General features: G+C 60.0%; 50 protein-coding genes and 1 tRNA gene (2 of these 51 only partly in view). 35 read left to right on the plus strand and 16 right to left on the minus strand.

The features are described from left to right. The 7 genes from E7002_RS06565 to E7002_RS06595 all read left to right on the plus strand — a co-directional run. Window positions 1-177, plus strand: the 3' end of a protein-coding gene (locus tag E7002_RS06565) for a basic amino acid/polyamine antiporter (protein ID WP_303728060.1). The gene continues 1,314 nt to the left of window position 1, outside the view; the window shows 177 of its 1,491 coding nt (coding positions 1,315-1,491); its start codon lies beyond the left edge, outside the window; its stop codon occupies window positions 175-177. 103 nt (window positions 178-280) lie between these two features. Further along, window positions 281-1,066, plus strand: coding sequence for a dimethylarginine dimethylaminohydrolase family protein (locus E7002_RS06570; protein WP_303728061.1), 786 nt, complete (start codon window positions 281-283; stop codon window positions 1,064-1,066). 265 nt (window positions 1,067-1,331) lie between these two features. Further along, window positions 1,332-1,913: a phosphodiesterase gene (gene yfcE, locus E7002_RS06575; RefSeq protein ID WP_303728062.1), complete on the plus strand. Its 582-nt coding sequence runs from the start codon at window positions 1,332-1,334 to the stop codon at window positions 1,911-1,913. Between the two features lie 174 nt (window positions 1,914-2,087). Further along, a tRNA-Met gene (locus E7002_RS06580) sits at window positions 2,088-2,164 on the plus strand. A 421-nt stretch (window positions 2,165-2,585) separates the two neighbouring features. Beyond that, window positions 2,586-3,149, plus strand: coding sequence for a hypothetical protein (locus E7002_RS06585; protein ID WP_303728063.1), 564 nt, complete (start codon window positions 2,586-2,588; stop codon window positions 3,147-3,149). Window positions 3,150-3,156: 7 nt separating this feature from the next. Then, the gene (locus E7002_RS06590) at window positions 3,157-5,307 is read left to right on the plus strand and encodes an NHLP family bacteriocin export ABC transporter peptidase/permease/ATPase subunit (RefSeq protein ID WP_303728064.1); all 2,151 of its coding nucleotides are present in this window, start codon (window positions 3,157-3,159) and stop codon (window positions 5,305-5,307) included. Between the two features lie 15 nt (window positions 5,308-5,322). Further along, window positions 5,323-7,509, plus strand: a complete 2,187-nt coding sequence (locus E7002_RS06595) for an ATP-binding cassette domain-containing protein (RefSeq protein WP_303728065.1) — start codon at window positions 5,323-5,325, stop codon at window positions 7,507-7,509. 154 nt (window positions 7,510-7,663) lie between these two features. Here the strand turns inward: E7002_RS06595 and E7002_RS06600 are convergent, their stop codons facing one another. Beyond that, the gene (locus E7002_RS06600; RefSeq protein ID WP_303728066.1) at window positions 7,664-8,230 is read right to left on the minus strand and encodes a GrpB family protein; all 567 of its coding nucleotides are present in this window, start codon (window positions 8,228-8,230) and stop codon (window positions 7,664-7,666) included. 73 nt (window positions 8,231-8,303) lie between these two features. Here E7002_RS06600 and E7002_RS06605 point away from each other — a divergent pair, with 73 nt between their 5' ends. Then, window positions 8,304-8,501, plus strand: coding sequence for a hypothetical protein (locus E7002_RS06605; RefSeq protein WP_303728067.1), 198 nt, complete (start codon window positions 8,304-8,306; stop codon window positions 8,499-8,501). A gap of 16 nt (window positions 8,502-8,517) precedes the next feature. Here E7002_RS06605 and E7002_RS06610 read toward each other — a convergent pair whose 3' ends face one another. Then, window positions 8,518-10,737, minus strand: a complete 2,220-nt coding sequence (locus E7002_RS06610; RefSeq protein WP_303728069.1) for an isopeptide-forming domain-containing fimbrial protein — start codon at window positions 10,735-10,737, stop codon at window positions 8,518-8,520. 568 nt (window positions 10,738-11,305) lie between these two features. On the opposite strand from E7002_RS06610, the gene E7002_RS06615 reads away from it, so the two are divergent. From E7002_RS06615 to E7002_RS06630, 4 genes are read left to right on the plus strand one after another with little or no spacing between them, the layout of a single operon-like run. After that, window positions 11,306-12,076: a hypothetical protein gene (locus tag E7002_RS06615; protein ID WP_303728070.1), complete on the plus strand. Its 771-nt coding sequence runs from the start codon at window positions 11,306-11,308 to the stop codon at window positions 12,074-12,076. Between the two features lie 5 nt (window positions 12,077-12,081). Beyond that, on the plus strand, window positions 12,082-12,546 hold the full coding sequence (locus E7002_RS06620; protein WP_303728072.1) for a hypothetical protein: 465 nt from the start codon (window positions 12,082-12,084) through the stop codon (window positions 12,544-12,546). A 4-nt stretch (window positions 12,547-12,550) separates the two neighbouring features. Further along, window positions 12,551-12,997 carry a hypothetical protein gene (locus tag E7002_RS06625; protein WP_303728073.1) on the plus strand — a complete coding sequence of 149 codons (447 nt, stop codon included), beginning with the start codon at window positions 12,551-12,553 and terminating at the stop codon, window positions 12,995-12,997. A gap of 18 nt (window positions 12,998-13,015) precedes the next feature. Continuing rightward, window positions 13,016-13,648 (plus strand): hypothetical protein, encoded by a 633-nt coding sequence (locus E7002_RS06630; RefSeq protein WP_303728074.1) that lies wholly within the window; start codon window positions 13,016-13,018, stop codon window positions 13,646-13,648. A gap of 162 nt (window positions 13,649-13,810) precedes the next feature. Here E7002_RS06630 and E7002_RS06635 read toward each other — a convergent pair whose 3' ends face one another. Further along, window positions 13,811-14,932 carry an aldo/keto reductase gene (locus tag E7002_RS06635; protein ID WP_303728075.1) on the minus strand — a complete coding sequence of 374 codons (1,122 nt, stop codon included), beginning with the start codon at window positions 14,930-14,932 and terminating at the stop codon, window positions 13,811-13,813. Window positions 14,933-15,146: 214 nt separating this feature from the next. On the opposite strand from E7002_RS06635, the gene E7002_RS06640 reads away from it, so the two are divergent. From E7002_RS06640 to E7002_RS06665, 6 genes are all read left to right on the plus strand, one after another. Then, on the plus strand, window positions 15,147-15,776 hold the full coding sequence (locus E7002_RS06640; RefSeq protein ID WP_303728076.1) for an NUDIX hydrolase: 630 nt from the start codon (window positions 15,147-15,149) through the stop codon (window positions 15,774-15,776). After that, window positions 15,773-16,552 (plus strand): sugar phosphate nucleotidyltransferase, encoded by a 780-nt coding sequence (locus tag E7002_RS06645; protein WP_303728077.1) that lies wholly within the window; start codon window positions 15,773-15,775, stop codon window positions 16,550-16,552. The genes E7002_RS06640 and E7002_RS06645 overlap by 4 nt, the downstream gene beginning before the upstream one ends. Window positions 16,553-16,555: 3 nt before the next feature. Then, window positions 16,556-17,635 carry a hypothetical protein gene (locus tag E7002_RS06650; RefSeq protein WP_303728078.1) on the plus strand — a complete coding sequence of 360 codons (1,080 nt, stop codon included), beginning with the start codon at window positions 16,556-16,558 and terminating at the stop codon, window positions 17,633-17,635. A 1-nt stretch (window position 17,636) separates the two neighbouring features. Then, window positions 17,637-19,289 carry a thiamine pyrophosphate-binding protein gene (locus tag E7002_RS06655; RefSeq protein ID WP_303728079.1) on the plus strand — a complete coding sequence of 551 codons (1,653 nt, stop codon included), beginning with the start codon at window positions 17,637-17,639 and terminating at the stop codon, window positions 19,287-19,289. Between the two features lie 100 nt (window positions 19,290-19,389). Further along, window positions 19,390-20,493 (plus strand): radical SAM protein, encoded by a 1,104-nt coding sequence (locus E7002_RS06660; RefSeq protein WP_303728080.1) that lies wholly within the window; start codon window positions 19,390-19,392, stop codon window positions 20,491-20,493. A gap of 3 nt (window positions 20,494-20,496) precedes the next feature. Next, window positions 20,497-21,438 carry an AEC family transporter gene (locus E7002_RS06665; protein WP_303728081.1) on the plus strand — a complete coding sequence of 314 codons (942 nt, stop codon included), beginning with the start codon at window positions 20,497-20,499 and terminating at the stop codon, window positions 21,436-21,438. A gap of 19 nt (window positions 21,439-21,457) precedes the next feature. Here E7002_RS06665 and E7002_RS06670 read toward each other — a convergent pair whose 3' ends face one another. Further along, a complete protein-coding gene (locus tag E7002_RS06670; RefSeq protein ID WP_303728082.1) occupies window positions 21,458-22,093 on the minus strand; it encodes an HAD family phosphatase in 636 nt (211 codons plus the stop codon). Window positions 22,094-22,727: 634 nt separating this feature from the next. Between E7002_RS06670 and E7002_RS06675 the strand changes: the two genes are divergently transcribed. From E7002_RS06675 to E7002_RS06690, 4 genes are all read left to right on the plus strand, one after another. Continuing rightward, window positions 22,728-23,357 carry a haloacid dehalogenase-like hydrolase gene (locus E7002_RS06675; protein WP_303728084.1) on the plus strand — a complete coding sequence of 210 codons (630 nt, stop codon included), beginning with the start codon at window positions 22,728-22,730 and terminating at the stop codon, window positions 23,355-23,357. Between the two features lie 9 nt (window positions 23,358-23,366). After that, the gene (locus E7002_RS06680; protein WP_303728085.1) at window positions 23,367-24,962 is read left to right on the plus strand and encodes an FGGY-family carbohydrate kinase; all 1,596 of its coding nucleotides are present in this window, start codon (window positions 23,367-23,369) and stop codon (window positions 24,960-24,962) included. A gap of 153 nt (window positions 24,963-25,115) precedes the next feature. After that, the gene (locus E7002_RS06685; RefSeq protein WP_303728086.1) at window positions 25,116-25,415 is read left to right on the plus strand and encodes an STAS domain-containing protein; all 300 of its coding nucleotides are present in this window, start codon (window positions 25,116-25,118) and stop codon (window positions 25,413-25,415) included. A 30-nt stretch (window positions 25,416-25,445) separates the two neighbouring features. After that, entirely contained in the window at window positions 25,446-25,859 is a 414-nt protein-coding gene (locus E7002_RS06690; RefSeq protein ID WP_303728087.1) for an ATP-binding protein, read from the plus strand. Window positions 25,860-26,202: 343 nt separating this feature from the next. Here the strand turns inward: E7002_RS06690 and E7002_RS06695 are convergent, their stop codons facing one another. Further along, window positions 26,203-27,108, minus strand: coding sequence for a LysR family transcriptional regulator (locus E7002_RS06695; RefSeq protein WP_303728088.1), 906 nt, complete (start codon window positions 27,106-27,108; stop codon window positions 26,203-26,205). 214 nt (window positions 27,109-27,322) lie between these two features. Between E7002_RS06695 and E7002_RS06700 the strand changes: the two genes are divergently transcribed. Both E7002_RS06700 and E7002_RS06705 read left to right on the plus strand, forming a co-directional pair. Then, entirely contained in the window at window positions 27,323-29,071 is a 1,749-nt protein-coding gene (locus E7002_RS06700; protein WP_303728089.1) for an FAD-dependent oxidoreductase, read from the plus strand. A 237-nt stretch (window positions 29,072-29,308) separates the two neighbouring features. Next, a complete protein-coding gene (locus E7002_RS06705; protein ID WP_303728091.1) occupies window positions 29,309-30,133 on the plus strand; it encodes a transposase in 825 nt (274 codons plus the stop codon). A 157-nt stretch (window positions 30,134-30,290) separates the two neighbouring features. On the opposite strand, the gene E7002_RS06710 is transcribed toward E7002_RS06705, so the two are convergent. Further along, complete coding sequence (locus E7002_RS06710; protein WP_303728093.1) at window positions 30,291-31,820, minus strand: helix-turn-helix transcriptional regulator; 1,530 nt, start codon at window positions 31,818-31,820, stop codon at window positions 30,291-30,293. A 192-nt stretch (window positions 31,821-32,012) separates the two neighbouring features. Between E7002_RS06710 and E7002_RS06715 the strand changes: the two genes are divergently transcribed. From E7002_RS06715 to E7002_RS06740, 6 genes are all read left to right on the plus strand, one after another. Then, window positions 32,013-34,406 carry a DMSO/selenate family reductase complex A subunit gene (locus E7002_RS06715; RefSeq protein ID WP_303728094.1) on the plus strand — a complete coding sequence of 798 codons (2,394 nt, stop codon included), beginning with the start codon at window positions 32,013-32,015 and terminating at the stop codon, window positions 34,404-34,406. A gap of 10 nt (window positions 34,407-34,416) precedes the next feature. Beyond that, window positions 34,417-35,037, plus strand: a complete 621-nt coding sequence (locus tag E7002_RS06720; protein ID WP_066664566.1) for a DMSO/selenate family reductase complex B subunit — start codon at window positions 34,417-34,419, stop codon at window positions 35,035-35,037. Window position 35,038: 1 nt separating this feature from the next. Further along, window positions 35,039-35,902 (plus strand): DmsC/YnfH family molybdoenzyme membrane anchor subunit, encoded by an 864-nt coding sequence (locus E7002_RS06725; RefSeq protein ID WP_303728095.1) that lies wholly within the window; start codon window positions 35,039-35,041, stop codon window positions 35,900-35,902. A gap of 107 nt (window positions 35,903-36,009) precedes the next feature. Next, complete coding sequence (dmsD, locus tag E7002_RS06730; RefSeq protein ID WP_303728096.1) at window positions 36,010-36,675, plus strand: Tat proofreading chaperone DmsD; 666 nt, start codon at window positions 36,010-36,012, stop codon at window positions 36,673-36,675. Between the two features lie 62 nt (window positions 36,676-36,737). Beyond that, complete coding sequence (locus E7002_RS06735; RefSeq protein WP_303728097.1) at window positions 36,738-37,589, plus strand: DmsC/YnfH family molybdoenzyme membrane anchor subunit; 852 nt, start codon at window positions 36,738-36,740, stop codon at window positions 37,587-37,589. Between the two features lie 285 nt (window positions 37,590-37,874). After that, window positions 37,875-38,525 (plus strand): M15 family metallopeptidase, encoded by a 651-nt coding sequence (locus E7002_RS06740; protein WP_303728098.1) that lies wholly within the window; start codon window positions 37,875-37,877, stop codon window positions 38,523-38,525. A 256-nt stretch (window positions 38,526-38,781) separates the two neighbouring features. Here E7002_RS06740 and E7002_RS06745 read toward each other — a convergent pair whose 3' ends face one another. The 9 genes from E7002_RS06745 to E7002_RS06785 all read right to left on the minus strand — a co-directional run bounded on the left by E7002_RS06745 (window position 38,782) and on the right by E7002_RS06785 (window position 49,845). After that, entirely contained in the window at window positions 38,782-39,735 is a 954-nt protein-coding gene (locus E7002_RS06745; RefSeq protein WP_303728099.1) for a 4Fe-4S binding protein, read from the minus strand. A 5-nt stretch (window positions 39,736-39,740) separates the two neighbouring features. Then, window positions 39,741-40,391, minus strand: a complete 651-nt coding sequence (locus E7002_RS06750) for a 4Fe-4S binding protein (protein WP_303728100.1) — start codon at window positions 40,389-40,391, stop codon at window positions 39,741-39,743. Further along, window positions 40,381-41,163, minus strand: coding sequence for a molecular chaperone (locus tag E7002_RS06755; protein ID WP_303728101.1), 783 nt, complete (start codon window positions 41,161-41,163; stop codon window positions 40,381-40,383). The genes E7002_RS06750 and E7002_RS06755 overlap by 11 nt, the downstream gene beginning before the upstream one ends. A 56-nt stretch (window positions 41,164-41,219) precedes the next feature. Next, window positions 41,220-42,038 (minus strand): DmsC/YnfH family molybdoenzyme membrane anchor subunit, encoded by an 819-nt coding sequence (locus tag E7002_RS06760; protein ID WP_303728102.1) that lies wholly within the window; start codon window positions 42,036-42,038, stop codon window positions 41,220-41,222. Continuing rightward, complete coding sequence (locus E7002_RS06765; RefSeq protein WP_303728103.1) at window positions 42,039-42,623, minus strand: 4Fe-4S dicluster domain-containing protein; 585 nt, start codon at window positions 42,621-42,623, stop codon at window positions 42,039-42,041. Beyond that, window positions 42,623-45,547: a molybdopterin-dependent oxidoreductase gene (locus E7002_RS06770; protein WP_066664545.1), complete on the minus strand. Its 2,925-nt coding sequence runs from the start codon at window positions 45,545-45,547 to the stop codon at window positions 42,623-42,625. Before E7002_RS06770 ends, E7002_RS06765 begins: the two co-directional genes overlap by 1 nt. A gap of 61 nt (window positions 45,548-45,608) precedes the next feature. After that, complete coding sequence (locus tag E7002_RS06775; RefSeq protein ID WP_303728104.1) at window positions 45,609-46,274, minus strand: hypothetical protein; 666 nt, start codon at window positions 46,272-46,274, stop codon at window positions 45,609-45,611. 185 nt (window positions 46,275-46,459) lie between these two features. Continuing rightward, the gene (locus E7002_RS06780; RefSeq protein ID WP_303728105.1) at window positions 46,460-48,025 is read right to left on the minus strand and encodes a helix-turn-helix transcriptional regulator; all 1,566 of its coding nucleotides are present in this window, start codon (window positions 48,023-48,025) and stop codon (window positions 46,460-46,462) included. 167 nt (window positions 48,026-48,192) lie between these two features. Then, window positions 48,193-49,845, minus strand: a complete 1,653-nt coding sequence (locus E7002_RS06785; protein WP_303728106.1) for an FAD-dependent oxidoreductase — start codon at window positions 49,843-49,845, stop codon at window positions 48,193-48,195. Between the two features lie 180 nt (window positions 49,846-50,025). Between E7002_RS06785 and E7002_RS06790 the strand changes: the two genes are divergently transcribed. Beyond that, window positions 50,026-51,483 (plus strand): helix-turn-helix transcriptional regulator, encoded by a 1,458-nt coding sequence (locus E7002_RS06790; protein ID WP_303728107.1) that lies wholly within the window; start codon window positions 50,026-50,028, stop codon window positions 51,481-51,483. Between the two features lie 243 nt (window positions 51,484-51,726). Here E7002_RS06790 and E7002_RS06795 read toward each other — a convergent pair whose 3' ends face one another. After that, window positions 51,727-53,388, minus strand: coding sequence for an FAD-binding protein (locus tag E7002_RS06795; RefSeq protein WP_303728108.1), 1,662 nt, complete (start codon window positions 53,386-53,388; stop codon window positions 51,727-51,729). Window positions 53,389-53,699: 311 nt separating this feature from the next. Between E7002_RS06795 and E7002_RS06800 the strand changes: the two genes are divergently transcribed. From E7002_RS06800 to E7002_RS06815, 4 genes are all read left to right on the plus strand, one after another. Beyond that, window positions 53,700-55,139: a helix-turn-helix transcriptional regulator gene (locus E7002_RS06800; protein WP_303728109.1), complete on the plus strand. Its 1,440-nt coding sequence runs from the start codon at window positions 53,700-53,702 to the stop codon at window positions 55,137-55,139. Window positions 55,140-55,394: 255 nt separating this feature from the next. Next, window positions 55,395-55,583 carry a DUF4177 domain-containing protein gene (locus E7002_RS06805; RefSeq protein ID WP_066664527.1) on the plus strand — a complete coding sequence of 63 codons (189 nt, stop codon included), beginning with the start codon at window positions 55,395-55,397 and terminating at the stop codon, window positions 55,581-55,583. After that, window positions 55,584-56,018: a helix-turn-helix domain-containing protein gene (locus E7002_RS06810; RefSeq protein WP_303728110.1), complete on the plus strand. Its 435-nt coding sequence runs from the start codon at window positions 55,584-55,586 to the stop codon at window positions 56,016-56,018. 187 nt (window positions 56,019-56,205) lie between these two features. Further along, a protein-coding gene (locus tag E7002_RS06815; RefSeq protein WP_303728111.1) for a Fic family protein crosses the window boundary here: on the plus strand, window positions 56,206-57,069 show its 5' portion. The gene runs 192 nt beyond the window's last position; 864 of the gene's 1,056 nt are visible here — the first part of the coding sequence; it begins with the start codon at window positions 56,206-56,208; its stop codon lies beyond the right edge, outside the window.

A 57,069-nucleotide genomic window follows, 5' to 3' on the forward strand; every position in this document is an offset into this window, starting at 1 on the left:
GGCCTTACCATCATGAGCTTCCTGTTTGCCCCCGGCATCGTGGTCTACGTTCTGTCGAAGAAGAGCCGCGGCGATGGCTATCTGCGTGGCACTGCCGACAAGATCGCCGTGGCCGTCATTCTGGTTGCCCTGGTCGTGAGCATCTACTTCCTGCTTACCGGCCAGATCGTCTGGTAGTTCATACCAAGTGGCTGGGTACCGAGGGAGGGCCCAGCCACTTCGTTTCGGTCGGCTTGGAGCCGACGAATTCTCATATCCGTGTTAGTGAAAGGAATTGGATATGGCATTCTCTAACATCATCGTGCGCCGTCCGTGCCCTGCCGTCTGCGATGGCATCACGAGTGCTCCCGAGCTGGGCAAGCCCGACTACGAGAACGCGCTGCGCCAGCATGACGCATACATTCAGGCGCTGGTGAGCCTGGGTCTGGAAGTTGACGTTCTTCCCGACGCCCCCGAATTCCCCGATAGCTGCTTCGTGGAAGACACCGCCGTGCTCACGCGCGAGTGCGCCATTATCGACAACCCTGGCGCCGGCACGCGTAATGCGGAAGCTGAGCTCATGGAGCCCATCATTCGCCGTTACTATCCCGAAGACCGCATCGAGCACATTGTTGCCCCCGGCACGCTGGAAGGCGGCGACGTCATGATGGTGGGCGACCACTTCTATGTGGGTCGTTCCGCGCGCACCAACGAAGAGGGCATCCGCCAGTTCATCGCCATTCTGGAAAAGTACGGCCTGTCCGGCAGCGAAGTGCCGCTGGAGGAAGTGCTGCACCTGAAGACGGGCGTGAACTACCTGGAAGACAACAACATGCTGGTGAGCGGCGAGTTCATCGACAAGCCTGAGTTTGCCAAGTACAACAAGATCGTTGTTCCCGAAGAAGAGGCCTATGGCGCCAACTGCATCTGGATCAACGGCACGGTCATCGTTCCCGAGGGCTACCCCACGGTGCTCAAGGCCGTTCAGGACCTGGGCTACGAGACCATCGTGGTCGACACGAGCGAGTTCCGCAAGATCGACGGCGGCCTGAGCTGCCTGAGCCTGCGCTTCACCGCTCTGAAGTAATTGCTGCGGGCATGCCCGCAAACCAAAGCCAAACTCGGACGGCCTGTGGGAAAACCCGCAGGCCGTTGGCGTATGTTGGGTGGGTTCGTTCTTATGCGTGCGAGAGCTCGACGGGTCATTGCGGTTGGGTAATGCGAGGCGCGCTTGCTTGGATGCATTTCGCTTGTTGTGGCATTCGCCGATGGGCCGCATGGCGTATGGGTAAACTGCGCGGGCGCGCAGCTGCGATTGCGGTATGCTCGAGCGAACGAGGGAAAGGAAGAACATGAAGCTGCTGATTGCTTCCGATATTCATGGTTCGGCAACGTGGTGCCGCAGGTTAATGGATGCTGTTTCCCGTGAAACACCCGACCGCATTGTGCTGCTGGGCGATGTTCTCTATCACGGCCCGCGCAACGATCTGCCCGAAGGGTATGCTCCCAAGGAAGTTGCTGCCATGTTGAATGAGGTGGCGGAATCCATCGTGGCTGTTCGGGGCAATTGCGATGCGGAAGTGGACCAGATGGTACTCGACTTTCCCTGCATGGCTGACTACGCTACCCTGGTCGACGGTGATGCCACGCTGTTCTGCACGCATGGTCATGTGTGGTCGCCCGAGCGCATGCCATTGCTTCCCAGTGGTGCGGCGTTTCTTTCGGGGCATACGCACGTGAAGGTGAACGAGGATGTGCGCATGCGCGTGAATGATGGCGTGCTGGTGCCCGCGCGTGGGGAAGGCGTTGGCGTGGCGGGAGACGACGTGCGTACCATTCGACTGGTCAACCCTGGTAGCGTGAGCATTCCGAAGGACGGAAGTCACAGTTTTGCGTTGTATGAAAACGGAGAATTCGAACTGGTGCAGTGGTAGGCAGGTGAACGGCCGTTGCGGTGTCGGGGCCTTTCGCGGGCTTGTTCGCCGCGTCGTCTGCTGTCGATGAGTGCTTCCGTTGAAGGTGTGCTTTGTGTGTGCGGCCGAATTATCGTTGCATTGTCTCTATGTTCGGCGTATTCTAATCGAGCTGCTTCAAGCAGCGTCAGACATTGCGGGGTGGAGCAGTCTGGTAGCTCGCCGGGCTCATAACCCGGAGGTCGTTGGTTCAAATCCAGCCCCCGCGACCAAAATTATAAGGCGCCTTCGGGCGCCTTTTTCATTCTCCGCGGGGGCTGCCCTTGCGGGCCGTTCCTGGGGTTCCCGCAGGCGGGAACCCATTCTCGCTAAAGACGAGCCACAGGCTCGTCTTTCGGGCGCTCGAATCCCTGCGACCAACATTGACGCAGGTCGGCTCACTAATTGAACGAGCTGGCCTGTTTTCGTATGCCCCTTCGAGCCTTCTGCCGTGACTTTGGGAATGTTCCGTGATGTGCCTAACCGTTCCGCGCGTCGCCGATGGCCGGTTCCGCTTCAGGGCGTTGGCGCCTCAGGGGTCCGTGCAAGGCCCTATAGGTGAGTCTATAATGAAGCCAGCGCGTTTCGGTATTCCGTTGCGCCAGTCAAACTAAGCGTCAAACTCTGATGACTGCCACGGGAAGGAAGCGGACGATGGGTCGCAAAGCGAATGCCACGGAAACCCCCGAGCACTCGGCAGCTAGCCGGATAACGAGCACCGATGAGCTTGACCGTTACATAAAGGTGGCAAACCCAAGCGCGTGGGTCACGGTCTTCGCGATGCTCCTTCTGGTTGGCGCCATCGCCGTGTGGGCGATCTTCGCCGTGGTTCCCGTCACCGTGAACACGACGGGTATCGTATTGCAGGACCCGGATGCAGGCGAATCGGTCGTCGTGTGCTGGGTCGACAAGCAGGCAGCCGATCGGATCGGTGATTTCGGCGTGAAGGCGAGCATCGACGGCGCCGAAGCGAAAGATGCGCGCATGAACGAGGCCCCCATGTCGGCCTCCGAGGTGATTAAGTTTCTGGGGAACGACTTCTATGCGGAGTCAATTGATCTCGCGGACTGGAACTACCCCGTCGTCATAGAGCCCGACGGCGATGTGGGGGGCTCGGATTTTGCTATAACCACCGCGCTGGGGTCGGCGCGCCTCGTGCCGGTAAGTCTTGTTGTGGCAGAAAAGAATCCCGTAAGCATAGTTACGGGAAGGGGCTAGGAAGCGCATGCTGCAAAAAAGCGCGCGCAACGTCCCTGTCGTCATGCAGATGGAGGCCGCCGAAAGCGGCGCTGCCTGCCTGGCGATGATCCTTGCCCATTACGGTCGCTGGGTTAACCTCGAAGAAGCGCGCATGAAATGCGGCGTGAGCCGCGACGGATCGAGGGCCGACAAGATCCTCGCAGCCGCACGCTCGTATGGCATGCAGGCGACATCGCGCGATTGCCCTGCCGCGGAAATCAGGGAGTCGGGGGCATTTCCGTGCATCGTGTCGTGGAACGCGAATCACTACGTGGTTCTGCGCGGGTTCGCGGGAAGCAGCGCGTTGCTGAACGACCCCGCGCGCGGTTCCGTGAAGACGAGCGCGAGCGAATTCGAGCGCTCGTATGGCGGAGTGGCGCTGGAGCTCGCCCCGACGGAGGCCTTCGAACAGGGAGGGAAGCCGCCCTCGACCGTCGAGTTCGCGCGTAAGCGGTTGCGCGGCATGGGGAAGTCCATAGCGTTTGTCGCCCTCGCCATGTTCGTCATTTCCCTTGCTGCCCTCATGGCCGCTACCGCGTCTACGGCGTTTATGGACTACGTGCTCACAGGCGAGGCTCCTCAGTGGCTTGGACCCATTATGGTGCTCCTCGCCCTGCTCGTGGGGGCCCAGTGCATCGTGAACATCGCGAGCGCCCTGTTCCTTAACCGCATACGAGCCAAGTTCGCCGTGGTGGGCGCCTCTCAGTTCATGTGGCACCTCCTGCACCTGCCGGCCGGCTTCTACGGGCAGCGCACGGTCGGTGATCTGCAGCAGCGTCAGGAAGCAAACGAGACGATCGCCGCCACGCTCGTCGACAGGCTCGCGCCGGCGGTGTTCAACGTGGTGCTCGCCGTGCTGTACCTGGCGTTCATGTTGGGCTACAGCTGGAAGCTGACGCTGGTTGGGCTCGTGACGGTGGCCATCAACGTGTCGGTTGCCGGGTGGGCTTCGCGCGCCCGCGTGAACCTTACGCGACAACAAATGCGCGATAGGGCATTGCTTTACTCCAACACCATGGCGGGTATCGAGTCTATAGAGACCATAAAAGCCTCAGGGGCTGAGGAGGGCTTCTTCGAACGCTGGTCGGGGTATCAGGCGCTTGTGAGCGACGCTGGCGCACGGTTCAACAAGGCCGACCTGTACTTCGGCGCGGTACCCGAATTCCTCGGCGCGATCGCGAACACGACGGTTCTGGTCTTGGGGACCTCCCTCATCATGTCAGGCGAGTTCACCGCGGGCATGCTGCTTGCCTTCCAGGGTCTGCTGTCCGGCTTCGTGGGGCCGGTTGACTCGATCGTCGGTCTCGGCCAGCAGGTCCAGGAGATGCGCACGTCGATGGAACGGGTTCAAGATGTACTCGAGCATCCCGCCGACCGCGGCGATTACAAAGGCGAGAAAAGCCCCGCGCCTTCGAAGCTTTCGGGCGAGATAGAGATAGACCATGTGTCGTTCGGGTATTCGCCGCTCGAGCCGCCGCTCATAAAGGATTTCTCGTTGAAGCTACGCCCGGGAGCCTGGGTCGCGCTCGTGGGGTCGTCAGGTTCGGGCAAATCGACCATCGCCAAGTTGGTGAGCGGGCTCTATGAACCCTGGGAAGGCGAGGTTCGCTTCGACGGGGCCCCGCGTGGCGAAATCGACCCCGACCGCCTAAGCGGATCGCTTTCCGTCGTCGACCAGGACATCATGACGCTGCCGGATACGGTGGACGCGAACATTCGGCTCTGGGACGGCACCATCGAGAACTTCGAGGTGGTGCTCGCCGCGCGCGATGCCGGTATACATGACGCCATCGTCGAGCGCGAGGCGGGCTACCAAGAAATCATCGCCCCGCGCGGAAAGAACTTCTCGGGCGGGCAGCTGCAGCGTCTCGAGATCGCGCGGGCGCTGGCGATGGATCCTACCATCGTCATCTTGGACGAGGCGACAAGCGCGCTCGACGCTAAAACAGAGGCTCATGTCATGCGCTCGATTCGCGAGCGCGGCATAACCTGTATCGTCGTGGCGCACCGGCTCTCCACCATACGCGACTGCGACGAGATAATCGTGCTCGACGAGGGTCGCGTGGTGCAACGCGGCACCCATGAACAACTCATGCACGAGGGCGGCCTCTACGCCGAGCTTGTGCGGTCCAACTAATGCGGAGGCTTGAAGATGGGCTTGTTCTCAGAGCAGATCGAGGAGCGCCGCAGGCTGGACGAGGCGGAGCTTGCGGATTCCTACGCCCGCCTTGCTGCATCCGCATCGGGTTCAGAGCGCGCACGCGGCTTCAGGCTCGACGACGCAGCTGCCGCCGACAGCGCGCTCGACGCCGTTCTGACGTTCTACGGGAAAAAGCCCGCCCAGGTCCCCGCCGATGTGACGAACCCGATGGAGCGCATCGAATGCGCGCTGCGTCCGACGGGCGTGATGAAACGGCCCGTGCGCTTGGAAGGCGAGTGGTGGCGCGATGCGGCGGGCGTCTACCTGGGCCACCTCAGTGGCGGCGGGCCCGTGGCGATTTTGCCCAAGGGGGCACGCGGGTACGCTTACGTGGACCCGTCGACGGGGCGCAAGGTCTCCATCGGAAAGCGAACGGCGGGGTTGCTCGAACCCGAGGCGCTGTGCTTCTACCGCCCTCTGCCCGCTCGCGAGCTGACCGCGCGCGACGTGCTTGATTTCATGCGCGGGTCGCTCACGGTGTCCGATTACGCCCTCCTACTCGTCGCCACGCTGCTGGTCACGTTGCTCGGCATGCTGCCCACCACCGCCTATCGGCTGCTGTTCGATGCCGTTATCCCCTCGGGGCAGGCCTCGCTCATAGCGCCGATCGGCGTGCTCCTGTTCGGTATCGTCTTCTCGCAGGCGCTCATAAAGGTGAGCAGCTCGGTCGTTAACGCCCGCCTCATGATGAAGATGCAGGTACAACTGGAGGCGGCCACCTATGCCCGCGTCATGCTGCTGCCTCCGTCATTTTTCAGGAGGTTCGCGGCGGGAGATCTGGCGCATCGCGTCTCGAGCGTCTCGCTGTTCGTCGAGATGTTCGCGAAAAGTGCTCTCAGCGCGGGGCTTACGTGCGTGTTCTCGCTGCTTTACGTGCTCCAAATCCTCTCATTCTCGCCCGCGCTCGCGCTTCCCGCGCTCGCGGTGGCGTTGCTGCAGCTGGTCGCGGTGCTGCTGGCGCTTGCGCAGACCGTGCGGTACAACCGGATGCAGATGCAGCGCAAGACGGAGCTCTCGGGCGTCGTTCCCGCCCTTTTGCGCGGGGTTGCGAAGCTCAAGGTGGCGGGGGCCGAGCGCAGGGCGTTTTCATTCTGGGCGCGCAGGTACGCTGGGATGGCGCAAGCCCTGTACGGCCGGCCCGCCCTGCTGCTCGCAGCCCCCGCGCTCGTGCCCCTCATAGCGGCGGCAGGTACCATCGTGTTCTACGGCATCGCCGCGACGGCGGGGATATCGGCCGCCGACTACATGGCCTTTAACTACGCGTTCGGCATGGTTTCGGGCGCCATCGCCGCGCTTTCGGTTGCTATCCCCCAGCTCGCGCGCCTGAGACCCGTGTTCGAGATGTTCGAGCCCATCATGAAGGCCGTGCCCGAGACCCTATCAGGCCAGCGGCAGGTCTCTTCGTTGTCAGGCTCCATCGAGGTATCGAACGTCTCGTTCAGGTATGCGGACAACCTGCCGTTCGTGCTCGACGGTGTGACGCTGAAGGTTGCGCCGGGGGAATACGTGGCCATCGTGGGGACGACGGGGTGCGGCAAGTCGACCCTCTTGCGGCTGCTGCTCGGCTTCGAGAAGCCGACGGGCGGCTGCGTCTTCTACGACGGCCAGGACCTCGCTTCGGTCGACGCGCGCTCGGTGCGCCGCAACATCGGCGTCGTGATGCAGAACGGCGACCTGTTCGCAGGCGACCTGTTCGGAAACATCACCCTCATGAACCCCCATGCCACGATAGACGACGCGTGGGAGGCCGCAGAGCTCGCCGGCATCGCAGACGACATCCGCAAGATGCCCATGGGCATGCAGACGCTCGTGAGCGAGGGTGCGGGCGGCATGTCGGGGGGCCAACGGCAGCGGATCCTCATAGCGCGTGCCGTATGCGGCAAACCGCGCGTGCTCATGCTCGACGAGGCCACGAGCGCGCTCGACAACGTGACGCAGCGCCATGTGAGCGAAGCGCTCGCACGGCTGGACTGTACGCGTATCGCCATCGCACACCGCCTGTCAACGATACGCGAAGCGGACCGCATCGTCATGCTTGACGGCGGCCGCATCGTGGAAGACGGATCGTACGACGAGCTCATAGCCCTTGGCGGCAAGTTCGCCGACCTGGTCGAGCGCCAGCAAATCGACCGGGAATGACAGTAACCTGACGACGGTGGCGTCTGTGTCTGTGGACGAGAATGCCGTGACCACTGCGATTGACGACTCGTCGACGCTGACGGACCTGTTCTACACGTTCTAGGGGTGCAACAAGCTCACGAGGATCTACGCGGACGCGACTTGGGCGCTGCTCTCAGTACCTTTCCGCGTACTCCCGGCGAGCCTTCGCGGTCGCTTCCTTGATGAATTCGGTTTTCGCCTCGGTGTAGGCGTCTCTGTCGTGCTCGAACTCTTTCCAAAGGCGCAGCTTTAGGGCCTCGTATTCCTTGGCGGTCTGGGGATGCGCGTTGAGGTAGTCGCGGAAATACAGCTCGTCGTTGTCCCCGACGAGCCTCAGGTGGACGTGGTAGACCCTCTCGGCGAACCCATCCTTCGTGTAGCCGAGGTTGAGGGAGATCCGCTTCCCCTCGTTTGACATCATGGCGAAGCCGGAGCGTTCGAGCTTCTCCGCCGCCTTCTCCAGATCTGACAGGCTGGGGAGTTCGACCATGACGTCGACTATGTCCTTGGCCCATATGTTGTCTACGGCAGTGCTGCCTATGTGGCTGATTCTCTCGATCGCACAGCCTTTCAGTAGTTCGACCAAGCGGCCTTCGATCTCGTCGTACTGCTGGCGCCATGCGTCGTCATGCTCAACGAGGAATATGGGAAAGAGCTCCCACAGCTCTTCCAGCGTCATGTCCGATAGCTCTTTTTCCATGTCTTCTCTCCTGAGCGGTTCGTAATCTCAGGCACCACATTCTAAGGCACGGGCGAGGTTGTGACGATGGGTGATGCTTCACGAAAACGATTGTGACGGCCACGGGAACGCTGAGCCGGTGTCACTCTTTCCAGAACGCCTGATACGCTGCGGCTCCGGCGTCGGCGGAGTCGCACTCTTCATCGTTGCGATGATCGCCGCCTTCGTCGTGCTCGGGTGCCTGATCTTCGCGATCGGCAAAATCCTCGGCCGCGTTGCCAATCGCAAATAGCCCGCATTGATTTCGTCTAGTCGCGCTTGCGCCTGCGAGCCGCGAGCGCGAGCGCCGCAGCGGCCAGCATCACGAGGGCGGTGGCTGCGGGAGCCACGTACGGCATGGTGTCGCCGGTCTTTGAGAGGCCCGACCTCGACCCGCCCGTGGCGCTTGCCCTGAACTTCACGCTCTCCACCTGCGATGAGACCACCTTTGACTCTCTGTCGAAAGAGGTGTGCGCCTGGTAAGGCACCGACGCGATGTTCTTGTCGGCGTTGAGGTAGGGGTCGAGCCTCACGCCTGAGCGCAGCCTGGCCTTGTAGGAAATCTGTATGGTCTTGCCGCGCAGGGCCGTGGCATCGTCTATCTCCACGGTGAGTTTCTGGCCGTCGATGGATGCCTTGGCAGAGCTTAGCGCCGTGCCGTCGCACGTCACGGCGACGTCGCTGGCGTCCACCGTGTATTGCAAGACGCTCTCGAGGTCGACCCAGGTGCGCACGAACGTCGCCCAGCTGGGCACTTCCTGGTTCACGGTGTAGGTGATCTCGTCCGTTTGAGAGGCGAAGGCGGAACCCTTGCTGTTGGACATGGTCGGCGCGGGATAGGCCTTCTCGGCAATGGTGGAGGTCACCGTCTGCGTCTGGGAGTCGACATGGCTCGCATCGCCGGCCACCTTGTAGTAGACCGTGTACTTGCCCGGATCCGTTGCGGTGGGCAGCTCGGCGGCATACGCCTCCCCGTCGAGCGAGTACAGCATGGTGCCGCCGCTGGCTGCGCCCTCCGTCACCAGCTCCTGGGGCTTGCCGGTGTAGGGAAGGCTCTTCCCCGCAGGCGACGTCGTAGCGGAAGCCGCGGTGGCCGGGAAGAGGGCCCGTCTGTAGCCGCTCAGGTCCTTGCTATCTGCGTTGGCCGCAATGGACGTCTTGCCCTCGGTACCGGCAACGTCTGAATAGCCAAGGCCGACAACGGCGTTCTTCACGCTGGTGTCCGCGTTGATGGCGCCGGCCGGGCCCTGGGCGATAAAAGACGCAACCCCCTCTTCGATCACGAGCGAGCCGTTGCCGGATTTGCCCAGAGAATTGTTGGCGCTCACGCCGTACGCTTTGTCGCCGCTTCCAGTTGCCTGGACGGAGCCACCCTTTACGGTCATGATGCAGCCGTCAATGCCGATGGCGCTGCTTTCGCTTTCCCTACTTTCCACTACGACGCTGCCGCCGTTGATGACGACGCCGGGCACCAATTCCGTTTCGCCCGATGAGGGGTGACGCACGGCGTAGATGCCGTATTGGTGGCCCTTTGCGGTGATCGTGCCGCCGTTGACGGTTAGGGTGCCGTACTCACAGGCAATGGCACAGGGGGCCATGATGCTTGTGGTGTAGGAAGCGGGAACGGAGCATTGGGCGGAAACCTCTCCGCCGTTGATGACGATGTCGCCTCCCACGGAGATGCCGTGATATCCCTTCGCGGCGACCGTGCCGCCGTCGATTCTCACGTCACCGTATTCGGCGCTTATCCCGTACAGCGAGTTCGCGCCCCCTGTGGTTTCGGCGACAACCGTTCCGGCGTCTGCGCCGATGGCAATCGTGCCCTCGTACGAATAGATGCCGTAATCGCAGCCTGTCGCCGTTACCGAGCCGCCCTCGACGTTCACGTCGCCCTTTGCATAGATGCCGGCCCCTCCGTTTTCCATGCCGCCGGCATTTGCAGAAAGGCTGCCCGTCCCTCTGACCGTCAGGCTCCCCGCGCAGAAGATGCCGCAGTAGCGATGGGGTGGATTTCCATCCTCTTCGTCGGCGCTGCCTTCTGAAGCGTTGCCGTCCGTAGGATCGGCGGTGACGACGATGCTGCTTTCGCCTGCAAGCTCGATTACCAGCGCGCTGTCAGCATTCCAAAAGATCGGGGCGTGGCGATAGTAGTCCCATTCGCCATCGTAGTCCTGCAGCGTTTCCATATTGCCCGGGCCCGTGTAGCTGTAGCCGCTCAGCGTTAACGTAGCGGGATTGCCGTTCGCGGCCGGCGTGAAGCTCCAGCCCTGACCCTGCAAGTTATCGCTCGTGACCTGGGTCTCGCCAACCCAGAGGGGGTACGTCTCGGCGGCGGTCTGCAGCTCTGCGGGCGCAATGCGACCGGTTTCGGCATCATCCGCCAGGGCCTTCCCTAAACCCGCGCCGGACATAAGCCCCAGCACCATGGTGATGACTACAATCAGGCTTAGTGCGAGCCTTGGCAGCTTCCCTTTGGGAGTTGCTTCCATGTTGGTCTCCTCTCCCAACGCGTGACGCGCCAATGTCTTGAAACGGCCTGCGTCGACGTAGCAAAAGCATCTGCGTCCATTATTAGTACGAGCGTCGTCTAGGTGCGGATGGCTGTGGATGATGGAGGCAAGCAGTTGCGTTTCCGCCACCGCCTATGCGGGGCGGCCGGCCGGCGGTCCCGCATGCTGCATCCAATGCTAGCCCCTTCGGAGCGACGAATCAAACAGTTTTCGATTGAGGTCGAAACAAACTGTAATGGGCGTTACTTTTCACGGCTTGGCCAGGGTGACAGGGGGACGGTTCTTCTGTCACCTTTCTGCTGTCCTTCTGTCGCCTTGCGTCGCTCCATGCTGGGTCGTTGGTGACCGATTTCTAAGCCGCTGGGTGACAGCAGAACCGTCCCCCTGTCCCTCTGTCACCTTTGAGGACTACTCGCGTCTGCTCGCCAAGGACCCCAATCTTGACCTCCGCGTTTTACAGAAACCACCTCCGCTGTCCCACGTGAGGGACAATTTGTGTCCTAGGGGCGTGGGATAATGCCGCCATCGCGAAAGTGGGGTGACGAGCATGAGCCAGGTTTACGATTGGTTCAACTATGACAAGATGGAGCGTCTAGACTGGTGGTGGAGCTGTGGTGGGAAGCTTTGGGGGAGTTGCTGGACGAAGTGCGAGGAAAACAACGCCCTTCTGACCCTTTTGGCAGGGCGCTGGAAAGGCGACCGAGTCATTCGATATGGCTGTGAGGGGCTCGACACTCCCGAGGACGGAAGGCCGTTCCTCAAGGAAATCGAGGGCGTTTGTGTCGAGGACAGGTACTACGACAGCGTGGACGTCACCGGGCTTTTCGAGGAGACCGAGGGCCATCCCCACGACGTGTACGACGAGGATGACAACTTCGTTGGCGAGAAGCCTTTCGAAGGCCCGTTCGAGCTCAAGCTCGAGTGGTACCGCTACATCATCAACGTCGACAGGAAGCAGTTTTACGATCGCGAGAGGACCGCGGTTCGCTACGTCGACTACGATGGGGTGCACAGGGACGACCTGTTCACCGTGCTGTGTACGCCTTGGGGAAGGCGCGATATGGTGGGCGGCGAGCGGCTTGAGTCCTGGTTCGGTGAGGTTATGGCCGTATCCAACGACCGGCCAGGCATTGAATTCGAGGACATCACTGACGTCCATTGCGACTACAGCGTACCAACCAATCGCAGCGACAAAGAGATTCTTGCCTACGTGAACGAGGGTGCTCCCAACTACGACGCTGATCCAAAAGGTTGGGACAGGCATGTGTCACAGAGGCTTGCAGAGCTGATTGGCAAGCCTTCACGTATCAGGAGGTGACTCGGATGGATTGGAGCAAAATACAGTCTTGTGCGGATGCCGACCACCTCGTGAGGATGGCAGAGCATTTCCATGATTGGTATCTCGCAGGCATCGGGTACGACCCGCTGGCAAGGGCCGGGAGCGGCGAGAAGAACTTGGCGCGCTTCACGACCGAGACCGACTCGCTGACCATCCTCCTCCGGTACGACTCTGTTGACGAGAACGGCGACTGGCCGGAGATAGAGTTGCAGTTCCTCGGCGTATACAGCATGGGCTTCGGACCCCCAAAAGAGTCAGATCCCTTCTTTGAATGCTGGATTGAGGAGACAGCACGGGGCTGGGCTTTCATAGGCGAAAACCCGCTGACCGATGAGGAGAGGAAGCATCCGTACAGAATCAAATCCACCCTCTACGTCGTTGGCGGTGAGCTCAGATGGCGATTGGCCAGCGGAACGTTGTGGGCAATGGAAAACGAGGAGGGAGTGTAGCGCCATGGGTAGCATAATTGGATGGCACTGCGAAGACTGCGGGGCTGGTGAGAGCTTCTACCGCGGCGGTGGGATGATGGGCTTCAACGAGCCCGCTGCTGTCGAATACTCTAGGAGCGGCACCTTTGGTCCCGCAATGAAACGGCTGCTTGGTGGTGGGATACCCGATGGGTGGACGGTCTTCACCGAGAACGTTTTTTACAGGTGCCCCAACTGCGACGGGGTAATTAGCGGCGGTGTTCTCAGGATCGATGACGGGGGCGGAGGGTGGCTAACCTTCCACATCAAGCCCGATGCCTGCGAGACGTGCAAAGAGGAGCTCGTCTTCTGGGATGACAAGGTTCCCATGAGTGAGAACGAGCTCTTGTCCCGATGCGAGGCATATGCGGAGAGCGGTTGCCCAAAGTGTAGCGGTGCGAACGTCCACATCGATGCGGGAAATTGGGATTGACGAAGATAGGAGCATCCCATGCTGAGAGAGTACGGGCGCATCAGAGTTAGGGAAACAGGGATGTACGGCACCATCGTCGACTGGAGGTCTGGCGACGACCATTGTGAGGTCGAGCTCGATGGTTGGCAGCACGAGGGACAAATCGATGGCGATAGGCAGTTTCCGTACCCCTTCGCGGTGTCAGACCTTGAAGAGCTGATTGAGGTTGACGAGACCGATCGGAGGGCTCTCTTTGACGCCTTCGACACGCTGGTTATCTCAAGCTTTTGCTACATGACCTTCCCAAACTCGCCAACCATCGTGGTGAGGCGGATGGATGACGGCGTGCAGGCAATTGTACATAGCTGGGACTTCGAGACGAACAAGGCCGTCGCCGTTGAAGGCTCCGATGCAACGAAACTGCTGTCCGCGGTCTTTGCGACCCATGCGGACAGATGGGTCGAGTCCTTCGGGCCAGATTGTTGCGTTTTTGACGGATGCTCCTGGACGTTGAGTATCTACTCGGGCAATCGATACTTCGAATGTAAGGGCGAGAACGCTGTGCCCGATGAGTTGGTGGAGCTGCTATACGCTGTGCATGAAGTCGGCTTGCCGCTTGCCTGGAACGGGTACGAGATCCTTTTGCCGCATGTTATGGGAGAGGACGAATGAGAGAGCCGGACAGCCCAAGTATCCCCGCAACCGAATCAGAGCTCCCCAGGTGGGCCTGGTGCCTCGTTGCGAACATACGAAAAGAAGGATACCCAGGTTCAGGCCCTCTCGATAGCAGAGGTGGTACCAAGCACTTTGCCCCCGGTGCATGCTCGCATGGCGTTAGAAGCTGTTCTCCGCCAGCCAGGCTACTGCCTTCTCCACCATCTCCGTGATGTCGGTGCCGTCGGCGGCGATAACCCGCTGCTTCGCGAGCCCCTTGCGGAAGTCCACGTGCGCTGCCTCGGCGAAGTTGTTTTTCAGGTAGTTGTTGTCGTCGGAGAAGCTGGGGTCTGGCTGGATCTGGCAGATGCTGTATGCCTGCAGGATTGCCGTCACGGGGACGCCGTGGTACTCGAGCCCTTTGTACTGATCGATTTGGCTCTGCGGTATCGGCGCGCTCTCGCGGTAAATCCTCATGGCCTTCTCGAGCACCTCCTGCTCTTCGTCCGTGAGCGGCACGGCCTCGCCGGTGGTCCTCGTGTTGTCGATGACCTGCTCCATGGTGCTCATGCCCGAAAGAACCGCGATGACATCTTCCTTCTCCAGGCAGAATCGCAGGGACCACGATGCGATGCTCCAGTCTGGGTGCACGGACCTGAGCAGGGCCTCCGCCTCGTCTGGCAGCTTTGCGAGTCCGCCGCCCTTTACGGCCTGCATGATGACGACCTTGCGGCTGTGTTTGCGGATTACGTCGTAGCAGTCGCGCCCCTGCACCACTTCGCTGTCCCAGTCGATAGGGTTCACGGAGATTTGGACGAACTCTATCTCGGGGTGCTCGGTCAAGACGCGGTCCAGCAGCTTGGCGGAGGAATGGAACGACATGCCCAGGTGAGCAATCTTGCCGTCTTCCTTCCATTTCTTGGCATGTTCGAACAGGTGCGCTGTTTTCGCGATGCCGCCCGTGCCGTCGATGCCGTCGTAGATGATGGTCTGGATATTATGGAGCAGGTAGTAGTCGATGTACTCGACGCCGAGGCTGTCCAGCTGTCCCTGGAAAATCTCTTCAGCTTTCTCTTCCGGAGGCATCAGGAGGGCGGGGAACTTCGTCGCCACGGCGAAGCTGTCCCTGGGGTGCCTCTCGACCAGGGCCTTGCGGGTGGCCTCCTCGCTCTTCCCTTTGTGGTAGATGTAGCTCGTGTCAAAGTAGGTGTTGCCAGACTCGAGGAAGGCATCAACCATCTGGTTTACCTGGTCGTAGTCGAAATCGGTAGGATTGCCGTTCAGTACCGGTAGCCTCATCATGCCAAATCCGAGGTTCTTCATGCGCTCACCCTCCTTAGGTACGCGCGGCTCCGGCTCGCGCCCCTGTCGCATGTGCGGTTTTGCCCCTTCCTCATTATATCTTGGCAGGCGCGCAGGCGCTGGCTCTGCTCGCCCTGCGGGTCGCTGATTTGTTGCTATCACGCTTCCAAATGCACGACTATAATAATATGTAGGAAACGTGGAGGGGGAGAGCATGATACGGGGTGACGGCGGTTCTGACCAGGACTTAATGTGGCGGGAGGGCGTTCGTGACGTCGTGCTGCAAGACAGCTTCATAACCATCACGACGTCGAGCTATGCACTCCCGGATGGAACCGAGTTCGGACCGTACTATGTCTATTCCACCAAAGACTCCGTCACTGTCATTCCCGTCACGGATGACGGGCGCATCGTGTGCGTGCGCCAGTTCAGGCCCGGTGTTGCTCGTGTCATTACGGAGCTGCCCGCCGGCGCCATAGACTCTAATGACATGCCCTCTGGCCCAAGCGACGCGGACGTGTTCCGTCGCGCAGCCTGTAGCGCTGCTGCCCGCGAGCTCAGAGAGGAAACGGGGTATGTGTCAGACGACCTCACGTTCTTGGGCTCCATGCCCCTTCACGCCACGGTGTGCCGCGACGTCAACTACTGTGTCTTGGCTCGAAATTGCAAGCTTGCCGGTTCTCAGAGCCTGGATCCAACTGAGTTCATGCACGTCCAGCTCGTGACGCCTCGGGATCTCGACGAGATGGCGCTGGGGGAGGGTGGGTTTCTGCAGCTTTCCCACGCTTATTGGTGGCTTCGTTTTGGAAGCCTTGCCCGCACGTTCGAGGAAGGTGCGTCATGAAGGTCGTGATCTTAGCGGGAGGTGCGGGATCGCGCCTCATGGAGCTTACGCGCGATTGTCCAAAGCCGCTGGTTACCATAGGTGGCATGCCCATCATATGGCACATCATGAAGACCTATGCCTCATTTGGCCACAATGAGTTCGTTATCTGCGCGGGACACCGTCAGGACATGCTGAAGCGCTGGTTTTCGGACTATTTCCTGTCCCGTTCCGACGTCACCTTTGACCTTACGGGGCCCCAGCCAGCTCTTGAGGTGCTCGACACCCGCTGCGAGCCCTGGCGCGTGACGGTTGTGGACACCGGTCGGGATGCTCTCACTGGCGATCGTCTGACTGCCGTCCGCGACTATGTGGACGACGACACCTTTATGCTCACCTATGCCGACGGGGTGAGCGATATAGACCTTGACGCCCTCGTCGCGCATCATCGCCAGGCGGGTCGTGTGGCTACCATAACCTGCGTGCCTCGCCATCAGTCCAAGGGGCTGGTGGATGTGACGGAGCAAGGCCTTGTGCAGGAGTTTCGCGAGAAGAACCATGCGGATGACGAGCTCATCAATGCCGGCTATATGGTGCTGGAACCTGACGTCTTTGATTACCTGGGCGACGCCCCCGGCATTTTCGAGCAAGGACCCATCGAACGACTTGCGGCCGCCGATCAGTTGGCTGCCTATGTGCACGACGGCTTTTGGCAGTGCATGGACACACTTCGCGAGCGTACGCTTCTGGATGCGCTGGTACGCGAGGGGCGCGCGCCGTGGGTAAGGTGGGACTAGCTCATGGCCGGCATTCGTTTCATGGAGGTGGCTCTGCGCGATGGTGGGTTGGGCTTGCATGATAGTTATGCGGCCGGCCTGCCTTTCGAACGCATCCCGCCCCAGGTGGCTCGGCGTTTCTGCGAGGTCATGGACAAGTCGGGCGTCGACCACATCGAGCTGGGGCAGATAGAGCTGCCCGAGCGGTCCCACCCCGAGTTCTGCATGTTTGGTGGCATGGAGGAGGCTTCCTCCTTTATTCCCGCGCGCACGGGCGACTGGCGGCGCTGGGTGGCCATGTACAACGATATCCACACGCCCGCGGACCTCGTACCGGACTGGCGACCAGGCCTCTGCGGCACCGTGCGCGTGGTTCTTCGCTACTCCGAACAACAGGCGTCGTTGGACTTCTGTCGCATGCTCAAGCGCAAGGGGTACTCGGTCTTCATGCAGGTTGCGCTCTTCATGCGCTATAGCGCCGAAGAGTTGGCGTGGCTGTGCGACCAGGCCAATGACATCGGGCTCACGGCGCTCTACTGCGCCGACTCCAATGGCTATATGCGTCCAAGGGACGTGGACCGTGCGCTTTCTATCTTCGACGAGCTCCTAGACCAAGACGTCGCTATGGGCTTTCACGCCCACAACCACTCGCAGATGGCCTATGCCAACGCCCTTGCCGCTCTGGCCTTTCCGCGCTCAAGCGGGCGCACGCTCTACCTGGATGCCTGCGTGCTGGGCTGCGGGCGAGGCGCGGGCAATCTCAAGACCGAGCTCATAGTTGACGACCTCGTGCGCGACTATGGCATGGACCTGGACATATGCGCGATTCTAGATGCCTGCGAGCTCATGGAGGAAGTCGTCGGTCGCCCACATCTGGACTGTGGTTCCTACAGTCCCGTGAGTGCGCTCACCGCTATGCACCGCTGCGGCTATGCTTACGGTGTGGCCCTCGTGCACGAACTGGGGCTGTCTTATGCCGACGCGCACCGTGTGCTCTGCCACCTGGACGACGTGAGCCCCGATGCCCGCCACCGCTTTACGCCGAGCAATCTTGATGCGTTGCTCGCCGCCGCAGGCATGGGCAGCGCGCGGGGAGGGGATTAGCATGACCTTTGCCGAACTCGTGGCGTTGGCCCTGGTGCAGCGTGGCGTAACCGATATCTTTGGCATTCCCGGTGCGGTGCTTCTGGACTTTCTCTATACCGCGGCCGAAAAGAACGTGCGCCCGCGCATTTCATACAACGAGCAGTCGGCGGCTTTTGCCGCCTGCGGCTATGCCCAGGCTGCGAGCTACGGCTGTGCTTTTGCCACCAAGGGTCCGGGCGCTACCAACCTGCTCACGGGTATGGCCGATGCCTACTGCGAAGGTGCGCGCGTCCTGTTCCTTACCGCGCATGGCGGCCGCGCGCTTGTGGGGGAGCGTCGCCTTGCCACCAACCAGGAGGTCGACGTTGTAGCCATGGCGGCGCCCGTGGCCCTGGTGAGCGAGCGTGCCGACACGGTCGACGGGGCCGTCGACGCCCTCATGTGCGCACTGACGGCCATGGATGCGCCCCGTGGTGGCCCTGCGTTTCTTGATATTCATGCAAGCCTTTGGTCGTCCGAGGTGCCCGAGCCGGTGCCCGACGTCGCCCCTGCGCAACCTGCCTGCGAGGATGCGGCCGAGCTGGACGCGCAAGTCCGTGACTTCGTTGCCATGGCTTCGCGTCCCGTGGTGCTCGTGGGCCAGGGCGCGCGCACGGCCGATCCACGCGTCGTCCGCGCCTATCTGGCGTCGCTGGGTGCGCCCATTGTGTGCAGCAGGCCTGCACTTGATGTCGCCTGCGGACTGCCCCATGCGTACGGATACGTGGGCTCGCGTGGCATCCGCGCCGCCAATCGCGTGCTTGCCCAGGCATCTCACTTGTTGGTCCTGGGCAACCGCATGGGCTTTCCCGATGCGTCGACGTCGTTCAGGCCGCTCGTGGACAACGTGTCCATTCTGCGTCTCGACGCTGACCCCGCAGAGCTTGCGCGCTCTTTTGGCGGTCAGGTCCGTGAGTGCGACCTGCGCGCGTTCTTTTTGGCCGTGGATATGCCCGAAAGGTCCGACATGCATGCGGAGTGGTTGGCTGCCTGCGACAGAACGACCGCCCAGGTGGCGCATGCCGACGTGACGCCACCCGTGGCCGACCTCATGCGTCTGCTGGAGGGGCTGGACGAACGCGCCGTGCTTGCCGTGGATATTGGAAACAATTCGCATTGGCTCTCCATTGCCGCCCATGAGCTGGGGCTTCCTAACCATCAGCTGCATTCGCACTCCTTTGGCGCGCTGGGTTCGGCCCTCGGGCGTGCCATTGGTGCGGCGCTCGCGGGCGCACCCCACGTGGTTTGCACCATGGGTGATCAGGGCCTACAGATGAACTCGCAGGAGCTGCAGCTCGTACGCGACCTGAGGTTGCCCATCACCATCGTGGTCATGAACAACCACACGTCGGGCATGATCCGTGACCGCCAGCTGGATCGCGACGCCTTCCTGCTCACCACCAGCGACTCTGGCTACGGCGTGCCCGACCTCGCCTCCCTTGCCGCCGCCTACGGCCTGCCATACGCTCGCGCACGGGACCTTACGCGCGGTTCCGGCCCTGCGTTAACTCGCGCCGCCGCTCCGCTCGTTGTTGAGGTCTATGTGGACGGTACAATAGAGGCACAGCCCAACCTTCCGGCCGGGGCCCCGCTCGACCAGCAGACCCCACCGCTGGAACAGGGTGCGGAATAGGGGGCGTGTTCTTGTTTCATGCGGGCAAGGTAGGGTAATGGAGCTGGGGCAACAACCTGATGCCCCTGGTTCCGGTCGTCTTAGGGAAGGGAGTGGGTCCGTGAAGATATTGCGCGCAAAGACATCCAGCCTCTTTGAGGGTCGCCCGCTCACGGGAGCTCACCTTGCCAACACCAAGCTCAACGAAGCTGAGATGCGCGCCGGTGCCACGGTGCTCAAGAGCTACCCGCGCCGCCTGGTATTCGAGCTCACCAACCGTTGTAACCTCAACTGCATCATGTGTGGCCGCAACTCCGCCAACTTTCAGCCCACCACGCTGGACATAGACACTTTCTGCAGCCTCGAGCCCATCATGGACCATGTGGAGGAGGTCACCCTTATGGGCTGGGGCGAACCCACGGTCAATCCCTGGTTCGCCGATATGCTTCAGGTCATAGCCGACCACGGTGCGCGCGCTTACTTCTGCACCAACGGCATGCGCTTGGACGCTCTTGTTGACAAGATCCTGGATACGCGCGTCGAGGTCTTTGCCGTGTCGGTGGACGGCGCCACGCAGGAGAGCAACGCCCGCATACGACGCGGCGCCGACCTGGACCGCATTTGCGAGTCCCTGCGCGAGCTCTTTCGTCGCGCCCAGGCCCGCGGCCAGGAGCCGCCCTGGGTCAACTTCGTGCTGTGCGCCATGCGCGAGAACATTGCCGAGTTGCCCGCCGTGGTCCGCCTTGCCCATGAGACCGGCGTGCGAGAGGTCAAGGTCGTCTACCTCACGGCCTTTGACGAAGCTCAGGCGCCAGGTGTCCTCTGGGGTCACGAGGACGAAGTTCGAGCCGGCTTTGACGCCGCCGTGAGTGAGGCCGAACGCCTGGATGTGGCCCTCAAGCTGCCCTACGTGCCTGGGCAGGACCCCGCTGGCGCCGCCCCGCACCGCCCGTGCTTCACGGCATGGCGCGACTTCTTCCTGGGCTCCGATGGCTACGTGCGTCCCTGCATGTCCACCTCGCAGAAGCTCATGCGCTACGATGCGGGCGCCGACTTCCTTGCGATGTGGAACGCGCCTGAGTTCCAGCGCCTGCGCGCCACGGTCAACCAGGAGGGTGCGATGCCGCCGCAGTGTACGCGCTGTTACCAGTCGTCGCACTGCAACTGGAATCTGCGCTCGTCGTTTCTGCAGGTGGGGGAGGTATTCTCCCCAGAGTGGGAGTGAGCCGTGCGCGTTCTGGAGATCATAGTTCCGGTCTTGTTCATGATCACGCTGGGGTACCTATCCCGCGTGACTGGCTACATTACGCGCGACCAGGCTGACGGTGCTAAGAACATTGCCTTCAAGGTGCTCTTCCCGTTCCTCATCTACAATGCGACCTTCCACGCCGATCTGCGCGCCGACTACATTCTCATCATCATCTTCATTTACCTGGCCTATATCGCGATTATGTTCTTGTGTGGGAAGGCCGGCGGCTGGGTGGGAGAGCGCTACCGGCGCACCGCCGGCTTTCTTGCGGCGACAACCGAGGGCGGCGGCGTGGCGCTTCCGCTCTACATCACGCTTGTGCCCTCCCAGCATATGCTCAACATCGTCATGTTCGACATTGGCGGCATGTTTTGCGTGCTCAGCATCATCGCCTTTGTCGAGAAGAACGTGGCGGGTGCGGTGTCCCTGAAGACCGTGGTTGGGGCCATCGTCAAGAATCCCATCATCATCGCGATGGTCGTCGGCCTCACGCTCAACGCGCTGGGCGTGGGCCATGGCCTGACAAGCACGGGCCTTGCTGGCCTCAACGACGCCATTGCGTCCATGATCACCAAGCCCATCGAGGGCATCGTCCTCTTTGTGCTGGGCTACGAGCTTAGGCTCGAGATTCGCATGATAGGCCCGCTGCTACGCATGCTCGTCCTGCGCCTGGCCGCAGCTGGCGTCATTATTGGCGGCTTCTTCTTGCTCTTTGCCGACCGCATGGCGCAGTTGCCCTTCATAGTGGCGGTGCTGCTGTACTTCCTGAGCCCACCCTCGTTCCTGATGCCGACGCTTGTGGGTCCTTATTGTGATACGGATGACGAGAAGAGCTTCATGTCCGCGTTTCTCCCGCTCAACGTGTTGCTCACGATTGTGGTCTACCTCGGCTTAGCCATCCTGGTGGGGTACGCTGGCTAGGACATGCGAGCCTTGGTCGCTAGTTCTTGTCGCTCTCGGTCTCCAGCAGGGAAAAGACGTCATCCATGCTTCCCGTGTAGACCAGGCCCTGCATGCCTGCGCGGCGGGCGCCCTCGACGTTGACGGCGACGTCGTCCACAAAGAGGCACTCGGCGGGGTCGAGGCCGTAGGTGGTCGCGAGATGCTGGTATATGCGTTCGTCGGGCTTCATGAGGTGCACGAGGGCCGAGATAATCATGCCGTCAAAGCACTCGTAGGCCGGCAGGCTCTTCTTGTAGTCGTCGAACTGCACGCCTGCGTTGGATAGCAGGTAGATGCCATAGCCACGTGCCTTGAGCTCGCGGATGGCTTCTTCGGTGCCGTCAAAGAATTCCCTGCTCTCGTACCAGCGAAGAGCTGTCTGCATAGCTGCCTCGCCAAGATGTTCTGGCAGACGCTGTGCTGCGGTCCAGCCTACCGTCTGCACGTCTATGACGCCCGCGTCTTGCAGGGGCCACTCGCGGCCGTCGAACACCGCCGCTGCCACGAGCCGCGCATCGTCTTCGTCCTGCACGAATGGGCGCGCGAAGCCCACGGGATCGTACTTCATGAGGACGCCGCCCATGTCAAACACCACGTTGCGAATCTTGGCCATGCTCATCGCCTCCTTGCTCATAGTATATGCTTCTCGGTTCAGCGGGCTGCATTGACACTTACGAGCTGGTTGCGTTTGCCAAGGCAGAGGGCGTGTAACTCAACGACGAGCAAGCTTGATGCCATTGCGGGTGACAGAGGGTGACAGAGGGACGGTTCTTCCGTCACCTTTCTGCTGTCCTTCTGGCGCTCCATGCCGGGTCGTTGGTGACCTATTTCTAGGCCGCTGGGTGACAGCAGAACCGTCCCTCTGTCACCCGGGCTCATAACCCGAGGGTCGTTGGTTCGACTACGGCGGTACGCTGAAAGCGCACCGCCGGCTGCGGCGAGGGTCAAGGCTGCCCGAAGGGCCGAGCGGATTGTTGCGCAGCAAGAATCCGCGTAGCCTTGACGCGAGCGAATCCGACCTCCCGCGACCAAATGTTTGCAGGCTAGCTAATCGGCTAGCTTTTTGTTTCGGCCTTGGGGTTTCAGAATGATTCCCGTTTTCGGTAAGCATTCCCGCATTTTGTATCATGGCATTGATGATGCCAACGCGTCGGACGGCATGCCGATTGCATCCTCAAGGGCATCAAGGCCTTCGGTCGAGGCGCGCCTCAGCTTGATGATGTCACCGTGGTTGTTCTAGCCATAAGCGAATAGGGGTGATGGGGTCGATGAACGTGTATGACTTTGATGGGACGATCTTCCGCGGCGACTGCGCGATAGGATTCGCCTTCTGGTGCATGAATCGTCATCCGAAGCTGTGGTTTACCTATTTCCCCCGCGCTATCGGCAGCTTCGTTCAGCATAAGAGGGGGAAGGTGCCGAACTATCACATGCAATCTGCGATGTTCAGCTTTCTCACGAAGATTGACGACTTCGATGAACAGATAGAACGCTATTGGGATAAGAACGAGAAGAAGATATCTGATTGGTATCTGGCTCAGAAGAGACCAGACGACCTTATCATTAGCGCTTCGCCATCATGCATCATCGGCCCCATCGCTAAGCGTCTCGGCGTGAACTACAGGGCATCGGAGTATGACCGCGAATACGGTGTGTTCGTGGATAACCTCATGTACGCAAGGGAAAAGTCCCTGTTCATGATTGACAACGATCTGCCCGAGATTGAGAACTTCTACTCCGATTCTCTCGCGGATACGCCTATGGCGTTGTGTGCGGAGAAGGCTTACTTTGTAACTAATAACGCGAGCACCGTGATTGACTGGCCGGAACTTGACGAAGCTACGACGGAGAAGGTTATGCGGAAGATCGACACCGGCTGGGACATCCACATCAGGTAGGGTGCTGCCATGTACGTGATCGTCTATGACTTTGGAACCAGCAATCTGAAGACCTGCCTCTTCGACATTGATTCGGAGATGCGAATGGCCGCAAGCTCCACTGCTTCTTACAAAACCTACATCCTCGAAAACGGGGGTGCGGAGCAGGATGTAGATGAGTGGTGGCAGGCTGTTTGCTCGACCACGAAAAAGCTGTTCGAGAAGACGGATGTAACGCCTGATCAAGTTTCGGGAATGGCATTCTGCGCGCAGATGATGAGCGTGGTGCTGGTTGACAAACGGGGTGAAGCGCTTAGGAGGCCCATGAATTTCATGGACCAGAGGGCCGTGCGCGAATTCGAGGAGTGCATGGGTAAGGGGCTCGTGAAAATTTCAGGTGGCAACTTACGCAAGATAGCTCGCAACTTGAAGGTCAACCATGGCGTGGCGCTGAGCGTGAAGGATCCCGTGTGGAAATACAAGTGGGTTGAACGCAACGAACCAGAGGTATTTGAGCAGGTCTATGCATGGTTGGATGCGAGTGATTACCTAAGGATGCGCTGCACGGGCAAGATTGCGAGGACTCCAGATACTGCTTTCGCCACCTTCCTCTACGATACTCGCGAAGGCAAGGAAGGCTGGAATGAGGGTCTCGTTCGAATGTATGGGGTTAGGCCCGAGCATCTTCCTTCCCTTGTCGAGTGCACCGATCTTGTTGGGGGTCTAACCGAGGAGGCGGCGCGTGACCTTGGCCTCAAGGCGGGCACCCCGGTGTTCGGTGGTGGGGGAGACACCTCCTTCTCTAGTATTGGCGCGGGCGCGACGGCGCTTGGAGACACGCATATCTACGTTGGGACGTGTGGATGGGTTTCGACGTTCCTCGACCATCAGAAGGCGGATGTCGTCAACATAATGACGGGCGTGCTGTCGGCTCAGCGCGGTTATTTCAACTACTATGCCGAGCTTGCGACGGCTGGCAAATGCTTCGATTGGGTGAAGAATCATCTTGCGTTGGATGAGATAGGCGTCTTCCTGGAAGAGGCTACGGTGGCGGATGACGTGGAGAGCAAATACACGAGCCTCTACGACTATCTTTCTGCGGAAGTTAGCAAGGTGCCTCCCGGAGCGAATGGCGTCATCTTTACGCCGTGGCTGCAAGGTTGTCGGTGCCCGTTCGAGGATTCGGCAGCGGCGGGCATGTTCTTCAACATTCGCCTCGAGAACGGCAAGCGGGACATGATACGTGCTGTTCTCGAAGGAATCTGCTACCACTTGCGCTGGATGCTTGAATGTATGTCGCGTAAAGTAAAGACGTCGAATCCAGTGCGGTTCGTCGGCGGTGGGGCGCTTTCGCCTGTCACGTGTCAGATGCTTGCTGATATTACGGGACGCACGGTCGAGACTATCGATGGTGCACAGCAAGTTGGGGCTGCGGGCGCCGCTCTTGTTGTCGCGGCGGGGATAGAGGGGATTGATGTGTTGCAACTGGCGAAGCGGTTTGCTAAGCCGAACCATTCTTATGTCCCAAATCCCGAAAACAAGGCCGTATACGATCGTAACTACAAGGTGTTCAAGAAGCTCTACAAGTCGAATGCTGCTCACTTTAGAGCGTTGAATAGGCCGTAAACCATTGGGGTGGCGGGTTTGCCCCGCCCTCGTTCGACGCGCAGAAAGAAGACGTTTAGATGCGCGATTGCGCCCATGATTGTCATTCGGCCTTCGTGGCTCTAAGCTGATGGCAGTGCAAGGTTGCCTGCCGTTAAGGAATAGGGGGAGAAAATGGTTCTGACGACGGAAAAGAAGGAATCAGACCTAATCGTGCACATAAGCGGGGAGGTCAATACGCAGACTGCGCCCGAGCTAGATGCGCTTCTCGAGAAGGAATTGCCTGGCGTGCGGGCGTTGACTTTGGATTTCGCTGAATGCGACTGCGTGACGTCTGCCGGTCTGCGCGTGCTTCTCAAGACCTTCAAGCGAATGAAGGCATCGAATGGCTCCATGAATTTTGAAAACGTTTGCAAGGGCATCATGGACGTCTTCCGAATTACTGGCTTGGACAAAGTGTTTGGCCTGCGGTAAGCATGGATTGCTCTTGGGGCTTAAAGAACCATGGCCGAAGAACAGGTGCTGAAAATACCTGCTGAACTAGACCGCGTTGATGAGGTCCTGGACTTCGTCGGTTCCCTTGTCGACGCCCATGGCGTTACGCCCGACGCTCGCATGCAGTTGCGGACTGCCGTGGAAGAGATGTATGTGAACATCGCTCATTATGCGTACCCTCTAGGTGACGGATGGGCGGAAATACGCGGTAGCGTGGGCGATGGCATGGTGACGTTAAGGCTCATTGATTCCGGAACGCCCTTCGACCCCCTGGCAAAGCCGGATCCCGACATAACCCTTTCGGGGGAGGATCGCGAAATCGGCGGTTTAGGCATACTGATGGCGAAAAGCATGGTGGATGAAATTGAATACGTATATCGCGACGGGTGCAACCAGCTGACGCTGCGCAAACGCTTTTCGTAGAGGTGACAGGGGGACGGTCCTTTTGTCACCTTGTTTGTTCGACTTAGGGGTGACAGGGTTGCGTTCCCATTGCGTCTCCGCTGGTACAATGAGGATAACAAAAGCGCTCGAGTCAGGAGCCGTATGAAACAGCCCAGCCCCACCAGAGGTGACAGGGGGACGGTTCTTTTGTCACCTTGTTTGTCTTTCGTTGCTTCTCATTGGGTGCGGGTGACAGAAGGTACGTCCCCCTGTCACCCGTCTGGTATGGCGGAGTTGGTCGTGAACTTATCATTGGGAACAACAGCGACCGACGAGCGCTGTTCGATAAACTCGTCAAATTGAGCGACAACGGCCTGGTCGTTTATGCCTGCATCTTCGCTGCGCAGCAAGCGGTCCATTCCCAGAAGCGCTTCGTCGTGGTCGTGGGTGGTACGCCCTTCTTGGTGATGGCGAACGTCCCGAATTCGCTCTCGTGTTCGACGTTTACCTGACGCAAAACCCGGTTTGGGTTGCGGGGCGCAACGAGGGTTTCGGGGAAGCAGAAGTAGAGCGCATTATGCTCGTTGGCGGTGCGGATGAGCATTTCGGTGTCCGATGTGGTCAGCAGAATGTGTGGTTCAACATTGTGTTCACGGCATACCTGCATGAAGTAGCGGTGCAGGTGATTGTGCCGTCCGAAGGTGATAAACGGCTGGCCATGTAGGTCTTCGATCCGGAGCGTTTCCTTTTGGGCCAGTTTGTTCGACTTTGGAATGTACACGATGAGGCCTGTCTTCTGGAGCATGCGGTAGTCGAAGCCGTCTAGATACGGTGGGGTCGAGCCAATGATGGCGATGTCGGCATCGCCATTGCGCACCAGGTCGAGTGCATTGTCGGTGGTGGCTGCTTCTACGGAAAGCGTGACGTTGCGATGCGCTTTGCGGAATGTTTCGATAAAGCGCTCGGGGAGCACGAGCGAAGCGCCGTGACCCATCGCCACGCTGAGCGTCTGCCGCGTTTCGCGCGTTTTGACATGGGCGTGCATGTGTTCCGCAAGCTTATCGTATGCCGCTATGACTTGCTCGGCATCTTCGTAGAAATCGCGTCCCTCATCGGTGAGCACGATGTGCCCGTCCCCTGCTTTCAGAAGCGGGTATCCCGTTTCCTTTTCCATGTTGCGAAGTGCCTTGCTGAGCGCCTGTCGCGAGACAAACAGATCGTTTGCGGCCAGCGTATACGAACCGCGTTTCGCAACAGCGAGAAAGTACTGCAGTTGCCGGATTTCCATAGCCCTCTCCTTATGGTTGATCCGCCAGCCATGATACCGCTGCGAAGTCTCTTATACCACTTTTGGCTTCCGCTGCGCGAGCTATTCCGTTGCAAGAAAGCAACTCTTTACTGCGCGCGCCGTCGTTTTCCGAACGTACACTCGAAGTGCCTGTTGAGGGACGGGCAAGAGGGATGGGGTGCGGAGCGCCCCCAGGGATGAGAGAGGAAAACCCATGGGAGATCAGAAAGACTTTTCGCGTCGTTCGTTCTTGAAGCTCGGCGCATTGGGAACGATTGGCACGGCTGGCGCCGCTGCGGGTCTTGCGGGATGCGGTTCCGCAAAGGGCTCATCGAAAGGCACTGCGCAAGCTGCCGGCTCCACGGTTGCGAGTGATGAAGCGGTTATCTCGCTTGCCAATAAGATGCCGAAGTGGTCGTTCATGGTGCCGCCCGAGCCCATTTCCGATGACAAGATCACCGATGTCATTGAGGACGACATCATCGTGGTTGGCTCCGGCATGTCTGGATTGACCTGCGCAACGAGCGCTGCGGAAAAGGGAGCTCATGTAATGCTGTTTTCTGCTTCCAGCCAGCCCATCTCGCGCGGCGGTTCGAATTATGCCCGCAATTCCAGGGTGATGGAGGCCCATGGCATCGAGCCGTTCGACCCCGTTAATTTCTACTACCACGAGATGCGCGCCGCTTCCTATACGATCGACCAGCGTAAATGGATGCGCGGATACGAAAAGTCCGAAGAGGCCATGAATTGGATGATCGACATTGCCAATGAAAGTGGCTTGCAGGTCATCTTGGAGCGCGACAATTCGTTCGACGGCGGCCCGTATTACGCGCACGCGTTTTCCACGGAAGGTGACTCGCAAATGGTGTCCACGGGCCAGCAGGGCGCGGTGGAAGCGCTCGAGAAGAAAGCGCTGAGTCTGGGCGTGCAGATCATCTACGATACGAAAGCCGAGCAGCTCATTCGCGAGGATAACAACACCGGCCGCGTGACCGGCGTAATTGCGAGCAAGATGAGCGACGGCAGCTACGTGAAGTTTGTAGCCAAGAAGGCCGTCGTATTGGCTACGGGCGACTTCTCCAACAACAAGGAGATGCTCGCCGCGTACTGTCCGCAGGTTCTGCCCCTGGTTGGCTTCGAGCAGGGTAAGATCGATTACAACACCAGCTTCAACCTTACCGGCATCTATGGCGGCGACGGCCAGAAGATGGGTCTGTGGATCGGCGCGGCGTGGCAGCATGTGTACCCGAACGCTCCCGTTATGCAGGGTGCATGGGGTGGCGGCCATGAGCCGTGCAGCTTCCATATGGGTCTGAACGTGAATGCGAACACCGAACGCTACCAGCGTGAGGATATTTCCTCGCCGTACAGCTCCAACCACCTTCTCCAACAGCCCAATCATGTTGCCTATGGCATTTGGACTGCGAATTACCCCCAGGCCATTATCGACAAGGGCCACAAGTGGTACACCTTCGGCATGGACTTCGACCTGCCTGCGCTTACCGCCGAGCAGATGATTGCCATGTGGGACAAGGGCGCGCAGGACGGATCGTACGTGAAGGCTGACACGCTCGACGACTTGGCCAAGCAACTCGACCTCGACGCCACTAAGCTGAAGGCAGTCGTGAAGCGCTACAACGAGTTGTGCGACAAGGGCGTTGACGAGGACTTCCACAAGAACCCCGACTTCCTGGTGAAGATCGACGAGGCTGGCCCGTTCTACGCTGCCACCAACGCGCCCATCTTCATGAGCGTTATGGGTGGTTTGCGCACGAGCCCCAAGATGGAAGTGTGCGATGAGAACGACACTCCCATTCCTGGTCTGTTCAACGTGGGCTGCATGGTGGGTGACATGTATGCGAACAATTACAACTTCGCCATTCCCGGCAATAGCTATGGCATCAATTGCCTGACGTTCGGCTATCTGCTGGGCCGCGACTTGGCTGCCGGCGAATTTGACTAGGTGCACTTAATGCGAACGGGGCGCGCTTACGCCCCGTATCTCTCCTATGGACCGGACGGCATTCCCTCCTAGCCGCCCGGTCCGCGTTTTGTGCGGGTGACAGGGGGACGGTTCTTCTGTCACCCAACGGCTTAGAAATTGGTCGCCAACGACCCAGCTTGGAGCGACACAAGGCGACAGAAGGACAGCAGAAAGGTGACAGAAGAACCGTCCCCCTGTCACCTTTGGTAATAGTTCTTGTGCATCTTCGTTTCCGCTGCTATGCTTCCGCAAAAAGGGAAGACGGGGGATCCGATGCCGCGGACACCTAGAGTCAAATCCATCTCGGGCGTATACCACGTGGTCATGCGTGGAATTGGTCGCCAACTCATTTTCGAGGACGACAGTGACCGGAGGGCACTGCTCGATAAGCTCGCTAAGTTGGGCGAAAGTGGCCTGGTCGTTTATGCCTGGTGCCTCATGGCGAATCATTTTCACCTTCTGGTGCGGGAAGGCAATGAGCCAATCGGCGTATCGATGAAGCGTCTGGGCGTGAGCTACGCCATGCATTTCAATCTTAAAACAGGGCACGTGGGGCATGTCTTCCAGGGTCGGTTTGCGAGTGAGCCGGTGGAGGATGACGAGTATCTTCTAACCGTCGTGCGCTATATCCATAACAACCCCGAGAAGGCTGGGGTATGTGCTCATGACGCATATCCTTGGAGCAGCTACCAAGAGTACTTTGGTTTACCTGGCGTGTGCGATACGTCGCTCGTGCTGGATATGGTTGGCGGGCCAAAGCGGTTCGCCGACTTCAGCAGCGTGGAAGACGGCACGCCATGCCTCGACGTTGGGATGGCGCGCAGGCGGCTCTCTGATGCGGAGGCGCTCGCCGTGGCGAAAGGGCTATTCGGTCCCAATTTGCAGGATGCGTTTGGCGTGACGGATAGAATCTTGCGAGATGAGCGGCTTCGGCGTTTGCGCGAAGCGGGCGTGTCCATCCGTCAAGCTGAGCGATTGACGGGAATTGGACGGAAGCCAATCAGCACTGCGTATGCGCTGGAACGTCGGCGCGCAGGGTGACAGAGAGGGTGACAGAGGGACGGTCCTGTTGTCACCCCATGCCAGGCCGTTATCGGCAAGCGCCACTGGATGAGGGGTTGACGGAAGAGACGTCCTTTGTCAGCATCCGCGGCAGACGAGAGTGGGGTGACAGAAGAACCGTCCCTCTGTCATGCGGTTATGCTGTGGGTGAGGGATCGTATCGTTCCACGAGTTCGATAAGCTCTTGTTTGCGGTGCACGGAAAGCTTGGTGTAGATGCGCTTCATGTGGGTGCGTACGGTGTTTTCGGAAACGGTGAGAAGCTCGGCGATACGAGCCACCGTGTTGCCGCGCACCACCAAATCGACCACTTCGGCCTCACGATCGCTTAAGCGGAATTCGGTTTGCAGCAGATAGACCTGTTTGGCAACACGGTCGTGGTGAAAACGTTCGCCTTCGGCCACGCGTTCCACCGATTTGGGTCGTGGGGGAACGGCGCTTGGGTGAGCGCTTACCAGTTCGATGGAATCGCCTTGCAGCAGGCGTGGAGCCGTGCCGCGGAAGTTCACGGTGACCGCGAAGAACAGAATGCCTAGCAGGTAGACGGATGCAAGAGAGACGAGCGTGTTTTGCGTGACGAGTTGATTGGTTATCTGGTGACCGATGCTGCCCATGATAAATCCCATATCATGCATGCCGTATACGATGCCGCCGAACATTCCGTAGGCGAACATGGGCTCTACGCCGCGAGCGCGCGAGGTCTGTGCGCATTGTAGCATCATGAGCAATAGGCCGATGCTGTATAGCGCGTACACGGCTGCCGCCAGCCAGCGCACGTATCCCAGGCGCGTGGCGGGTAGCACTAGGAACGCCGTGGCGACTACGGGGTAGGTGAATTGGTAGAGCTTTACGATATTCAGGCGCAGGCCCTTCAGCTGCCATAGGGCCAATACGGCTAGACCGGCCACGAATAGACCAGCCATTGAGAGGATGTTCACGAGTGATCCTATGGTGGGCGACTCTATGGCTGTGGCACGGATTAGTCCCGTGCATAGCGCGAAGCCTCCCAGGCATAGGGCGCTGCGCCACATGCTTGCGAACGCGCGGCGGTACACGCGTTGGTTCTGTCGTGGGCCGTCCTGGAACATGGGCTGATTCGGATCGATCGTGCGATTCGCCAGCGTAAGGGCCATGCTGAACAGCGGTAGGAAAACAGTAGGGATGAGCAGTGCCGTAATCGCCCGTGGGATAAGGTAGAGCGCGAAGTAGATAGCCGCGGCGTACATGCCGCCGGTGAGCATGTTGCGTTCGCCCACTTCTTCGGCAGTGGCAGCGAAGTAGCGCTGCCACTGCAGGTAGAACGCGCCGCTTCCCAGGCCCAGCAGGGCACCGCCAGCTACGGTGAGCTCCACCGTGTGGTCGTGCACGTAGATGGCTGCGATAAGTCCGCACCATCCCAGGAAGTAAGGGAGCGCTGCTTTTAGCACCGGAGCCTTCTCCAGAAAACCGTTCCCGGTGAAGGAAAGGCGCGCACCCGCGAAGAACGTGACGAAGAGCGTGCCCGCCTGCGCCAGATAGAACCACAGCAGCAAGTCGTAGGTTTGGAAGTCAAGCGGCAGGAACGGGAATACGCCACCCCATACGCCCGCTGCGTTCACCGCCAGGAAAAGCGCGTATCCCATTGCGGGTAGCGTGGGGCGAACGAGCCCCACAATGACATCGCGCATAGTCCTCCCTCCTGTGCAGCCGACGTTCTGTAGCCTATCCTGCACGTTGCGAAAAATCAACGCAGCCGAGTGGGTGAATGTCACATACGGGGCGCTGAGCAGCAGATTCACATACTATATGTGACAGAGGCACATGTTCATCGCATTATTCTTCGAGCGTCTTTTGGAATCGAAGACGTAGAAGGAGGACCGATGACAGAGACATGCATGAGCCGTCGCTCGTTCGTGAAATCCACGAGCGCGCTTGCGGCGCTTGCCGCGGCGGGGGGAAGCGTTCTCGCCAACCAGAATCCGTTTGGCGTGACCGAAGCACGCGCGGCGGAAAACGACCAGGACACCGTTTGCTGGTCGGCATGCTCCACGAACTGCGAAGGCCGCTGCGCCCTTCGCCTGCACGTGAAAGACAATGAAGTCTACTGGGTGGAAACCGATAACACGGGCAACGACGAATTCGGCAATCATCAGATTCGCGCATGTCAGCGCGGCCGTTCCATTCGTCGTTGGTTGAATAGTCCCGACCGTCTGCAGTATCCCATGAAGCGCGTGGGAGAACGCGGCAGCGGTCAGTTCGAGCGCATCAGCTGGGACGAGGCCATCGACACCATCGCAAGCGAATACAAGCGCATCTTGAGCGAGTATGGCCCCGAGTCTATCTTCATTCCCTATGGCACGGGCGTGCAGGCGTGCAATATTGCCGATTTCATTCCGCGCCTGTGCGTGCTGAACGGCGGCTACCTGAATCGCTACGGCACGTATAGCTCCGCGCAGATTGCCAAGGCGCTGCCGTACCTGTACGGCAAGCGCGCCGCGAATTCCAATTCCGACATCGTGAACGCAGAGCTCGTGGTGCTCTTTGGGGAAAACGCCGCCGAAAACCGCATGTCGGGTGGCGGCGCAGGCTATCACCTCATGGAGGCGCTGGAGCGAGGCCATGCGAAGGTGATCGTCATCGACCCACGTTACAGCGATTCCGCCGCCACGCGCGCTGATGAGTGGATTCCCATCCGCCCCGGCACCGACGCCGCTCTGGTGGATGCCCTGGCCTACGTGCTTATCACCGAGGATCTGGTGGACGAGGAATTCCTGGCAACGTATTGCATCGGCTACGACGAAAGCACTATGCCCGAAAGCGCGAAGGGCAAGAACGCCTCGTACAAGGATTACATCTTGGGCAACGGTGCCGACAAAACGGCGAAGACTCCTGCTTGGGCCAGCCAAATCACGCGCATTCCGCAGGAAACCATCGAGCGCCTGGCACGCGAAATCGGCACGGCCAAGCCCTGCGCCATCTACCAGGGTAAGGGTCCTCAGCGTCGTAGCAACGGCGAGCAGACCGCTCGCGCTATCTGCATGCTGCCTATTCTTACGGGCAATGTGGGTATCAACGGCGGGAACACGGGCAGCGACCACGATGGCTACTACCTGGCCTGGGCCAGCGTTCCCATGGAAGACAACCCGGTGGAAACGTCCATCAGCACGTTCAATTGGCTGAACGCCATCGACCATCCCACTGAGCTCACTGCCTTGGCCGACGGCGTGAAGGGCAAGGACAGGCTGGATGTGCCTATCAAGTTCATGTGGAACTACGCTGGCAATTGCCTTACCAACCAGCATGGCGAAATCGACCGGGCGCACGAGATTCTGAAGGACGACACCAAGTGCGAGTTCATCGTGGTGTGGGAAACCTTCATGACCGACAGCGCCAAGTACGCCGACATCCTGCTGCCCGACGCTATGCCGCAGGAACAGCCCACGTACAACTCCAACGACTACGCTGGCAACATGGGCTATGTCATTCTGGGCGAAGCCGCCACCGAGCCGAAGTTCGAGCGACGTACGCTGTATTCCGTGCTCACCGACATCGCTGAGAAGATGGGTTGTAAGGAAGCCTTCACCGAAGGCCACGACGAAATGGAATGGCTTGAGATCATCTACAACTCGATGATCGAGGACGGCAGTCCGCTGCCTCCGTTTGCCGAGGCGTGGAAGAGCCATATCGTGAAGAAGGCCGATCCCGATGGCCATTCCGTGGCCTTCAAGGACTTCCGCGAAGATCCCATCGCCAATCCTCTGAAGACCCCTTCGGGTAAGATTGAGATCTATTCCGAAGAGCTTGCCGAAATTGCCGGTACGTGGGAGCTCGACGAGGCCGATATCATCGACCCGCTTCCCGTGTACGCCCCCGAAAACGGCGGTTATCTGAATGCTAGCGAAGCCACGCCGCTACAGATGACCGGCTATCACTTCAAGGGTCGTACGCATTCGTGCTATGCACCTATCGACGTGCTGCAGCAGGCAAACCGTCAGCAGGTGTGGATCAACCCCGCCGATGCGGAGTCTCGCGGCATTCAGACGGGCGACCGTGTGAAGATCACCAACGCGCAGGGTACGACCCATATGGAAGCACGCGTTACTCCGCGCGTGATGCCCGGCGTGGTGGCCGCTGGTCAAGGCGCCTGGTATAAGGGCGGGGCCGACGGCACCGACGAAGGCGGGTGCATTAATACGCTCGTGAGCGGACATCCTAGCCCGCTTGCAAAGGCAAATCCGTCGCACACCATCCTCGTTGAAATCGCGAAGGCGTAGGGAGGTAGCCATGACGCAATACGCATTCTTTTTCGACGGCAAGCGTTGCACGGGCTGCAAGACCTGTGAACTTGCCTGCAAAGACTATAACGACCTGCCTGCTGATTACGCGTACCGCCGCATCTGCGAGTACGGTGGCGGCAGCTGGAGTACCGACGAGAACGGCTTTGCCATTCCCGACGTGTTCACCTACTACGTTTCCGTGGCGTGCAATCACTGCGACGACCCGGCATGTACCAAGGTGTGTCCGACGGGAGCTATGCACAAGGACGGCGATACTGGGCTCGTTTCCGTGGATACCGATAAATGCATCGGTTGCGGATACTGCCATATGGCTTGCCCTTACAATGCGCCGAAGGTGGACCGCTCGAAGGGTCACAGCGTGAAGTGCGATGGCTGTGCCAGTCGCGTAAGTGCCGGCCAGCAGCCTATCTGCGTGGAGGCATGCCCCATGCGCGCTCTGCAGTTCGGTCCCGTAGACGAAATGGAAGCCCTAGGCGAGCGCGGCAACATAGCGCCGCTTCCGAAGGTGGAGCACACGCAGCCTAACCTGTTCATCAAGCCCAGCAAGCATGCCTGCCCGGCTGAATCGGGCTTGGGCTCTATCGTCAACGAACTTGAGGTGATCTAACGTGGAATCGCTGTTTTCCGAACTTCCCCTTACGCTGTTCACCACATTGGCTCCGCTGGGCGCTGGCGCCTTCGCCGCGCTGGCGATTTCCTTTCGCGTGGCAGAGTTTTCCGATGAGGAGCTGGCGCATATCGATAAGATGACGCTTGTTCCCCTGGGCGTGGTACTGGTGGCGTTCCTGTGCGCGACCGCGCATTTGGCTAATCCATTGCATGCGCCATTCGCTATCTTGGGGCTGGGTGCTTCTCCGCTCACCAATGAGGTGGCTGTGGGCGTCGTGTTTTTCCTTGCGGCTATCGTGTACGTGGCTCTTGCCCTTGCCGGCAAGCTTGCGCGGGGTGCTCGCACGGCGTTCACGACTGTGCTTGCCCTGCTCGCCGTGGCTTTTGCCGCGTTCATGGGCCTGGCCTACATGATTCCCACCATCCCTTCGTGGAATCTGATCGTTTCGCCCGTTGCTATGGTGGGGTATCTTCTGTCCGGCGGTGCGGCTCTGGGCGTGGTCGTGCTGGGCGCTGCGCATGCCCTGAACGTCGATCGCATGCAGGAGCTGCGTATGCCTCTGTCGGTTATGGCTCTGGCGGGTGCCGTGTTGGCCATCGTGGGTCTGGGCGTGCAGTTGGGCATTGCTGGCGGGCTTTCGAATTCCCTTGTGCAGGGTGCCAGCCTGGTTTCAGCGGCGCTTCCCTACGCCGTATGCGGTCTGGCGTGCGTGGCGCTGGGTGCCGTAGTCGCGGCTTTAGTGGCGCTTCGTAAGGCGGGCATGGGAGCTGCTGTCGCAGCGTGCTCGCTGAGCCTCGTGGGCATTTTTGCCGCTCGCGTGGCCTTCTACGCCGTGCAGCTTTCCGTGGGCTTCACGCTATAACCGTTTCCCGTGAAAGCAGGGTGCTCGGGCTGTGGGCCTGAGCACCCTGCTTCTTCGTTTTGCGATGCGCTACCATAGTGCGCGTGAATTTCTTGAAAGGATGTGCCATGACCGAAGAGACTCGCTTGCTTGCCCCCGAGCAGCTTGAGGGTATCGTGTTCGTGGGAAGCTCGCTGGGTACGCTTTTTTGCGAAGACCCGGCCCTGGGGAATGCCGACGCCCTCTTTGACGCGCTGGTGCGGCTCGACCCCGAAGCCGCTGCCAGCCAGTGGCCTTTCGCCGGTGCGTTGGCGGGCGAACCTCTGCAGGCGCTGTGCGAGGCGCTTGCCGCCTGGCCTGCCGGAGACGTGCGCCGGGCGCTTTCCGATGATTTTCGCAATCTGTTCGTAGGCCCCGCCCGTAAGGCCGCGCCGCCGTGGGGGTCGGTCTACACTGACCGTGAGTGCGTGATTTTCGGGCGCACGTGCCTAGATTTGCGCGATTGGATGGGCGAACACGGTATCGATAGCGAGGCCCGCCACAACAAGGAGCCTGAGGACCATATTGGACTCATGTTGCAGCTTGCCGCATGGATTGCCCAGAACAAGCCCGAGCTTACGGCCGAGTATCTGGAGCTGCACCTGCTTACCTGGTCGGGGCATTTCTTGGACGTCATGGAAGAGGCGGCGAAGCATCCCGCCTATCGTGCGCTTGCGCGTCTTACGGCTGTTACGTTGGATGCAATGCAGAGCGAACTGGGCTTGCATCCTGTCATCCCGCGCTTTTACCGGTAGCCAAGATGTTCCAGAGCGGTGCAGACATAGCTTTCTCGAACGCCTCGGGAGAAGTGAGCCTTGTGTTTTTCACGGCACTGGCCCCTGCTTCCGCCATCGCGTTCGTCATCATGGTTTTGGCATTGGCCTTTGGCGGGCTGGAGTATCAGCGTGCGTATCGCCTGGGAAAGACGCTTGGCGTTCCCCTTGTGCTGTGCATGGTGGGGCTTGTGGCTTCCGCCACGCATCTGGGGAATCCCTCGAATGCTCTTTACGTGGTGTCGCGCGTGGGGGCGAGCCCCCTTTCGAACGAGGTGGCCTCAGCGGCCGTGTTCCTGGTTGCGGCAGCGCTTTCCTGGATGATCACGTTCGCCGAACGCAAGCACCCTGTCTTGCGCAAGGCGCTTGCCTTGGTAACGGCGGCAGCGGGTGTCTTGTTCATGAGCGCGTGCGGTTTCGCCTACAACGTGAGCACCATAGAAACGTGGAATACGCCCACTACGCCCGCGAGCATCATCCTGGGCGGCTTCGTTGTTGGACCGTTGCTGGCTCTTGGTTGCTTTCTGCATGCGGAATTTTGCCGTAAGGAAAATGTGCTCTGCCGCGTACTCGTGGGTGTTTCTTTCTCCTGCGCGGTGGGGCTTATGGCTGTGTATGCATTCGTATGGGGCAATCTTCCCTATGTAGGCAACGAGCTATATCAGGCTGCCGAGCTCGTTCCCCGATATGGCGCTATGCTTGCCGTAACGGGTGCACTGTTGACTGCCGCTTTCGCTATTGTCGGGGCCCAGGTTTTCACGCATTGCGGCGTCGGGGCGTCCGCGCGCACGCTTTCATGGCGCGTGTTTGGCGCCTGCGCGCTGGCGTTCGGCGGTCTGTTCGTCATGCGTTTCGCTTTCTACCTCTCGCATCTCACGGTGGGCATGTCGCTCTAGGGTGGGTCGGGTGACAGAGGGACGGTTCTTCTGTCACCCAACGGCTCAAGGTTGGCCACTGGTGGTCCAGTGCGGGGTGGCGCAGGTGACAGCAGAACCGTCCCCCTGTCACCCGTATCTCTCCTATGGACCGGACGGCATTCCCTCCTAGCCGTCCGGTCCGCGTTTTGTGCGGGTTTGCAAGTCGAATTCGCGAGTGGGCCATTCTGATGGTAAAGGGTTGCGTTCCCATTGCGTCTCCGCTGGTACAATGGGGATAACAAAAGCGCTCGAGTCAGGAGCCTTATGAAACAGCCCAGCCCCACCATGGATGCCTCTCGTTTCGTTGTTCTTGCCGATTTCGTACCGGGTATCATCCAGGAAATCCGCTATCACTCGACGTACAATTTCGTGGGCGATCGCATCGATGGCTACGAAGAGCCTTGTGCGCTGCTGACGCGCGACGCCGCCCGCGCGTTGAAGGGTGTGGTGGCTGAAATGGCGGCGCGTGGTTTGCGTCTGAAGGTGTTCGACGCGTATCGTCCCGCCCGCGCGGTGAAGCATTTCGTGTTGTGGGGCATCGAAGACCTGGACTTGCGCATGAAGCCGTTTTTCTACCCCGACCTGGAAAAGACAGACCTGTTCAAGCTGGGGTATATTGCCAAGCAGTCGGCCCATAGCCGGGGCAGCACGGTCGATCTTACGTTGCTGGACATGGCAACGGGCAAGGAGCTCGACATGGGCAGTCCCTTCGACTTCTTTGGCGAAATATCCCACCCCAGCTATCATGGCATAACCGACGAGCAGTTCGACAATCGCATGGTCCTGCGCAACGCCATGGTGCGTAACGGATTCGCGCCCATCGATTGCGAATGGTGGCACTTCACGCTGGAAGACGAGCCGTATCCCGAAACGTACTTCGACTTCCCCGTTTCCGCACGCTATCTGGGGCGTTAATTTTCCAAGGAAATGCTTGTGGCAAGCGCACTATGGGGTGACAACAGAACCGTCCCTCTGTCACCCTCTCGAAACGTACTTCGACTTCCCCGTTTCCGCACGCTATCTGGGGCGTTAATTTTCCAAGGAAATGCTTGTGGCAAGCGCACTATGGGGTGACAACAGAACCGTCCCTCTGTCACCCTCTGTCATCTGCTAGGCGAAAAGGCTGGGCGCTCGCGGAGGGAGGGATAACGGGCGCCCCGGCAAGTTCGCGTTAGGATGGCATCTCCGGCGTGGGAGGTGCCGGGTTTTCGCTGCTCGCGCGTTTGGCGGGCAGGAACGGCAGCGTGATGGCGCTCGCAGGGCAAGCGTCGGCGCAGCTGCGGCATTTGACGCATTCGGTCATCGGTCGTTCGCCCATATCGGAGAAGGGGTCGATGTGCTCCGGGCAGGCAGAAGCGCAGGCCTTGCATGCCTCGCCCTTCGTGTCGCGCAGGCACGCATCGTGGTCCACCGTGGGCCTGAACGTGCGGTTCGTAGAGCCGATGAGCGAAAACAGTGCGCCCAGCGGGCAGAATCTGCCACACCATTTGCCCAGCACCACCACCTCCAAAATAATGATGGCGGGGAAGAGCAGCAGGCAGAACGTGACTTCGTTGTACTGCACCATGCGCCAGAACAGTACGAACGTTGCGACGCTCAGGCCCACGGGGCATACCAGGCAGAACACGGGGAAGCCGAAGATAGCCGTAGAGGCCAGGGCTCCCAGGAGCACGCCATGGCGCGAATCGAGGTTGAGCTTCTTACGCTGCGGAGCATCGTTGTTCTTCCAGCGTTCGTAGGAAAGCTTCGCCGCCGCATGGCGCTCGCTCGCTTCGTTTGCCGCGCCCTTCTTGGTGCGGAACAGTTTGCCCACGTAGGGGATGGGGCAGATCCAGCCGCAGAAGCCCTTGCCTGCGACCCATATCACGGCGAGCATGGCGATAAGCGCAATCGCCAGGCGCGGCACGAACGCCCACGAGCCGAAGATGGACTCGAGTGCGCCCAGCGGGCAGACGGTGGCGATATAATCCCAGCCAAACGACGAAATGGTTCCGGTGCCGCTGTGGATGGCCAGGCCCACGCCCATGGCCACGAACGCCAGAATGGCTACCGTGGCGCGTAAGCGCGCCGACTTTCCGCGTTGCTCAGCACGGGGCTTTTCCTTGGCTGTAGTTTCGTTGGCCATGTTGCTCACCCCTTCCATACTTCTACGTTCACGCCGCGGCGGTTTGATCCGTCGTAGGCGGTGTACTTAGCCGAGGGGCATTCGTATTCGCAGGCCCCGCAGCCGTTGCATAGGTCGGCGATTATTTCCAGGCCGCCATCGGGCGTGTCTTTGATGGCATCGTAGGCGCAGGCGTCCCGGCATTCCTTCGAGCACGAGCGGGAACCCGAGCGGAAGAGCAGGCACTCGTCGTAGTCGAATACCGCAATGCCCATCTTGTCGGCGTGCGGATCGAATCCTGGAACAAGCGCTCCGGTGGGGCATGACTTTACGCAGCGGAAGCCATCTTCGCCGTCGCAAAAATCGCACCAGCCCAGGCTGTATTTCATGATGGGTAGGCGGACGCTCAGTAGGCCGTTTTCCAGATGCCCCAAGCTGATGGCGTTCTGCGGGCAAGCGGAACGGCAGCGGTCGCAGCGGATGCACGAGCCTACAAGCTGGCTCGTTTGCCCGCCGGGCGGAAATACGAACTCGTTTTCCCCGGCGAACGCCTTCACCCCGCCACCCACGGCAATCATAGCCGCGGCGCCGGCCGCGCCCACCATGAAGGCGCGCCTGCTCAGGCCCGGGCTACGGTCGTCGGGTTCTGCGTTAGGAGTGGCGTCCTCACTGCTCATCGCGGGGCTCCTGGCCCTCGTGCAGACTCTCGAAGTCGCTCGGAGCGGCGCTTTCCACCACATCGATCATTTCGAACAGCGACTGCTCGTCGAGCTCTATGAACCCCTGGGTGATTTTTAGCACGCCGCGGTAGAAGCGGGTGTGAAGCAGGAGCAGTGCCTGGTCGCGGAACATGCCGAACCATGAGGCAATCTGAGCGTCCAGGAAATCGCCCGAGGCGTTCAGGTAATGCAGCGCCAGTTCCAGACGGCCATCCAGCAACGCATCGCGCGTGCGGCGGCTTTCCAGCGCCATGAATTCGAACAGGAACGATAGATGGTCATCGGGCCAGTCCAGCCCGGCGCGCTTCGTGACCGATTCCGCGCGCATGGCGTGGACGACGTCGCGATAGCCTTCCTGCATGAGCAGCCCCGTGGCGCTCGTGAATACCGACTTGTAGGGCACGGCGGTCTTGCCCTTGTACGTGGAGGTGCCAGCGAAAGCGCCCGTAAAGTCGACGGCAAGTTCCTGGCGCGTTCCCGTGTTGCGTTTACGCAGGTAGCGGGCGATGTCATTGGCGCCCTCGGCGAAGAGCTCGTTCAGCTCAGCCCAACCGGAAAGGTCCGCTTGGGCAAGGTTGTCGATCTGCTCCTGCTTGAGTGGCGCGAAGTAGAGACTCGCCAGCAGTTCGTAGAATTCGGCGCGCGTGTCAAGCGCCGCAATCATGGCCAGCTCGTCTTGCCTGACCTGCTCGCGCTCGCGTGTTGCGTCCATTTCCTCTTCGAGGATCATCGACGGTTCCTCCTTCTCGAAGGGGTGGGGCAGGCAGCCCGCCCCACCCCAGGTTGCTAAATGCCCAGCACGCTACGCGTGGCTGCGGTTGCGAACAGGTCGAAGAACCCGCTTCCGGCAAGCCACATCACCGCGCGGAGGCAGACACCGCATGCGATGGCGCATGCGAGCCCGCCGTACACCATGTTGGCGTTCGTGCCGCGTTTCCACGCGAACAGGCAGGTGAGCGCACCGATAACGATGGTTCCGCCCCAGAACAGCACGGGGTCGAGGGCGAATTGCACCATGAATCCGTATATCAGGCACAGCACCGGCGCCGCTACGGCGCACACGATAGCCTCCGTGTCGAACTTCTTCAGCTCCTCACCGTCCACGCCGGAAAGAGAGGCGATAGCCAGGAACGTGAACGCGCCCATGGGCAGGTCGGTGCCCAGATAGGCCAGCGGGAGTGCGATGGTGTTCCATGCTGGCTGGGCTTGCATCACGTAGCCGTTGCCGGTAACGAAGCCCAGCAGCAGGCCGACCACGATGCCGCATACTCCCAGCGCTTTGGAAGCGCCGCCGAAGTTGCCGCCGCGGATGGCGATCAGGTAGATAAGCGCCACGATAACGGCCAGGCCGAGTGCGATGATTTCCATCGAAATGCCCGAGAACGAGAACAGGTTCTGCGCGGCTGCCATGATGTTCGAGGGCTGACCCAGGTGGGCAACGGAGCACAGGCCACCAACGATCATGAGGGCGATAGCCGCGATGGTAGCCTTGAAGCGCGCTTTTTCAGCGGCGCCCAGAAGCTCGGAAATGCCCACGAAGGCGAATGTGGCGCCCCCACAGCCCGCGATGAGGCTGAACAAGAGCAGAGGCCATTGGATTTCCATCTAGATCAGCTCCTTCCAGCTAGCCGTTTTCGAACTGAGAATGTATACCGAGCTGGGTCCGGAATCCTTCGGGTCAGGCAGGTGGTAGCAGTTGGCGGCACCCGCCGCCGCCACGGCCTTTGCCGCGTCGCTTGAGGGGTCGTCCAGGTCACCGTAGATGCGCGCGCCCGTGCAGCAGTTGTGCACGCATGCGGGCTCGAGGCCCTCGGCCGTGCGGTGGCTGCATAGGGTGCACTTTTCCACCACGCGCTCTGTTTCGTTATAGCTGCGTACACCATAGGGGCAGGCCATCATGCAGTAACGGCAGCCGATGCACTTCGACTTGTCGATGAGCACGATGCCTGTGTCGGGGTCGCGATAGCTAGCGCCGGTGGGGCAGACCTTCACGCACTGTGGGTTTTCGCACTGCTGGCACTGCACGGGCAGCCAGTACATTTCGATGTCGGGATGCGTTCCCGTGGGGCCAACAGCCACGACGCGGTTCCAGTAGTTGCCGAGGCCGATTCCGTTCTCGAACTTGCATGCTGCGATGCAGGAATCGCAGCCGCTGCAGCGGTCGAGGTCTAAGACAAGACAATTCCTCATTAGAATACATCCTCCGTCCTGGGCTCGTTGTGCAGGGTGGGCATGAACGGCTCGAACTCCTTGGGCTCGATCCAGATGATGTCGGGCTTGGTGCTCTTCTCGATCTTCACCGTGAAGCCGCGGTTGGTATACGAGCCGTACACTTCGTTGAAGGGGGCGGTGTTCTTCGTGAGCACGTTCACGTTGCATTCGCGCCAGCCGGCGGTGCGCTTGGCTTCGGGGACGGAATCGTCGAAGCATTCCGGATTCCAGAAGCGCTCCATCCAGACCACGCCGGGCGCTACGCCTTCGGTAAGGTAGGCGCGTCCGTGGATCTCACCGCGACGGCTGGTCACCTTCACCCAGTCCATGTGCTTAATGCCCAGCTTTTCGGCATCGCGCGTATTGATGCGCACGTCGGGTGCGGGGTACAGTTCGCGCGAGAACGGCGCATGACGCATGGTGCCGTGATGGAAGTAGGGAACGCGGCCCGAAGTGAGGATGAACGGATACTCGTCGCGGTCGCCGATCTGCTGCTGTGCATCGCTGTAGGGGCTTTCGCAGGGTTCGATGAACGTGCAGATGGGGCTGTAGTCATCGCAGGCTTCCTGCGGGTTGGGGTAGCAGAACGGGTAGCCGTTGCGGGCCATCTTCAGCACGATCTGCGTGTAGGTTTCCACCTTGCGCGATTCGGTGCCAAACCCGGCGGGCAGGCCGTCGGTTGCCGTCATTTCATGCTGGTAGTACTGGAAGTATTGGTCTTTCGGCGTAACGCAGGGGACGTACTTGTCGATGTCTGCCTGCAGGGCATCCCAACTGGGGGCCATCAGCGTTTCGGCTGTGCTCTCCTTCACTTCCTGTTCTGTGGCGCTGCCCAAATACGCGGTCGCCATGCCGCCGCCCAGTTCCAGGCCATTGGGAATGTGTCCGCCGTACATCTCGCGTACGCGGTTCACTACCTGGCCAGCGGGAATGGAATGGCTCACCGTCTCGCCGATGTGGGTGCATTCGTTCTGCAGCCACTGGGTGTTCAGCTGGGTCATGTTCACCATGGGCTCTTCTAGCCATTCGCGCAGCGGGAACACCAGGTCGGCGGCTTCCACGTGGAACGACGTGAGCATCGGGTACTGGCCGATGATGAAGTCCACTTCGGGGAAGACCTCGTACCAACTCTTCGCGTTGCCCAGCATGGCCAGCTTGTTACCCGACATGTCGAACCACACGCGCGGCTTGTACGGCTCGCCGGTGGCGATGGCCTGGCGCACCGTGGGGATGTGGCTGTGGCACCAAGCGTACAGGCCCTTGTGATCTTTCATGCCCAGGCGGTCCTGCAGCAGTTTGTTCAGGATGCGCTGCGAGTCGGGCATTGCGGCACCCAGCTTTTCGATGCGTTCCTTGTTTTCGGCTTCTGACATGCCGATGACTGCGCCAACGCCGTACATGTCGGAGAACATGCCGCCGAATCCGTTGTTGTAGGTAACGGGGCGCTCGATGACCTTTTCGCCCGTAGGCGTGGAAGTGAAGTAGCCGCCGCCCTTCTGGGTCATGGAAACGCCGGGCTTGTTGATGTAGCCCATGATGGAATCCAGGCCCATAAGGCCGATGGGAACTTGCGAAGCCGATTCGGTCATGTCGGCTGCCACGCCGTTGCAGATGCCGGCCACGCCGTCGCCGCCCTTGCAGGGAGCGCGGTTGCCGTCATCGGCGTGCGTGTACAGGCGGATGGCCTGCTCGTTCTTGTCGGCGGGAACCCAGCAGACTTCCTCGCAGTGTTCCAGCGTCCAGGGTTCGGCCTCTTCCTTGTAGATTTGGCCTGCGGTCTTGTACGTCTTACCGTTGTACGTGCCCGTCCAGAAGATTTCGGGGTCTACGGTGGAGTCTTCGGGCTTGCTGTAGGCGAAGGGCTGCACGCTGTTCGTCTTCAGGTCGTAGCACACATATGCCGGCGTGTTGTCGGGTGTGGGCGAAACGTAGTCGGGGAATAGCTCGCTCGCGATAACCGGCAGCTTCGTGTCGGGGTCGATGAGGAACGGCATGTTCGTCCAGTACTTCGTGAACTGCTCGTTGTAGAGCTTGTTCTCGAAGATGTAGCGGAACCACGAAAGGATGACGCCCGTATCGGTGGCGGGGCGTACCGGCAGCCATACATCGGCTTTCGCGGCATCGGGCGAGAAGTTCGGGTCGACTACGATGGTCTTTACGCCCATGCTGCGAATTTCGGCCATGCCGCGGCCCGATTCGGCCGTCTCCGAAACTGAAGGCTGAGCGGCCCAGATAACCACGACCTCTGCCTTGTTGTCCTCTTCGGGGCGGAAGATCTCCTGCACCGCGTTGTCGGCGATGGACTGGTCGTCGCCGCCGTAGAACAGCTTCGACATGCTCCATCGGGGCAGGTAGCACTGTGCGCAGCCTGGCTCGAATACTGTAGGCGAGCCCATGGCCATGGGGAGCGTCATGGCTTCCATGAACGAATAGGATCCGCCACCTCCTACTGAAGAGAAGAAGGAGTAGTTGCCGTATTCGTCGATGGCTTCCTTGATCTTCGTGGCTGCTAGCTCGATGGCTTCGTCCCAGGAAATGACTTCCCACTTGTTTTCGCCGCGTTCGCCCGCTCGCTTCAGCGGATGCAGCACGCGGCGCGGGCTGTACATGGTATGCAGCTGGTTGAGGCCCTTGATGCACAATGAGCCGCGGCTCACCGGCGCTTCGGGGTCGCCTTCCAGACGCACGACCACGCCGTTTTCGATGTAGGCGATTGCCGGACACATCTGAATGCAGCCATGGCACGACGTGCGGACCTTCTTGGTTTCCGTCGTGGTGGCAGCTTCGGCGGTGTCCGCTTCGACGAGCGAGCCGCTCATCGAAATGCCCAGCGATGCCGCCGCGCCTGCGAGCATTGACATCTTCGTGAATGCTCGGCGCGACATGTTCGTTTTCAACGCCATATTCTCCTACCTTCCCTTTCTCTCACTTGCTTTCTCCTCCCCTGTCTGCGGGGTCCCTTGTCTACTGCACCTCTGCTAGAAACCTCCGTCCCTCGTCCGTTGTTTCCCATCCGGCCTGCCAGACGAGCGCGCCGACGCGGTTGAGCCGGTCGACGAGCACGCTGGGCTGGATTCGCTGCCTAGAACCGTCTTGGGTGATGAAGAGCACGTCGCGCCCTTCTAGCAGGTTTGATAGATCGTTATAGGTGCGTTTTTGGCTTGAGCAGTAGGCCAGCAGCTCGCGGTAGGTTGCCGCGCGCAGGGGCTCTTCTTCCAGCAGTTCGCGCATGCGGGAAAGGGGGTCGTGCAACGCCACGAAGCGCCTGCCCACCTCGGTGGTTTCGTAGGCTTCGTCGGCTACCAGGTCGTCCGCCTCGTCTTCGGAAAGACCCTCCAGGTCGGCCGGGGTCACCACGTTGCCTTCCTCATCCAGCAGAATGCGCTCGAGCCCGTAATGCTTTGCCAGCAGCGCCGTGAGGTGATAGGGCGACTGAACGGCCTGGGCGTATTGCGGCAGGCTCATGATGTATGTCTCGACCTCGCGCAGCATATGACGTGTTTGGCAGAATGCCAGCGCCTTGTAGCAGATTTCGCGGTGAAGCGACTGACGCGTTACGGCGAACTCAAGCTCGTCGAGCTTTTCCTCGTCGGTGAGTTCGCATAGCTCCGCCTGCACTCTCTCTTCCATGAGAAAGCTCCTCTCCTCCTTGCCGCGCGCCCTATGCGCCGCGGTATGCTCCCATCTCCTTGGGGCTAAGCATGGCCAGGAAGGAAGAGGCGAGGAAGATGTGGAACGGATGAAATTGACGGATGAGAGCCCTGAAAGCTCGTCCCAAGGCTTCTAGTTCAAACTGGATGAGATGTTTGACGTGGCTAAACGAACGACTTTTCGGCGTTGTAGCGCAGGCGTGCGTCTTTCATGAGCTCTTCGCGGGAATGTACGCCAAGTTTGGAGTAGACCGCATGGGCGTGCGTGCGCACGGTGTTGCGCGAAAGGCAGAGCTGCTCGGCGATGGCGTTTACCGTTAGGCCGCGCGCGAGCATGACGAAAATTTCGGTTTCGCGCTGGGTAAGCTGATGGGCTGTTGCCATTTCTTCCATGGCGGTGCGGAACGGGCGTCGTTCGGCGGGGCTTTCCGATTCGTTATCGGTGCAGATTTGCGGCATGATGATGCGCTGCTGCATCATTTCCTCGAGCGTTTCCTCTTCCTGGGATGCTGGGGCGAACAGTGCGTTGCTGTCGATGAAAATCATCATGAGCACGGCGACCAGCAGAACCACTACGGCAGTTGCGCCGAAGAATTCGGCGGGGGAGACAATCTGCAGCAGGTTAGGCAGAACGTTCACGCCCCAGTAGCAGCCGGTTACGCATCCGGCTAGGAACAGGCCCTGGCCCAGGCCGAAGGTTCGCACGACCGAGGTATGTCGCTGGTAGACCACGAGCGAGAGAATGCACCAGTTCACTAGGCCGGCCACGGTGTAGCAGATGTTGTTCAGCTGCTGCCAGATGCCACCAGCGGCGCTCAGTAGCGCCAGGCCTACGAACGACATGGCCAGAAGCAGCATGAATACCCAGATAACCTTCACCACGTCGAGCGAGGCCAGCCGCGGGCTGATGGCGATGTAGATGAATGCCAGCGCCACCGGGATGCGTAGTAGGGTGGTGATGTTGGTGGAAATCAGTGTGTCGGCGGGATTGCTCTGGCTGATGGCATTGATGCTGATCATGGAAGACACGAACGCGAGCAGGAAGAATACGGCCAGAATGGCTACGAATCCGCGCGTGATCGTGCCGTTTGCCTCGGGCATTTGGGGGTTCTTCTGCATGGTGAAGGGTGCCGCGGGGCTGGGAATGGTGGCGAAAAACGCCGTGAGCAGGGGTAGCCCTATGCAAATGACGATGCTGGCAAGCGAGGGGCCGCCTTCCACGGCCAGCCCCGGGGGCGCGCACATGTTCAGCTGGTAGACGAATACCTCTGCTATCTGGGCAAGTGCTAGATAGAGCAGCAGCTGGCGTGGGGCAAGCTGACTGTATGCCGAAGCGCAGCGCAGCATGATGACCATGGAGCTTATACCCATGAGCGCGCAGCCTATGTTGAAGGGTGGCGCCGCATCAAGATAGAAGGGTCCCGCCAGAATGATGAGCAGGGCCCCGAAGGCGGCGGTCATGCCTGCGATTCGCACTACGCGCGGACGAATGAGCGGAAGTCGAAACCGACGGGGAAGAAGGGCCACGGCTAGGCAGGCCAGGGCAAACGTGCCGTTGAAATAGAGGTAGAGCAGGGTGATGTTGGCGCCGTTCGATTCGGTGGCGGAAAGCCAGCCAGCGCCGCTGAAGGCGATGTCGTTCCAGGCAAGCGAAAGACCCGTTGCCAGAAACGGCAACGAAGGCCACAGCTTGCCAAAGCGTGCGACGGTATTGCGCTCCCTCTCGTCCATATCGTCTCGCTCTCCCCGTAAGACGATCCTCCCCTTGAGCTCCTTTCATTGTCGGGGTGCGTAGCGCCATTGTCAACGAAGGGTGACAGGGGGACGGTTCTTCTGTCACCCGGTGCAAAAGAGAAAGCCCGCCGAAGCGGGCTTTCCGAACGTGTATTAGCTAGTTGCTATTCTAGGCCAGCGAGCGTGCGGCCAACCAGGTAGCCGAAGCATACGCAGCGGCCATGGCTGATGGCGCTGATGTGATGCGGGTAGGTGCCGAAGAACATCGAGCCGCTCGTGTTGCCCAGGGCGTACAGACCCTCGATGGCCTGGCCCTTCGTGTCGAGCACCTGCGACTTCGCGTTGATCTTCAGGCCGCTTACCGTAACCAGGCACGAACCGCTTTCCTCCAGCGCGTAGAACGGCGCCTTGTCCATGGGCAGTAGGGTGGTGGGGTTCTTGCCGAAGTCTTCGTCCACGCCCTTGGCGCAGAACTCGTTGTAGCGATCAACGGTGGCCTGCAGGGCGTCTTTGTCCACGCCGATCTTGCCGGCCAGCTCTTCGATGCTGTTGGCTTCGATGAGCACGTCCTTGCACTGCTCCACCAGGTCGCTGCCCTTCCAGGGGATAACGCCCTTCATGGCGTCGAACGCAGCTTCCAGGTCGCCTGACATAAGCAGGTAGTCGCGGGCGCCGGGCTGGTACATGATGGCGTTCGTGAGGAACTCGAACGAGAGGCTCTCGTTTACGAAGCGCTTGCCCTCGGCGTTCACGCGGGGGAAGGCGAAGATGGCGCCGTTGGCGCGCTTGCCTACGGTGGAACCCGCGGGGTCGTTCATGAGCACGTGCGGGTAGTCGTCCACGGCAGCGCCCACGGCCTGGCCCATGAGGTGGCCATCGCCGGCTTCGGTGAGCGTGGGGTTGATCCAGGCGTTCACGGCAAGGTCGCGCGGACGGGCCACCTGGGAGAGGATGTCCCAGTTCTGGTCGTAGCTGCCGGTTGCCAGCACCACGCCCTTCGTGGCGTTGAACTTAATGTAGCCCGAATCGCCCTTTGCAATCACGCCGGTCACAGCACCGTCGCCGTCGCGCATGATTTGACAGGCGGGCGTGTTGTAGCGCACGTCGGCGCCATGGCTCTTGGCGTTTTCGATCATCATTTCAACGAGCGCGGACGTGCCGCCAGCCACGCGTACGCCGCTTGCCCATGTGGTCACGCCGTCGCTTTCGGTGTTGGCGCCCACCACGGTGAATGCGCCGCACTTGCTGCCCTCGGTGGCTTCGGATGTGTCCATGGCCCAGTTCATGGCTTCGCCGGAACGGTTGATGAACTGCAGCCACACGTTGCGGTCGGCGCGATAGTCGGCGCTGGCCATGGCGTCGTTCAGAAATTTCTGCTTGTCGATTTCTACGCCCGCAGCTTCGTGGGCGCGGTCGCCGATGGCGCCGATTTCGCTGCCGCGCGCGGCAAACGTGCTGCCCTTTTCCAGCAGCACCGTGGAAAGGCCGTTTTGCGAGCACGAAGCGGCAGCGGTGGCACCCGCCATGCCGGCGCCGCATACTACGACATCACAGTCGACGGTTTCCACGATGTCGGCATCGGAGATGGACTCTTCCACGAAGGCAACGGGCGCCGGGTTGGGCTTGTGGAACTCGAGGTTTTCCAGGTTTGGCAGCAGGGTTTCGCCCGAAGTGCTGCCTGCGGCGGATGCGTTCTTTGCGGTTTCCTTTTCGCTCTTGGCGGGTGCGCAGCCGGTGGCGGTCAGCGCCAGCGCGGCAGCGGCGGTTGCGGCGGCGCCTACGAATCCGCGGCGCGATACGGCATGGTTTGCAGTCATGAATCCTCCCTTGTTTATGCTTCCTTGTTGCGCTTCCTTGCATGAAACGAGGCCAGCGTGCGCGTTGGCTATAATGGCTGCTGCATTGCCGCAAGGCGTCACGCTGAATGCCTCCATCCGCTGGGGGAAGCGGGTGAGGACGATGGTATGAGGGTGCAAAGGCAAGGGGTATCCGCAAGAATGGACAAATCGATCCAAATAGGTATCGGACAAAAAGTACGAACCAATCTGACCAGGCTCTTTGATGGTCCTCACGCGTTGCTGTTCGTGTGCGGCCTGGCCCTTTTCTATGCGTGGGACCTCTGCACGATCTACTGTGAGCACGCAGTGGCGGCGGAAGCGTACAATCCCGTGCCGTATTTTTCGATTCTCGTTACCAGTGCGGCCGCTACGGCCGGCTTCGTAGCCATCGGCGTAGGGCTTCATAAGCTGCAGTCGTTCAACTTCGTTGGGCTTATCGGCACGGTTGCCGCCGGCGTGGCAACGGTTGTCGCCGCATTGCTGGTGCAGTTCGATGGCATCGACGCTGGCGTGGTGCGCCTGGTGGCGGATGCCATTGCGCGCCTGGGCTCGTGCTGGGTCATCGTGGCGTGGGGCTCGCAGTATGCGCGGCTCGACGCGTTCCGCATCACTGCGTACACGCTCATTTCGTTTATCCTGGCGCTTGCGGCCTGCCTGGTCATGCTTTCCTGCCCGCAGGTTCTGCGCGTTGCATTCGTGGCGGTCGCTCTGCCTTTGTCCATGGCGTTGGTGCTGCGCGCCAGCCGCATGAAGCTGCCCGAGCGCCGGGTGGTGGGTCGTGAAACGTTTATCGGTCTTACTTGGCGTATCCTCCTCGTCTTCTTTCTGTTCGGCATCGTTACGTGGACGAGCATTCCGTGGGCCCAGGCGAGCGCTGGTGTGCAGGGGCTGGGCCAGCTGGTTATTGTGGGTAGCGGCGGCGTGGTTACCGTGCTGCTGGTGCTGGCGCTTGTCACGGGCGGCGCGTTTTCGCAGTCGTACATCTACAAGGTGGTGCTCCCGCTCATCACGGCGGGCATTCTGCTGGTGGCCACGCTGAATTTCGAGACGAATGTGGGTGCCGCTCTTATTTCCATCGGCTACACCTGCTTCGACCTGTTCTGCTTCGCGCTGTTCGCGAACGCTTGTCGTAAGACGGGTGTGGACGCTCGTCGCGTGTTCAGCTGGTGTCGCGCCATCGAAAGCAGCACGCCGTTTTTCACCGTCGTCCTCATGGTGGTGCTGGAAGGCTTGCTGCACATGGGCGATAGCCTGATGGTGAACCTCATCAGCGGCGCGAGCATGCTGGTGGTGGTTGCCGTTATCATGCTTGATCAGACTGACCTGTTCGAACGCGAGCAGCTTAACCCCGCAATTGACTATCCGCGTGCCGAGGTGCTGTATTTCGCCCGGCAGTGCGAAGAGGCCATCGCTCGCTTCGGTCTTTCTCCGCGTGAAGCCGAAGTGCTCAGCCTTATCGTGCGCGGCCGCAGCGTGCCGCATATTTCTCAGCGCCTGTTCATTTCGCGCAGTACGGTGAAGACGCATATCTCGCATCTCTACGAGAAGCTGGGCGTTTCCGATCGCCAGGAAATGATTGACGTCATCGAGTCCATCTCGCTTTCCCAGGGCGAATAAGGGTGACAGAGGGACGGTTCTTCTGTCACCCAATGTCAAACTACGCAGTCTAGTGGTAGTTAGTTTGAACATCCAACGGATGGGGGGTGACAGCAGGGCCGTCCCTCTGTTACCCGCGGCGGCCGCTTTACAAGGTGACAGCAGAACCGTCCCTCTGTCACCCTCTGTCACCTTGGGTCGAACGCAAACGCGGCGACCGTTTTGCAACAGTCGCCGCGTCGCGGGAGGGCTTAAGCGGAGTTACTACGACTTCCAGTATTTCGTGCTGTCAGCGTAGCTGGCGGGGTGGGACGGCGTAAGGCCGCCGGTGAGGGCGTGGATGACGGCGTAGCGGCCCATGGTCATGTAGGAACCGCAGCACAGGCCGCCCTGGTAGAGGTTCCATTCCAGGCCGCCGCAGATGTTGCCTGCGCCCGAGCCTACTGAATATAGGCCGGGGATGGGCTTGTCATCCTTGTCGAGTACGCGGCAGAACCCGTCGATCACCACGCCGGAATTGATGGCACTGCAGCGAATCCACTGCCTTACGCCCCAGTACGGCGGCGTGTCGATGGGCTTCATCTTGTCCTTCGCCAGGCCGAATTCTTCGTCCACGCCGTTGGCGCAGTGCTCATTCCACTTTTCCACGCTCTTCTTCAGGGCGTTCGCGGGAATGCCCAGCTGGCTGGCCAGCTCGTCGAGCGTGTCGGCGCGGTGCGTGTCGATGAGGCTCGTGTACACGCCTTCGGGGTTCTCCTTGTAGCCGGGGATGTAGTTCTCCAGGGTGGCGATGGGCGTCTTCGCGCCGTATTTCGCCATGTAGTCGTTATCGAAGATGCGGCAGAAGTGGCCGGGGTCTTCGGCGTCCTTGTTCCACTGCAGCGAAAGGTCCCACGATTCCATGGGAATGTCCTCGTTCATGAAGCGTTCGCCTTCCATGGTGAGCGCCATGAAGGGGTAGGAGGTCATGAACATCGGGGCGGCGTCCATGTCGTGCATGGTCTTGGCATGGTTGACGGGCGTCATGCGGCCGCCTGCCATCATGCTCATCAGGATGCCATCGGCCGTCTTGTTGACCTGCTTCTTCTGGAAGCGAACGATGTCGGGGGAGTAGCGCGCCACCAGACTGTCGTTGTTTTGGTAGTCGCCCGCGGCGATGATGACGGCTTTCTTGGCGTTGAACTTGATGTACTTGCCCTCGCTGCGGCCCACGACGCCGGTAACCTTGCCGTCTTCCACTACCAGTTGCACGGCCGGGGTGCTGTAGAAAATGTCGGCGCCCAGTTCCACGGCGTGGTCGGCCAGCTTCTGCATGATGGTCTGGTTGTTGATGGGCTTGGGCGAGAAGTTGTTGCTTGCCACGGTGATGTAGCTGCCCTCGTCGAAGTCGGTGCGCGTTTTCGACGTAACGGGAAGCAGGCCCACCTGGTCGCTCTGGGCGAGCATCCACATGATCATTTCGCCCGCATGCTCTACGTACAGGTCGAGAAGATCGGGGTTCATGCGGTATCCGCCGGCTTTGCGCCAGGCCTGCTTGTACTGCAGCTTGCCAATCTCATTGCTCTCGTCCAGGATGGGGCCCGAAGAGCCGTTGCCGTTTGCGATGGCGGTGCTTTCCTTCTGCAGGCAGGCCACGCTCGCGCCTTCTTCCAGCGCGGTGAGTACGGCCGGCACGCCGGCGGTGCCAGCGCCTACCACCACGATGTCGTAGGTCTTCTCGTCATCGAACTTCGTGATGGTTTCCACTTCCACCACGGAGTTCTCGAAGTCTTCCGCCGTGGTGCCCTCGGGGTACACGCTGCTGGAGGAAGCTTCCTTCGCCTTGTCCTTGGTGCCACCTGAGCAACCTGCCACGAGTCCGCTTAGCGCCGCTGCCCCTCCAACGAGGGCGCTTCCTTTCAGAAATTCCCTTCTACCGATGCTCATGATCTCCCTTTCCTCGCATCTCGTAGGTTCCGCATCCGCGCTCCTTGTTTCGCGTTGCGTTATTGCGACTATGCAAAAAGCGCCCGCCTGCTACCTCCCATAAAATCCGTGTATTCCCGAAATTCCCGACCATAAAATAGGGGATATTTCAATTCACCCACCATTTCACCTGGAGTTATTCAATTTGGGTTTCCGTAGGCGGCTGCTTGCCCCTTGTTACGCTTCGAAGGATGCCAGTTCGGGTACAATGACCAGCAACGGAGGGAATTTGCTTGAACGGTACGGGGAGAACAAGGGACTACTGTATCGCCATGATCGGCATGGCGTTTTTCTGGGTGTACTTTCGGCACCAGGCGTTTTTTCAGGCGCTGTACCCGATGGCCACATCAGCGGAAAGCGGGGGCCATGCCATGCTATACGTGGCGGTCATGCTGGTGCTGTTGGCGTTGTGCGCCCTGGCCATTCCCCTTGCCCCACGCATTGAGGCGTTGTTGCGAAAGCATCCCGTAAGCGTAATATTGGCAGGAGCCGCGGGAAGCGCGGGCGCGTGGTGTGCGGTTAGTTCCTCGGGCGTTGTGGGCGTCTCTGCTCTGCAGGTCGTTTCGGTTCCCCTTGTAGCTCTGGGGTTCTTCGCCGCTTGTCTGGCCTGGGCGCGCTATTTCGTGCGCGTGTTCAGCGCTCGTGCCATAACGCTGCTGGCCCTTTCGTACGTGCTAAGCTTGGTGGTCCTTTCCTACCTGGGATTTAATAGCCAGGTGCGCGACGCCATCGCCGTCGCGTCGCCGCTGTGTGCCGCGCTCTGTTGGTATGCGCTGCCGCATCCTGCAACGGGCGAAGCGGCGGGTTCCGCATTGGGGCTTTCCGCCGTTATCAAGAAGACCGATCCCTACGTGCTGCTCTTCATTGCCTTCCTTTTGGCGGGCAGTTTCGTGCGCGGCATCGTGGACCTAGGCGGCGCTACCGATTTCCGCTGGCCCATTTCCATCGCCATGGCCGTGGCCGTTCTAGCAGTGTGCGTTCTCTATCAGCGGGGTCGCTTCTTCCAGGGTGCAGGCGAAGACCCCAACGATGCCTCCAACGTGGAAGTGATGGTGCTCAAGTGCTGGGTCGCCCTGGCCCTGTGCTTTTTCCTGGGCGCCTTCGCGTTTCTTGTGGCCGGACCCGATTTCGTTGGTGGCCAGGTGGTCGTGGTATCGCGTTCTACGCTCGACTTCTTCCTGTGGATTTTGCTGTGCAACATGGTGAAACGCGGCAAGCTGCCCTTCGTGCCCGTGTTTGTGACGTGCAGCATCTTCGTGGAAGCGCTTTCGTGGATCATCAGCTATTCGCTTACGCCTTCGTTGCTGCTCATAAGCGGCACAGAGCGGCTGGCCGCTTCGGAAATGCTCGTTCTCGTAATCGTGTTTGTCCTGTTGGCGCTCATCATTGCCTTCCTGGGCGTAATCGCGCTGCGGAATGCGAAGAAAGCCTCCGTTCCCGCGCTTTCCTTTGCCGCAGAGGCGCCCGTGCAGGTAGAAGCGGTGTCGGCTTCGGGCGAGCAGGCGGACGCACTGTCCATTGCTCAGGCATATCACCTAACGGCGCGCGAAATGGAAGTGGCCGAGCTGTTTTCGCGCGGGCACAGTATCAAGAAGGTGGCGGCCACGCTCTTCATTTCCACGAGCACGGCGCAAAGCCATATAAAGAGTGCCTATCGAAAGCTGGGCGTGCATACGCGCGACGAGCTTATTGAAAAGCTTGGCAATGGGTAAGCGGCGCTTGGGTGACAGAGGGACGGTTCTTCTGTCACCCGGCGCTGGCTCCTCGGTGGCCAACCATCCTGGATGAGGGGTGACAGCAGAACCGTCCCTCTGTCACCCGCGCTGCTTGATGCATTGCCCGACGCCGGCTTTGTCAATCGAACCTTACATAGCGTGCGGGCAATTGCCGCCTTCGGTTGGTGGAGCTGCCGTTCGGCGCGATATACCATTGCATGCGAGGTATGAATCGTATGAAAGGAGCGAACGATGCGCTACGAGTACGTGAGGGTGAAGTTGGACAAGAACAACTACGCGATGAATGCCGACATGGAGAGTCATCGCGAGATCATCGATCTCATGGCTGCCGAGGGAAAGCGCTACGCGGGCTGGTTCCCCGTGACGCAGGGCCCGACGGGAAAGACGGTCGAGTTCGACCTTATCTTTGAGGTAGCCTAGATGGGAATCGGGGCAAACATCCAAGCAACGCGCCAGGCGAAGGGGCTTACGCAGGAGCGGCTTGCCGAGGTGGTCGGCGTGTCGCGCCAGACGGTTGCGAAGTGGGAGTCTGGCGAGACCTCGCCCGACCTGGAGCATGCCGCCGCGCTTGCCGATGCGTTGGGATGCACGATGGATACGCTTGCTCATTTTGACTCGGCCGGGACTGGGCTTGGTGCGCCCCCAAGGGGCAAGCACCTGTTCGGCAACGTAAAAGTGGGCGAGCGTGGGCAGGTCGTCATTCCCAAGGAAGCGCGCGAGGTGTTTGGCATACGGCCTGGTGACAAGCTTGTCGTTCTTGGTGAGGAAGGGCAGGGCATCGCGCTCTGCAAGGAGTCGGACTTCATGGCCGGCGTTGAGGCCGTTATGGAAGCCGTGCGCAAAGGCACTCGATGAACTAGGGGGTGACGGCGGAACCGTCCCCCTGTCACCCCAGGTAGCTATTCGAAGATTGAGAAATAGCCGTTCGTCTCGCACGTGGCGAATGCCGGCGGTATCTATAGTCAAATCTGCATCAGCGGCTTATAATCTGCATCATCAAGTGTAATATGATGCAGATAGCGATACTCATGAGGCAGATAACATGCACGCTTTCGATTACACCGACGCTCCGTCAAAGTTGCTTACGCCCGAGATAATCGGCCTGCTAGGTGTTATTCATGAGCACAAGGGCAAGCAGGAGCTGTTCCTAAGTGCGAAGAAGGACGTCTTGGATTCGCTCGGTGGCATCGCGAGAGTTCAGAGTATTGAATCGTCGAATCGCATCGAGGGAATCTTCACCTCGGCAAAAAGAGTCCGCGACCTTGCAAGCGAAAAGACCACCCCGAAGGGGCGTAACGAAGAGGAGATTGCGGGATATCGCGACGCCCTTTCGTTGATTCATGAGAGTCACGACTATATCGACATTACGCCAAACAACATTCTTCAGCTTCATGCGACCATGTACAAGCGCACCGCTTCTAGCATGGGTGGACATTATAAGGTCGGCGACAATTCTATCGTGGAGATCGATGCAGATGGAAGGCGTGTCGAGCGATTTATGCCAATTCCAGCCGTAGCAACGCCAGATGCGATGGAGCGTCTTTGCGAAGCCTATCGAAATGCACTGCACGCGGAACGATTCGATTCGCTGCTGCTTACTTGTATGTTCGTCTTTGATTTCACCTGCATACATCCCTTTAACGACGGGAATGGCCGTATGAGTCGCCTGCTCACGCTGCTTGCACTTTATCGCACGGGCTATCTAGTGGGTAAGTACGTTTCCATCGAGAAGGCCATAGAAGATAGCAAGGCTTCCTATTACGAAGCGCTTAAAGCAAGTTCGGAGAATTGGAATAAGGGTCTTAACGATTATGCGCCGTTCGTGCGATACATGCTCGGAGTGATTTTGGGTGCTTGTAGGGATTTGGAGTCACGCGTGACGAGCGTCGAGATGGGCGATGCGTCG

This window comes from Denitrobacterium detoxificans, assembly GCF_015062615.1.
Classification (GTDB): domain Bacteria; phylum Actinomycetota; class Coriobacteriia; order Coriobacteriales; family Eggerthellaceae; genus Denitrobacterium; species Denitrobacterium detoxificans_A.

Excerpts from the sequence above, each read along its gene's own strand:
- E7002_RS06810 (WP_303728110.1), top strand. The coding sequence starts at position 55,584 with ATGGGAATCGGGGCAAACATCCAAGCAACGCGCCAGGCGAAGGGGCTT.
- E7002_RS06755 (WP_303728101.1), bottom strand. The coding sequence starts at position 41,163 with ATGATCCTCGAAGAGGAAATGGACGCAACACGCGAGCGCGAGCAGGTC.
- E7002_RS06680 (WP_303728085.1), top strand. The coding sequence starts at position 23,367 with ATGTACGTGATCGTCTATGACTTTGGAACCAGCAATCTGAAGACCTGC.
- E7002_RS06600 (WP_303728066.1), bottom strand. The coding sequence starts at position 8,230 with ATGGAAAAAGAGCTATCGGACATGACGCTGGAAGAGCTGTGGGAGCTC.
- E7002_RS06800 (WP_303728109.1), top strand. The coding sequence starts at position 53,700 with ATGATCGGCATGGCGTTTTTCTGGGTGTACTTTCGGCACCAGGCGTTT.
- E7002_RS06595 (WP_303728065.1), top strand. The coding sequence starts at position 5,323 with ATGGGCTTGTTCTCAGAGCAGATCGAGGAGCGCCGCAGGCTGGACGAG.
- E7002_RS06710 (WP_303728093.1), bottom strand. The coding sequence starts at position 31,820 with ATGCGCGATGTCATTGTGGGGCTCGTTCGCCCCACGCTACCCGCAATG.
- E7002_RS06780 (WP_303728105.1), bottom strand. The coding sequence starts at position 48,025 with ATGGACGAGAGGGAGCGCAATACCGTCGCACGCTTTGGCAAGCTGTGG.
- yfcE (WP_303728062.1), top strand. The coding sequence starts at position 1,332 with ATGAAGCTGCTGATTGCTTCCGATATTCATGGTTCGGCAACGTGGTGC.
- E7002_RS06605 (WP_303728067.1), top strand. The coding sequence starts at position 8,304 with ATGCTTCACGAAAACGATTGTGACGGCCACGGGAACGCTGAGCCGGTG.
- E7002_RS06640 (WP_303728076.1), top strand. The coding sequence starts at position 15,147 with ATGATACGGGGTGACGGCGGTTCTGACCAGGACTTAATGTGGCGGGAG.
- E7002_RS06625 (WP_303728073.1), top strand. The coding sequence starts at position 12,551 with ATGGGTAGCATAATTGGATGGCACTGCGAAGACTGCGGGGCTGGTGAG.
- E7002_RS06715 (WP_303728094.1), top strand. The coding sequence starts at position 32,013 with ATGACAGAGACATGCATGAGCCGTCGCTCGTTCGTGAAATCCACGAGC.
- E7002_RS06630 (WP_303728074.1), top strand. The coding sequence starts at position 13,016 with ATGCTGAGAGAGTACGGGCGCATCAGAGTTAGGGAAACAGGGATGTAC.
- E7002_RS06765 (WP_303728103.1), bottom strand. The coding sequence starts at position 42,623 with ATGAGGAATTGTCTTGTCTTAGACCTCGACCGCTGCAGCGGCTGCGAT.
- E7002_RS06750 (WP_303728100.1), bottom strand. The coding sequence starts at position 40,391 with ATGAGCAGTGAGGACGCCACTCCTAACGCAGAACCCGACGACCGTAGC.
- E7002_RS06785 (WP_303728106.1), bottom strand. The coding sequence starts at position 49,845 with ATGACTGCAAACCATGCCGTATCGCGCCGCGGATTCGTAGGCGCCGCC.
- E7002_RS06695 (WP_303728088.1), bottom strand. The coding sequence starts at position 27,108 with ATGGAAATCCGGCAACTGCAGTACTTTCTCGCTGTTGCGAAACGCGGT.
- E7002_RS06590 (WP_303728064.1), top strand. The coding sequence starts at position 3,157 with ATGCTGCAAAAAAGCGCGCGCAACGTCCCTGTCGTCATGCAGATGGAG.
- E7002_RS06685 (WP_303728086.1), top strand. The coding sequence starts at position 25,116 with ATGGTTCTGACGACGGAAAAGAAGGAATCAGACCTAATCGTGCACATA.
- E7002_RS06790 (WP_303728107.1), top strand. The coding sequence starts at position 50,026 with ATGGACAAATCGATCCAAATAGGTATCGGACAAAAAGTACGAACCAAT.
- E7002_RS06745 (WP_303728099.1), bottom strand. The coding sequence starts at position 39,735 with ATGGCCAACGAAACTACAGCCAAGGAAAAGCCCCGTGCTGAGCAACGC.
- E7002_RS06650 (WP_303728078.1), top strand. The coding sequence starts at position 16,556 with ATGGCCGGCATTCGTTTCATGGAGGTGGCTCTGCGCGATGGTGGGTTG.
- dmsD (WP_303728096.1), top strand. The coding sequence starts at position 36,010 with ATGACCGAAGAGACTCGCTTGCTTGCCCCCGAGCAGCTTGAGGGTATC.
- E7002_RS06635 (WP_303728075.1), bottom strand. The coding sequence starts at position 14,932 with ATGATGAGGCTACCGGTACTGAACGGCAATCCTACCGATTTCGACTAC.
- E7002_RS06645 (WP_303728077.1), top strand. The coding sequence starts at position 15,773 with ATGAAGGTCGTGATCTTAGCGGGAGGTGCGGGATCGCGCCTCATGGAG.
- E7002_RS06690 (WP_303728087.1), top strand. The coding sequence starts at position 25,446 with ATGGCCGAAGAACAGGTGCTGAAAATACCTGCTGAACTAGACCGCGTT.
- E7002_RS06760 (WP_303728102.1), bottom strand. The coding sequence starts at position 42,038 with ATGGAAATCCAATGGCCTCTGCTCTTGTTCAGCCTCATCGCGGGCTGT.
- E7002_RS06655 (WP_303728079.1), top strand. The coding sequence starts at position 17,637 with ATGACCTTTGCCGAACTCGTGGCGTTGGCCCTGGTGCAGCGTGGCGTA.
- E7002_RS06805 (WP_066664527.1), top strand. The coding sequence starts at position 55,395 with ATGCGCTACGAGTACGTGAGGGTGAAGTTGGACAAGAACAACTACGCG.
- E7002_RS06795 (WP_303728108.1), bottom strand. The coding sequence starts at position 53,388 with ATGAGCATCGGTAGAAGGGAATTTCTGAAAGGAAGCGCCCTCGTTGGA.
- E7002_RS06615 (WP_303728070.1), top strand. The coding sequence starts at position 11,306 with ATGAGCCAGGTTTACGATTGGTTCAACTATGACAAGATGGAGCGTCTA.
- E7002_RS06610 (WP_303728069.1), bottom strand. The coding sequence starts at position 10,737 with ATGGAAGCAACTCCCAAAGGGAAGCTGCCAAGGCTCGCACTAAGCCTG.
- E7002_RS06670 (WP_303728082.1), bottom strand. The coding sequence starts at position 22,093 with ATGAGCAAGGAGGCGATGAGCATGGCCAAGATTCGCAACGTGGTGTTT.
- E7002_RS06770 (WP_066664545.1), bottom strand. The coding sequence starts at position 45,547 with ATGGCGTTGAAAACGAACATGTCGCGCCGAGCATTCACGAAGATGTCA.
- E7002_RS06585 (WP_303728063.1), top strand. The coding sequence starts at position 2,586 with ATGGGTCGCAAAGCGAATGCCACGGAAACCCCCGAGCACTCGGCAGCT.
- E7002_RS06620 (WP_303728072.1), top strand. The coding sequence starts at position 12,082 with ATGGATTGGAGCAAAATACAGTCTTGTGCGGATGCCGACCACCTCGTG.
- E7002_RS06675 (WP_303728084.1), top strand. The coding sequence starts at position 22,728 with ATGAACGTGTATGACTTTGATGGGACGATCTTCCGCGGCGACTGCGCG.
- E7002_RS06720 (WP_066664566.1), top strand. The coding sequence starts at position 34,417 with ATGACGCAATACGCATTCTTTTTCGACGGCAAGCGTTGCACGGGCTGC.
- E7002_RS06570 (WP_303728061.1), top strand. The coding sequence starts at position 281 with ATGGCATTCTCTAACATCATCGTGCGCCGTCCGTGCCCTGCCGTCTGC.
- E7002_RS06700 (WP_303728089.1), top strand. The coding sequence starts at position 27,323 with ATGGGAGATCAGAAAGACTTTTCGCGTCGTTCGTTCTTGAAGCTCGGC.
- E7002_RS06775 (WP_303728104.1), bottom strand. The coding sequence starts at position 46,274 with ATGGAAGAGAGAGTGCAGGCGGAGCTATGCGAACTCACCGACGAGGAA.
- E7002_RS06740 (WP_303728098.1), top strand. The coding sequence starts at position 37,875 with ATGAAACAGCCCAGCCCCACCATGGATGCCTCTCGTTTCGTTGTTCTT.